This window comes from Dysgonomonas sp. ZJ709, from assembly GCF_011039195.1.
Taxonomy (GTDB): domain Bacteria; phylum Bacteroidota; class Bacteroidia; order Bacteroidales; family Dysgonomonadaceae; genus Dysgonomonas.
In genome coordinates this window covers 1-55,921 of sequence record NZ_JAAKEM010000024.1, presented here as the reverse complement: position 1 = coordinate 55,921, position 55,921 = coordinate 1, and the positions used below count along the sequence as shown (strand labels likewise).

The window sequence follows — 55,921 nt, the reverse complement described above, 5'->3', positions numbered from 1 at the left end:
ATTGGATAGACAGATTGATTACAGAAGTCAGTAAATGGTCAGAATAGATTTATGATTTAAAAATAGAGGTAAAATAACAACATACAACCATGACCTAAAAATTGGGTTAAGTTTGTATGTTGTTACCAAAATTTAATTGAAATACAAGGATTTTGATTGTTTAACAATATATAATGACGCACTTTATACACTTTTGATTATCATCTCTTTCTACCATTCAGAACCTCTCTTTCGTATTACAGATAATCACGAGAACACTTTATATATTGATTTAGGCAAATAATAGTGCCAAAAGTTTACTCCTTACAAGATAATTCAGTAATTTCGGTCTCTATTTCAAAACTAAAAACATGTCAACACTAGAAAAAGCGATTGAAACACTTTCTACTAGGGGTTTTCTAAATATGGAAATTCCGAAGGGAATCAATTTGATTGAAGAAATAAATAAGCTACGTAAGGAAAAGAATGCAATTATATTAGCTCATTATTATCAAACAGGAGATATTCAAGATATTGCAGATTTTCTAGGCGATAGCCTTCAATTGGCTCGTGAAGCAGAAAAAACAAATGCTGATATGATTGTTTTCTGTGGAGTACACTTTATGGCCGAGACAGCAAAAATATTAAACCCAACTAAGAAAGTTGTTCTACCAGATACATTGGCGGGATGTTCCCTTGCCGATTCATGTTCGGGCGAAGGGCTCAGAGAGATGAAAAAGAAACATCCGAAAGCCATTGTAGTTAGTTATATAAACTGTGATTCTACAGTTAAGGCAGAAAGTGATATAATAGTTACATCATCGAATGCAGAACATATTATTAACTCTTTACCATTGGATCAAGAAATAATCTTCGCTCCCGATCGTAATTTAGGCAGGTATATAAATCAGGTAACGGGTCGCAATATGATTTTGTGGGATGGAGCTTGTATTGTGCATGAAGCGTTTTCTTTAGAACGGATTGCCCAACAAATGCTCAATAATCCGAAGGCGAAATTAATAGCTCATCCCGAAGCACAAAAGCCTGTATTGCAAGTAGCTCATTATATAGGATCTACAGCCAATTTATTGAACTATGTGGCGAATGATGATTGTCAGGAGTTTATAGTGGCTACCGAAGAAGGTATCTTGCATGAAATGCATAAAAGAGCTCCTCACAAAAAGCTGATTCCTGCATTAACACAGGATGAAAGATGTAATTGCAGTGAATGCCATTTTATGAAGCTGAATACGTTGGAGAAACTCTATTTATGTATGAAATACGAGTTGCCCGAAATACTACTTGATGAAGACATCAGATTGAAAGCATTACGCCCGATCAACAAAATGTTGGAATTATCCAAAACGATTAAGTAATAAACGATGATATATACAGACGTTTTAGTCATAGGTTCAGGAATTTCGGGATTATCGTACGCATTGAAAATTGCCCAGCAAAGACCTGAATCAAAAATAACTGTTATAACCAAATCGGACGACGAAGAATCCAATACAAAATACGCCCAAGGTGGTGTAGCCGTCGTAACTGATTTCCAAAAAGATAGTTTCGAAAAGCATATCGAAGATACATTGCGTGCCGGAGACAATTTATGTAAAACAGAAACTGTAGAAATAGTTGTAAAAGAAGGGCCCGAACGCATAAAAGAAATGGTAGAGTGGGGGGCTAACTTCGATAAGAATGATACAGAAACATACGATCTGGGACGAGAAGGAGGTCATACCGAAAATCGTGTTGTACATTACAAAGATATAACAGGAGCAGAAATAGAAAGAGCATTACTCGAAGCTGTACGAGCTTCTGAAAATATAGAATTACTTACCCACCATTACGTTGTCGATCTGATCACAGAACATCATATTCCGAATGAATCGTTCGACAAATACAATCTCAATTGTTACGGAGCCTACGTTTTAGACATTAAGACGCAAAAGATAAAAAGAATGTCTGCCAAAATAACTCTTATGGCAACAGGGGGATGTGGGCATGTATATAAAAATACAACCAATCCTAATATCGCAACAGGCGATGGCATTGGCTTAGCACATCGGGCAAAAGCCAAAATAAGCAATATGGAATTTATTCAATTTCATCCTACTGCGTTTTATAGTAATAGGGCCGGTCAGTTACCTCTCATATCGGAAGCTGTAAGAGGATTCGGGGCTAAATTATGTACGATATCGGGCGAGCGTTTTATGCATAAATACGATGTTCGTGAGGAACTTGCTTCACGAGATATTGTAGCAAGAGCAATCGATAGCGAAATGAAATTGAGAGGAGACGATTATGTCTGTCTCGATTGCCGCCACTTAGATCATGAGAAATTCATGAACCATTTTCCAAACATCTATCAACAATGCAAAGATGAAGGCTTAGATATGTTCAAAGACCTGATACCCGTCGTTCCCGCAAGCCACTATTTATGTGGAGGTATCGATGTCGATTTATTCGGACAAAGTACTATAAAAAACATGTTTGCCGTCGGCGAGTGTTCAAATACAGGCTTGCATGGCGCTAACAGACTTGCATCAAACTCGTTGCTCGAAGCTCTGGTTTTTGCTCACAGAGCCGCTTTGAAGACTATAAAAAGGCTTTTAGAAGACGATTTCAATTATATCAATCTGCATAAAGTACCAGAATGGGATCAGGAAGGTATGAATGTCAACGAAGAAATGGTTTTATTGAATTATCTTCGCAAAGAACTGCAAAATTTAATGAGCGATCTGGTTGGCATTGTCCGCAGCAATAAGCGATTGAAATTAGCCAAACAAAAAGAAGAAGAAATATATAGAGCAGTGAAAGAGATATATAACTTTTCAATTCTTTCACCTCAATTATCCGAATTGCGAAATCTGGTAAGCGTGGCTTATTTGATTATATCCCAAAGCATAGAGCAAAAAGAGAACCGAGGAGCTTTTTATAATAAAGATTTAGAAAAATGAATAGACCTTCCTATGTAACACACGAAAGACTGACTCACTTCATCCGTGAGGCTATCAGAGAAGATATTGGCGATGGAGATCACTCTACATTGGCTAGTGTACCAGCTTCGATGCAACGGCGAGCAAGACTATTGGTTAAACACGATTGTATATTAGCCGGTATCGATTTGGCACAGGAAATTTTCCACTATTATGATAAGGATTTAAAAATTGAAATCTTCAAGCAAGATGGCGAAGAGGTAAAAGAAGGAGATATTGCCTTTACCGTTTCGGGCTCTGCTCAATCTATATTGACGATGGAACGCCTTGTACTCAATTGTATGCAGCGTATGAGCGGTATAGCCACCTATACGCACCAAATGGTTGCATTAGTAGCCGATAGCAAAACAAAAATACTGGATACTCGCAAAACGTCTCCTATCTTTAGAATGTGTGAAAAGTGGGCGGTACATATCGGTGGGGCACAGAATCACAGATATGGCCTTTTCGATATGATTATGCTGAAAGATAATCACAATGATTATGCAGGGAGTATTACTAAAGCCGTGGAATCGACGGTAAAATACTTGAAAGAAAAAGGCAAGGATCTAAAGATAGAGGTCGAAACACGCAATCTGGATGAAGTAAAAGAAGCTTTAGCAACAAAAGCTGTCGACATTATTATGCTTGATAACATGTCGCTGGAAGAGATGAAAGAAGCTGTTCAGCTAATAGATGGAGCAGCTATGACAGAGGCTTCGGGCGGAATCACAAAAGAATCGGTACAGGCTATTGTAGAAACAGGCGTAGACTATATCTCATCGGGTGCTATAATCTATTCTGCACCTAATATCGATTTGAGTTTGAAAGCTTTTTAAATTAAAATCTTGTTTTCATTTTATAGGTATTACATACATAAAATAAATAGAGGGCTACAGATCGTAGTCCTCTATTACATTCTAGGTAAATATTTTTTTACTTCTTCATTTTAATAACAACAACTCCATTTTTACCTCTTTCTCCATATTCCTTGACAGCAAATTCTCTTTTTAAAACACTCATTGATTCAATTTTTCCGGGATCAAGAGCTCTCACTTCTGCTGCTGTAACTTCAATGTCATCTACAATAAATAAGTTATCATCGAATAGAGGTTTTTCACCTTTGGCTGACTCTTTTTTATCTTGAAATACATCAGTCTGATTATCAAAAGTATAAATACTTTCTTTTTGCCCTGTATTTCCGGGACTGTAATTATCTACAATATAGCGTGGTTGAGCAGAAGCCCAGAAAAACAATCCTAATGCTGGAATGATTGCTAGTGCAGCAAACCTTTTCCATGGCGAACTTTTAGTTTTCTTAATCATAACTAATCGATTTAAATTGTTTGAATAATTAAATGAATTGGAAAAAGAAAACACTGGGCCCTGAAATCGTTGGTTTATCAAAACTGCCTTATACAATGCGGGTGACGTCCCCGAATCGATCACAGCTTTATCCGCCAAGAATTCGTGATTCTCTTTCAATAGAAATATATAAAACCATATCAGCGGATTGAACCAATGAAGTAGCAGCATGCATTCGCTACACAATAAGTCTATCCAATGTTTCTGATTTATATGCGTTTGTTCGTGTTTTATTATCAGATCTTTCTCCGTATCCGACAATTTTTGTGTATTTATTACGATATAATTCCATACAGATAGTGGAGAATTAACTTTAACTGTATCAATCAATTTGTAAGTTTTATTTTTAGAAAGGGTCCCCGATCTGAGTAGCTGTATGAAATTGCCAAGAGTTCTTATGTTTCGTATGATTATAATCAACATACCTGTTATATAAAGGGCAAATACAATTGTCCAGATATCTATACTGTCATTCGCCGCCAATTGCCCTACCGAATTATCTGCTATCTCATTCGAAGCGGGTAAAGTCACATATACATTGTACGTATTGGGTATAAGCGGTATAGCTAGAGACGTAATCATCCCAAGCATCAAAAAACTTCTATTGAACTTAAAGAATGTACTGGAACGAAAGAATATCTGATAAATAATCAGGAAGATACTCAAGCAGATACTCGATTGTAAGAGATAAACTATAAATTCTTTCATGGCAATTTATTGTTGGTTATTATCACTATTATCTTCATTCAAGGCGTGGCGAGTTTCTTCTAATAATTCATCCATTTCTTCTATCGTAAAATTGCTTTCTTTTGCGAAAAAAGAAACCATGGATGAGAATGAACCATTAAAATAATCCTTAACAAAACCGAACAGTTGCTTTTTAGAATAATTATCTTTCGAAATAGTCGCTTTATAAATATTCACCCGCCCTTCGGTTCGATGCTCTACAAATTGTTTTGTTTCCAAGATATTGAGTACAGTAGCAATTGTTGTACGAGCTGGTTTACTGTCTGCAAACTTTTGCAATATATCTTGTACAGTACCTTCTTCGATACTCCAGAGTATCTGCATTATTTGTTCTTCGGCTTTTGTTAGTTGCATGATATTCATGTTTTATAATGTATGAAACAAATATATGTCTAAATTTTTAGACAACAAAATATCCAGTCTATTTTTTTAGACAAAAATATATAATTATTTACTGACTACTTGTAATCAGGTAGTTATGATAAACAAAAAAGAGTTATCCAAAACAGATAGCTCTTTAATAGTATATATAATTGTAATTATTTTATTTCTGCAAAGTCAACGTTTGTTGCAAATAACGCTCCTTTAGCACCTGAATCATATCTATAGTCATTTTTGCCAAATCATATTTAGGACTCCATCCCCATTCTTCACGGGCACAAGTGTCGTCAAGAGAATTTGGCCATGAATCGGCAATAGCTTGTTTCAATGGATCAACATCGTAATCCATCACGAATTGCGGATAGTGTTTCTTAATCTCTGCATATATCATTTCGGGATCGAAACTCATGGATGCAATGTTGAACGAGTTGCGATGAACCAATTTGCTCGGATCAGCTTCCATTATCTGAATAGCTGCATCTAAAGCATCTGGCATATACATCATATCCATATATGTTCCTGCCTTTACAGGACAAGTAAATTTTTCGCCTTGTACTGCATTGTAGAATATCTCTACAGCATAATCGGTAGTACCACCACCCGGATGTGTCAGATTAGAAATAATCCCCGGAAAACGTACCGAACGTGTATCAACTCCCCAACGGCTATAATAATAATCGCTAAGTAATTCGCCCACAACCTTAGTGATACCATATACCGTATTTGGTCGTTGAATCGTATCTTGAGGAGTTTTATCCTTTGGTGTATTATTCCCGAAAGCACCGATCGAACTTGGCGTAAATACAGCACAATTTAATTCCCGTGCAACATCCAGACAGTTCATAAGGCTATCCATACCTACGCTCCATCCTAGTTTCGGATTCTTTTCGGCAGTAGCAGATAGTATAGCCGCAAGGTTGTAAATAGTGTCGATTTTATACTTCTTGACAGCATCTGCTATCTGATCTATATTTGTCGCATCTATTTCTACTGTTGGACCTAAATCGAAAAAATTATCAGGATAAGGCGGCTTATAATATCCGCATATAACATTGTTATCACCGTAAATCGAGCGTAATCTAATACTTAATTCCGAACCTATTTGTCCAGTGCTTCCTACAATTAGAATGTTTTTCATATAATTCCGAGCTCTTTTCCTATTTTAGTGAAAGCTGCAATACATTTATCTAAATGTTCTTTCTTGTGTGCAGCCGAAATTTGTACGCGAATACGTGCTTGCTCCTTTGGAACAACAGGATAATAGAATCCTGTTACATAGATTCCTTCATCCAACAACTTCGAAGCCATATCCTGCGATAGTTTGGCATCATATAACATAACTGCACAGATAGCCGATTGGGTAGGCTTAATATCAAATCCAGCAGCTGTAAGTTTTTCAACAAAATAGGCAGTATTGCTATGTAACGTATCTTGTAATTCATTAGTTCTTTCTATTAATTCGAACATCTTAATACCGGCAGCAGCAATAGCTGGTGGTATAGAATTCGAAAACAAATATGGGCGAGAACGCTGACGAAGCATATCTATAATCTCTTTCTTTCCGGTAGTAAATCCACCGATAGCACCACCAAAGGCTTTACCCAAAGTACCTGTTATGATTTCGGCCTTACCTCTGAGATTGAATAATTCAGTAGTTCCACGACCTGTTTTACCAACCACACCTGCTGAGTGCGATTCGTCGATCATAATCATTGCATTATATTTTTGAGCTAACTCATATATCTTATCAAGTGGGGCAACATTACCATCCATCGAAAATACACCATCGGTAACGATCAGACGAAAACGTTGTGATTGTGCCAGTTGTAATTGTTTTTCAAGATCAGCCATATCAGCATTTGCATAACGGTAACGTACAGCTTTACACAAGCGTACCCCATCAATAATTGATGCGTGATTTAACGAATCTGATATTATTGCGTCTTGTTCATTCAATAAAGGTTCGAAAACACCACCATTGGCATCGAAACATGCTGCATATAGAATAGAATCTTCTGTTCCGAAGAATTTAGTGATAGCCGCTTCCAATTCTTTATGTATATCCTGAGTACCGCATATAAAACGAACCGAAGACATACCGTATCCATGTGTATCGAGTGCCTGTTTAGCTGCATCTATCAACTCCTGATTATCTGATAGTCCCAGATAGTTGTTTGCACAAAAGTTAAGTACATTTTGCCCTGTACTAACACGTATTTCAGCACTCTGAGGAGAAGTGATTATTCGCTCATTCTTATACAGCCCGGCAGATTGTATATTTGCAAGTTCTTCTTGCAGAAAATTTTGGAAATTCTTATATGTACTCATAGCTTTAAGATTTTGGAAACAAAGTTAGTGAAAATGTTACATTAGAAGCAGGTATCTCTTAAAAATAATCTCGTCAACTTTTGCTTTTTTAGCTAAGTTCCTGTTTAAATTTTATTGGTATCCTTTAACGAGAAAAAACTCTTTCATTTCCTTTGTCATAACTGAAATGTTTTTATCTTTATAATCAGCAATTTATCGTTCATCAAAAAACAGATATGCCATGAATCCCCAATTAGGTGCTACCACATTATCCTGGATACATCCCCTATGGAATGATGAAGCCGGATTGTACGCTATAAAGAAAGCTTCGGACATAGGTTTCGATCTCATAGAGTTATTATTGCCTCACTCGATGGTGATAGATACAAATAGTGTGAGAAAGCAACTTGACAGATACAATATAGATGCCGTGTGTGGCTTAAACTTATCTGCCGACACACATATACCAACTCATCCCAAAGAGGCTTTACAACTGATCAAAAAAGCATTAGACAAAGTCGCTGAACTCGAACTGAATCATCTTGGGGGTGTACTTCATTCGGGCATTGGCTCTTTTTCGGGGAATGTTTGTACAGAGAGCGAGAAACAAACAATCTGTGATGTTTGGGCAGAAGTCGCCGATTATGCTCAACAATATGGTGTAAATATTGGCGTAGAGCCAATCAATCGCTATGAGTCTTATATATGTAATACCGGTGAAAATGTATTAGAGCTATTAAAGAGACTAGATGTATCTAATATGTATTTGCATCTTGATACATTTCACATGAATATAGAAGAAGATAACTTTTATGATCCCATAATAAGTGCTGGCGATAGACTGAAACATGTCCATATGACTGAAAGTAACAGAGGAATGCTAGGAGAAGGCAATGTCCATTGGGCTGACTTATTCAAAGCGTTGAAAGAAATTGATTATACAGGAAATCTCGTTCTGGAAAACTTCTCCTCTTCAGTCGAAGGAATGTCAAGTGCGGTATCTTTATGGCAGCGATCGAAATACGATGCCGACGATCTGGCGAAAGGCAGTCTCGAATTTATTCGTAAAATGATAGCATTAACATAAAACCCTGATCTTACTTTTCGATAATATAAAGGGCATAAGTTCGACGAATTTACACCCTTTATTTATTATAATGCGCAGCTGTCTTTATAATCTGATTTATTCTAAATAAATGACACATATAGCCCTCTATTCTAAAGGTTTTGAGCTATTAAATTCCCTCTTTTTAAGAACATAAAATCATAGAGAATGTTATACCTTTGGCGCAATTTTAAAAAACCTAATTATGGATTGGTTATTAAATACCATTTTACAGCCTTCTACCATACAGTCTATTATAATAATTTCGGCAGTATCAGCAATTGGCCTCCAACTGGGGAAATTGAAATTATTCAATGTCTCTTTAGGCATTACATTTGTTTTCTTTATAGGCATTCTAGTTGGTCATCTTAATTTAGACATAAATGAGGATATGCTTCATTTTGCTCAAAATTTTGGACTAATCATATTCGTTTATGCCTTAGGATTACAAGTAGGACCCGGGTTTTTCTCGTCATTAAAGAAAGGAGGACTACGACTCAACTCTCTGGCTTTCGCTGTCGTTGTTATTGGTATTCTATTAACTCTTATATTTAGTCATTTCAGTAACGTTTCGTTACCTAATATGGTTGGGCTTCTTACAGGTGCTGTAACAAATACACCTGCTCTCGGTGCAGCACAACAAGCATTAAGACAAGTAGCGCCTAACGATACCAAATCTATATCAGACATGGCGCTGGCTTGCGCAGTAGCATATCCTCTAGGTGTAGTAGGGGTGATATTAGCTATTGCTCTTATGCGCACATGGTTTGGACCGAAAGACAATTCCGGCAAAATAAAGGAAAAGAAAGACTCGGATACTTATGTGGGCGAATTCCATGTAACCAATCCTGCACTTTTCGGAAAAACAATACGCGAAATTATGAAGCATACATCTAAACGCTTCGTAATATCCCGCATCTGGAGAGATGGAAAGGTAACTATTCCAACATCCGAATGTGTATTAAACCAAAATGATCATCTCCTTATTATATCCATAAAATCGGATGTAGAAAGTATCAAAGTTCTCTTTGGAGAGCAAGAAAATGTGGATTGGAATAAAGAAGATATAGATTGGAATCACATAGACAATAGCCAGCTTGTTTCACGTCGCATAATTGTTACACGAGGTAAGGTTAATGGTGTGAAGCTTGGGACACTAAAATTGCGCAATATTTATGGTATAAACATTACCCGTATCAATCGTGCCGGCATCGATCTATTGCCATCGCCACACCTGTCTCTGCAAATAGGGGATAGGATAACCGTAGTTGGTGAAGCGGCTTCTATTAATAATGTAGCGAAGATTCTGGGTGACGAAGTAAAACGATTGAAAGAGCCTAATCTAATTGCTATATTTATAGGTATTGCTTTCGGTTTACTATTAGGAGCACTACCGTTTCAATTTCCCGGAATGAATTTTCCTATTAAGCTGGGCATTGCCGGAGGGCCAATAATTGTTGGAATCTTAATGGGTGCTTTTGGTCCACGTTTTCATCTGACAACCTATACTACACAGAGTGCGAATTTGATGATGCGTCAACTAGGTCTTGTTGTGTATTTAGCTTGTTTGGGTATTGACGCAGGAGGGCATTTCTTCGAAACTGTTTTACAACCCGAAGGACTTCTATGGGTTGGATTAGGGTTTGGACTAACCGTTATTCCCGTTATTATAGTAGGTGTACTTGCTATGAAAGTACTGCATATCAATTATGCCAAAAGCGTAGGAATGCTATGTGGAAGTATGGCTAATCCGATAGCCTTAAGTTATGTTGACTCCACAGTAGAGGGTGATGAGCCTTCTGTTGCTTATGCAACAGTTTACCCGGTATCTATGTTTATCCGAATCATATCGACCCAACTATTGTTATTGTTCTTCTTGTAACATTAGCTTTTAATTCGTTACTTTATACTCATAAAACTGTTGAAAATATAGATATGAAGAATAATATTTGTGTACTTTTTGATATGGATGGGGTTATGATCGATACTGAACCTCAATACGATAAGTTCTGGAAGCATGCTGCTGACAGATATAGTATAGGAATCCCTAATTTCGAGAAAATAATAAAAGGAACAACTCTCCCAAACATATTAAAGAAGTATTTTTCTGAATACACTCAGGCAGAACGAGATGCTCTTGTGGAAGAGATAGATAAATTCGAAGCGAATATGACATATCCCGAAATACCGGGTTCTATCAAGTTTGTTAATGAATTGAAGAAGCAAGGTATCAAGGTTGGTCTTGTAACCAGTTCTACCGATACTAAATTAATTGGGGTATACAGAGATGTACATTTCGATACATTGTTCGACACGGTAGTATCGGCAGCTCGTGTCACTCACGGTAAACCAGCACCCGATTGTTTCTTATTAGCAGCAAAAGATCTAGGTGCAGATCCCAAAGATTGTATTGTATTTGAAGACTCTTATGCCGGAATTGAAGCTGGAACAGCCGCCGGTATGAAAGTTATCGGTTTGGCAACAACACATCCGGCAGATACGCTGATAGATAAATGTGTGAGAGTTATTCCTGATTTTACGAATTTCGATGTTTCAGAGTTATATAGTATCTGAATAAAGATTATTATAAAAGAACGAGGCTTACTATACTATAGTAAGCCTCGTTCTTTTTAATATATTCTCAATTTATTTTTTAGGAACCATTATCACTTCTATTACATTTTCTTGTGATAGCAATGCTTTTGTTACTGCCTTTACATCTTCAGTTGTCAATGAATTAAGTATTGTCATGTAATTCGAATAAACATCGTCATTGTAAAAATAATAAGCATTTAATACTGCATTCCAATAACCGTTTTGTTTAGTATTTTCCTGAAATTTCTTTGCCATATATTCTTTTACTTTTTGGAAATCCTTATCCTTAGGACCATCCTGAGCAATTTTATCTAGTTCTCTATGAATAATTTTATTCAATGTAGCTGCTTTTTCAGGATCAGTATCGTATGTCATTTGTACAATTGTTTGCCCTTCGGGAATACGATTGATTTCAACTCTCGAACGCACGCCATATGTACCACCTTCTTCTTCTCTGATTGTTTCTACATATACCATATCCAACACTTGATTCAGAGCATCTAGAGCTATACGTGTTTTCTGATCTCTCTTTAGAGTACCGCTATAAAGATCAAATACAGAGGCTTTAGGATTCTTCATCTCTTGTTCGAAAACATTAGTATATGTACCTTTTCTTATATCATAATTCACATCTTTATATCTGGCATTTTTGTTCCCTGATGGGAGTGACGCTAAGTATTGCTCTACTAACGGTTTCATTGCGACTTCATCTACATTACCTACAAACGTAAATACGAATGAGCCCGGATTAGCAAATACTTCTTTATAAATTTCTATTGTGCGGTCATAATTAAGTTTCTCGGCATCTTCCAGTTTCAATTCTTTTGTTCGAAGGTTATCTCCGTACATAGCGTATGTTGTTGAATCAGAAAAAATAGCAGAAGGTTCAGTTTTCATATTCTTCAACTGGTTTTTAATCATATCGAGTAATGATGTATACGCATCCAAATCTTTACGCGGAGCTGTAAAGTACAAATAAGTCAATTGAAGTAATGTTTCAACATCCTTAATGTTTGATGATCCACTAATATTCTGATCCCATCTACCTACATTCACACCAACCTTAGCTGATTTTCCGGCTAATACTTTTTTCAGATCCGTAGCACTAAAATTTCCAATACCACCAATATGAGGAACTGCACCTACTAATTCTGCATTATGCATATCATTGTCCGGAACAATAGAAGTTCCTCCATAAGCTATGGATGACATTAATATTTCATCATCTTTGAAATCAGTTTTTTTAAGAACAACCCTCATCCCATTCGACAATGTCCATGAGGTAGAACCTAACTTCTCGTCAGTTTTTGTATCAACAATGCTTCCTGCTTTAGGTAATTGACTTATAAGAGGTTCATTTGATACAGTTTCAGCATATGGAGTCATATTTTCAGCATCAACTATTTTAAATATATTCAGTAGTTCACTTTCAGAAGGGTAGATAATGCCATCCTTCTCGGGACCTGTTACCGATATAACAATATTTTTATCAGTAATAATTTGTCTGATAAATTGGTTAATCGCATCAGCATCTACCATAGGTGCAAATTGTTTTACAAAGTTATATTCAAATTCAATACCCGGTATTGCATCACCATCTGTAAAACTTTCTACATATTCTCTTATATAGGAATCATTCAATTCTTTGCTACGGTTATTATATGCAGTTTCATACCTTTGAAGCAGTGTAGCCTTGGCTCTTTCTAGTTCAGCATCCGTAAATCCAAATTTACTCACTCTCTCATTTTCTCGTATAAGAGTCGCTAATGTAGCATCGATCTGCCCTTCTTTACTAAGCGCTATCGTTGTCCATGCATCTTTAGTTTTAGAGACAAAATAAGGACCATCATAAGCAATAGAAACAGCAAAAGGTGCATCTGCTTTTTGTGAGATTTCACTTAAACGATCTGAAAACATTTTAGATACAAGTTCTTGCATGACAGACATGATTAATCCGATGTTTGTCTTTTTTAGTTCAGCAGGCAATACATCGTGCTTTATATACAGCGTAACTTGTGTTCTGACAGCCTCCGGATCGGTAGTAATAGCTACAATGGGTTCCTCATTGTCGGGTACCGGATAATATATTCTTTCGGCCGGATTAGCAGGGGCAGGAATATCTGCAAACATAGCTTTTATCTTTGCTTCCACCTTATCTGCATCAATATCTCCAACTACAATGATGGCCTGAAGATCTGGTCTATACCATTTATGGTAATAGTCTTTTAATGTTTGGTGTTCAAAGTTTTCAACAACCTCCATTGTCCCTATCGGAAGACGGTTAGCATACTTACTATCTTTAAATAGGATAGGTAGTTGCTTCTCCCAAATACGCATTTGTGCACTACCTCTTGTGCGCCATTCCTCTTTTATGATAGAACGCTCTTTGTCTATTTCTTCATTATCTAAAGTAATGAAGCCAGACCAATCATGCAATATCAGAAGGCAGGAATCGACAACACCCTCACGCACCACAGGTATATCCGATAGGTTATAAACTGTTTCGTCGAATGAGGTGTATGCATTTACATTTGCTCCGAATTTTGCTCCATTTTTCTCCAAGTAATCAAGCATAGCTTTTCGACCCGGAAAGTTCTTACTTCCATTGAAAGCCATATGTTCTAAAAAGTGAGCAAGTCCCATCTGAGAATCCTCTTCTTGCATCGAACCTACTTTCTGAGCTATATAGAAATCAGCCCTTTTCTCAGGATACGCATTTTGACGAATATAATACGTCAAGCCATTACTTAGCTTACCATATCTGACCTGAGGATCGATAGGTAATTTCTCTTGTGCGTTAACATTAAGAACGAAAGAGAAAGTAAGTAAAGCAATTAGAATAAACAGTTTTCTCATATTAACTTAATCTAAATTATTTATTTACTGACATATAAGATTGTATAATTTTGGAACAAATATAATTAAGCCACAGACTACAGACATAATTGTAGCAACCAGAACAGCAGCCGCAGCCATATCTTTTACTTTCTTTATTATATCATGCCTTTGCGGGCTTATATAGTCGCACAAATTCTCAATTGCAGAGTTTATTATTTCTAAACTAAATACCAATCCAATCAGGATACATATAGCCAGCCATTCTGCAACCGATATGTTAAACACAACTCCCATAAGAATAACACAAATCGATACGACCAAATGAATACGGGCATTGTGCTCCTCTCTAAACAAGATTCTCAATCCATCAAAAGCATATCTAAAAGATCTTAATCTCTTACGTACCGAAAACCTTTCCGACTTGAAATCTTCCATATTACTGAAAAAGTATTTAAATATAAACGCTAAAGTATAAAAATACACTAGGATAGTAATCATTTTAAACTTTTTTCTTTATGTATTTTTATCATTTATGTACTCTATGAAGTATAGTCGGGCTTGTTGTTCTGGCTAAGAATCGTTACTTTTGATAAAACTTTAAAATTAATTGATATGTATAAATATATTTACTCTATCCTACTTGGATTCATATTCTTTTCGTGTGGTGGTGCTTACGATCACACTTTAACTGAAATGGGTAAGTCTGTAAAGCAACACATCAGATATAATGACGAGAAAAACAATATCAAAACAAATATTGAAATATTAAAACCTATATCGTATGAGGAAGTACCCGTAGACCAAAGGGTTCAACCTGATGATGTGTATTTATGCAAGGTTTATTTAAGAGCTAATTGGGCATATGTGGGTAGCTCTCGTTTATATAATACTGACGATACACTCAACTGTTATTTCGATAAGAATAAAGTTTTTGTACGAATAGATACAAAAAAATAATATAATATAATGGAAGCTGAACAAGTTCAAACAGATTTTGATGATATAATAATCTCTATAAATTCATGGATGCAAGAGCTACTCACTAAATTGGGGGTTGCTGAGCAATGGATTATTTATACTAAGTTGGTAGTACTGTTAGTAATAGTAGCTACCGCAAGTTACCTTTTGCAGCTACTGGTAAGGAAACTCTTGATATTTGTATCTCAGCGTATTACTAAAGTAACATCCATATCCTTCTTCAAATACGGAATTAACAATCGGTTACCTCATTATCTGGCTCTTATTGTACCATACTCCTTTGTAAGGAGTGTTATACCTATTATTTTTTTCAATTTTAAAAGCCTGATAGTTCCTTGTTTGAAGATAGCTGATATATACATGGTATTCATGGTTATATGGACTGTTATGGCTGTAATAAAATCATTTGGAGATATACTTCAAGAAAAACCTGCTTTTCATAATAAACCGATGAAAAGCTATATGCAAGTTATCCAAATGGTGCTTTTTATATTTGGAGCAGTTGCAATCTTCTCTATAGTCACAGGGAAATCAGCAATGGCATTCTTTGCAGCAATGGGAGCTGCTTCTGCCGTTTTACTTCTGATGTTTAAAGATTCTATAATGGGGTTTGTAGGCAGTATCCAAATCTCGACTAACAACATGGTACAGATAGGAGACTGGATTACAATGAATAAATATGGTGCAGATGGCTCAGTTGAAGAGATTACACTTACCACTGTAAAAGTTAGGAACTTCGATAAAACAATAACTACAATACCAACATATGCTCTGATTTCAGATTCGTTTCAAAACTGGCGGGGTATGCAAGAGTCAGGTGGCAGACGTATTAAGAAAGCTATATATATAAAACAATCTGATATTCGCTTTTTGAGAGATGAGGAATTAGATAAGTTTAAACATATAGATGGACTAGGTGAATTTATAGCAGAGCATAAGAATAATAATAAAAAGATAGAAGGTTCCTCTCCTTTAGTTATCGGACCAAGAATTACGAATAATGACCTGTTTATGCAATATGGCATATATTACCTGCGCCATCATCCTAAAATTAATAAAACGATGACATTAATGGTTCGCCAGTTAGCCCCGACCCCAGAAGGATTGCCCGTAGAACTATATACATTTACAGACACAGTAGTATGGGCTGAGTACGAAGCCATCTCGACCGAAATATTTAATCATTTGATCAGTGTCGTTAAATATTTTGATTTACAAATATTTGAAAGTTCGTCGGGTAGTGATGATTACAATGTTTATATGCGTAAAACTGAGAATGGGTGATTATTCTACCTAGCAATATAACGGAAAAGTTCATAGCATGTCAAAACTATGAACTTATTTTTTTAATGTAATTTCTACTATTTCAGGAGGGGCAAAGAAACGAAAGGGAAAACCTCCCATACCAATACCTGATGTGACATACAGAGATATATTATTCTTTTTTAGCCAGCCATATCTATATTTGTTTCCTGTTTGCATATATTCGGGATGCCCAGTGCTAGGCATAATAGGAGCCCATAAACCAAAAAATGTGATTTGCCCCCCATGTGTATGACCCGATAACATAAGATCTACATGATCGCTATCTAGTACTTCCAAATAGTCGGGGTTGTGAGAAATAAGAATACAAAAATCATGAATCTTGACATCGTCTGTCGTATTCCCTATAATCTGCACATCTTCCCAGAAATCTCCGACACCACCAATCTTTATACTGTCATTACCCACTTTAATCCAATACGATTGATTGTCGCATGAATGAAAACCACATTCTGTCATTTGCTGACTGATAAGTACAGGATCTTCCCAATGATCGTGATTTCCTAATACGAAATAAGTGCCATACTTACTCTTTAAGTTCTTTATTTCAACAAAAAAGGGTAGGAGATACCTAGGGTTTTTAGAAACTATATCTCCCCCGATTATTATTATGTCAGGTTCTCTTTCATTTATTCTATTGACTAGCTTGGCAACATCTTCACTTGTAAAGTACCGGTCGCAATGTATATCTGATATGAATATTATTTTCTTACCTACAAATCCCTCCGGGATATCTTTGTGAGTAAATGTCAATTTTATCAGCCGGATATTCCTGGCTTCATAATAACTGTACACTAAAGGTATAATAGTGATGAAAATGGCCGATATAAGGAGAATCAATATATTCTTTTTCCTAAATGTCATTTTCCGACAAACTCGTTATAATCTTGAATAGATCGCTCAATTACTTCATAAGCCACATCTACACCATATACCCCTGTCAATAAGCAGCGAGGCTCTTTATCCCCCGGCAAATCTTTATAAGTGGTGAAATAGTGTTTCAGACGTTCTATAACACTGCGCGGAACGTCATTTATATCTTTATATTCGCCATAGATAGCATCATTATCCAAAACAGCAATAAGCTTGTCGTCCGCTTTATTATGATCTAATAATCTAAATCCACCTATAGGGCGTGCTTTCACTATAATGTCGCCATGTGTAATATCCTTTTCTGTCAGAACGCAGATATCAATAGGATCATCGTCTCCTTCTATATCAGTCCGATTCAGCTGAATATTCGTTAATTCTGCAACCCTCGAAGCACTTAATGTTTGAGGAATAAAACCATATAAGGCTGGTATTATATTGGAATATTTCTGAGGACGGTCGATACTCAAATAACCCGTTTCTTTATCCACCTCATATTTTACAGTATCAGTAGGTACTATTTCAATAAATGAAGTTACTACTTCAGGTGCATTTTTACCAATGCTGATACCATGCCAAGGGTGGGCTTTAAATTTTAATTCATTCATTTCTATATTACTTATCTAATTTATAATAAAAACAAATATACATAAAGATTGTTAAAACATCATCTTTTGCTTACAAATATGAAAACAGGATTCAAGTATAAAACTTAAACCCTGTTTTTTTCTATTTACCAAAAAATTCGAACGGTCACATTAGTGACAAAATATGTTAGCTCTATATGTAGCCAAGGACGGCGATAAATGTATATTTTCCCAGTCTATAACTCCGCAAATACGTATATTATCATTTGTTAATAATGCGCACTGCCCTATATTCAAACTTGTTAGATTTGTCATGTCAGACAAATTTATAGAACTCAGATTATTGAACTCGGTAACCTGCAATGCCTTTAAATTACTTAATCCAGAAACAAATGAAATATCGTTAACAGATGAAGAATTATATAATGTCAACGATAAATTTGCTAATCCTGATATTGGAGATAAATCGATTGTGTTTGCCAAATTATAAATACTTAATGATTTCAGTTTAGAAAGTCCTGACAACGAAGATATGTCGTTTAGTTGCGAAGCTCCGACAATCAGACTCTCAAGATTATTCAGTCCGGCCAGAGGGGTTAGATTGCTTACTTTTGAGCCTTTTATATCCAAATGTTTAAGGGTATGCAAACCAGATAAACCCGAGATATCATTTATTCTCGCTCCGCCAATTGCTAAAGACTCAAGATTGTCAAGGTCGACTAGGGGTGCTATAGTTATGGTTCTAGAAGTGTTATCAGTAAAATAATAGAAATCTTTAAGGCTTTTCAATTTAGATAAAAAAGAAAAATCACTAATATTTGTCATGGATAAATCAATTGTTCTAAGATTATTCATATTATCTAGGGATAGCTTTTCCAACTTATCACATTCGAGAAAACCAATATATTCTATTGTATTCATATTCTTCATAGTAACCTCAGTAAGTGTTCTAAGGAATGTACAGTCCAACGTCTCAAGTTTTGGCATATTATTGAGGTTCACTTTTTTAATAGTTTGGCAATATTCAAAATCGATCAATTCCAAACTAGGAAGGTCTTGCAATTCTATATTCTCCATCATATCGCAATTTTGCATAGATAGAATTTTCAGCCCCATGCTTCCGGAAATAGGGTTTATATCTGTTATATTTGTTTGGTAAAGATCAAGGATTGCTAGTTCAGTTAGTTTATTAAAGTCTGGTGAGAATTTTTTGATATTCGATTTGCTAAGGTTAATTTGCACCACTCTTGCTTTACCTGATATCGATTTCCATACTACGCCCTTCCATTTTGTCACATCATTTTCTTCAGCCCAGTTAGCTTCTTGAGCACTGCCGATCAAGATAGGATGCTCAACATAAACAGTTAACTTCTTTCCTTCTGCCTGCAATAGTTCGTTGTTAAGCTTTAGCAGGTTCAACAGGATTTCTTTATCGTTGATATCTTCATTACCCAATACTACATCTTCTCCGTTTTCTTCGCCCCATTCTTCAATATTTCCATTGGCAAGCATACCGTTTTTTATGGTTATATTGAGCTTGTGTTTTTTTCCTTTTTCCAGCGTTGCAAAGGTTTTCGACAATTCGTGCTTATATTCTTTGTCTCCTTGTTTAATTATCAACACCGCATTATCCGATTCTATTGAAGACAATACACTCTCATACTTATTGTTCTTTTTATTCAGAGGTATGCTGAACGTAGATTCTTTACTGCTTTCTTCGGTTTTCAAAAGACCGGTTTTCACGTCAAATAATACTTTGCCGGGAGTATTTTGGATTTTAATTTCTAAACTACTGTTATCCGACGATGCGATAGACATGCTTAGCATCGAAAGCTGATGTTTGAATACCAAAGAAACCGGAGTATTTTGATCGGCTGTCGCATATCCATTGTTTCCATTATTGGCAGTGGCATACAGTAAATCCAGCTTGCTCAAATCCGTCTGATCTGTCAGATCTATCGCTACTTCGTTTTCCTGCCATTGATTATTATCAATAAATGGATAATAGGCTTTAAATACCAATCTTTTTCCATCTTCAGGATAATAAATTTTTTCACCCACTGCTTCGAAAGCTGTAGCATTATTGCCTTCCAATGCCTTGAATTGTAAATTTTTATATTCGCTCAAGACTTCCGTAGACTCCTTATTTACAACTAAAACACCAATTTTATCATTGACCTCCCATTTGGATTTATCCGGATTCAATTCATCTTGTGTAATTTTAGTTGATTTTTCTTGATTATCTATGGTCATGGCAGACTCGAATCTCACTTCATTGTTATTCTGGAAATTATTTTCCTGAGTGTTATCGTCGCATCCACTTAGTAAAATCAGAGAGGTTATAAATATAACCGCTCTTAAACAGATTGTTTTCATAAAATTTAATGTTAAAATTGTTAATAATGGAAGGTGTTAATAAATATATTTTATATACATAATAGAAGACGTAGTTTAGTTAACAAATCGTAAAGCTTTATTGTTGCAAATATAAATACAAATATTGAGACTATGAAGCATTATGTGTATACATTTTTTAAATAATCTGATTACGAGTTGATTATTTCCTTTTTTATCAGGGAAAATTCTTTTCAACAAAACACTATCTTTTAAGATTTCTTTTGTAGATTCTATCGTTTGAAATACTTTTCTTTGTAGTAGATGAATGATAACATACTCGAAAAACTTACAGTTCTGGCAGAATCGGCAAAATACGATGTCTCCTGTTCTTCCAGTGGTACTATCCGAAAAAATAAAGGGGGTAGTATTGGAAATACCGTAGGTGGAATGGGTATATGTCATAGCTTCACCGAAGATGGAAGGTGTGTTTCTTTACTGAAAATAATGCTGACTAACAATTGTATCTATGATTGTGCATACTGTATCAACCGGAGAAGTAATGACATTCGGCGTGCGACCTTCACAGTACAGGAATTAGTCGAATTAACTATCGAATTTTATCGTCGTAATTATATAGAGGGTCTTTTCCTTAGCTCGGGAGTAATAAATAATCCCGATTATACAATGGAACGTATGGTGAGAGTAGTTAAAGAACTTCGTACCACTTATCGTTATAATGGGTATATCCATATGAAAAGCATACCAGGTGCTAGTCAGGAACTCGTTAACGAAGCCGGCCTATACGCTGATCGCATGAGTGTAAATATAGAAATACCCACCGAACAGAATCTCAAGTTGCTAGCTCCCGAGAAAGATCATATAAGCGTTTACAAACCTATGCAATATATTCAGCAAGGAATGTTGCAAAGTTTGGAAGATCGCCGCAAATTCCGTTCAGCTCCGCGATTTGTTCCTGCGGGACAGAGTACCCAAATGATTGTAGGTGCTACATCGGAGAGTGATAAAGATATCCTAAGTGTATCATCAGCACTATATAGGCGACCTAGTATGAAAAGGGTGTATTATTCAGGGTTTATTCCTGTCAATAGTTATGATAACCGCCTACCTGCGATCAAACAAGCGCCATTGGTAAGGGAAAACAGATTGTATCAGGCTGATTGGCTGATGCGTTTCTATCAGTTTAATGCCAATGAGATAGTTGATGATGCCTATCCTAATCTTGATTTAGAAATAGATCCCAAACTTTCGTGGGCATTACGACATCCCGAAATGTTTCCCGTTGATGTCAATAAGGCTGATTATGCTTTAATACTCCGCATTCCCGGTATTGGTGTTAAGTCAGCACAGTTAATCGTAACGTCGAGAAGATACGGCAAACTGAATGCGATGCAGCTTAAGAAAATGGGAATCGTAATGAAAAAAGCACAATATTTTATCACTTGTAACGAGTTACCAATGTACACTGTACATGAAGCAACTCCTGAATATGTACGAAAAATACTTACAGAACCCAAGAAGAGTAAAGGTGATCAGGATCAACGGCAATTAGCTATTATTTTTCCCGATTGATATGATAGTATTCTTCTACGATAAAACATTTGAAGGCCTATTAACTGCTGTTTTTGATGCTTATAATCGAAAAACATTCCCTGATAAATTGTTGGCGGAAGGTGATGTTGCACCAATGTTTATGGAAGAAAGTTATACTGTAATGACTCAGAGTGACAAAGCATCTCGAGTGTGGAAGGCTTTACACGAAAAGCTATCAAAATCTGCGTGCAATATGCTTTCGTACGTATGGCTATCAGAGTTAGTTGGTAGCGACGACCTTATATTCCGATATATTCGTAAGGCATTCGATAATAAGTCATCGGTATCTATAGAAATGAATTTTGGAGACAATGATATTTTGGAAGTTCATCAACTTGCAAAGAAAGTAGACAAGGAACAACACTCTTTAAAGCAATTCATACGTTTTCAGAAAGCAGCCGACGATATTTATTTTGCCCCCATCGTCCCTCTCTATAATGCGCTTCCGTTAGCGATAGATCATTTTACCGATCGGTTTTCGGATCAAAAGTGGGTAATTTATGATCTGAAACGTAAATACGGCTATTACTATGATTTAAAGACCACTGTGGAAATTACACTGACTGACGACGATCATATTTTAAGCGGAAAACTGGACGAATCGCTGATGGCAGAAGACGAGAAATTATTTCAGGATCTATGGAAAGGCTACTTTAAGGCGATGACTATCAAAGAACGTATCAACCTAAAACTTCAGCGCCAACATATGCCCAAAAGATTTTGGAAATATCTAACTGAAAAACAATAAGATATCCCCAATAGGTGAAATACACAACATTTTTTAACGCTTTTTGCCCTTCAATAATGATTTTATTTTCTCACATTTGCATTGTGAACGATCGTTCATTTATAGATATTATTTATGAAATATAGTAGAGAGTACATATTAAGAAATGCCTTCGACGTCTTTATGACAAAAGGATACGACAGCGCATCTATTTCAGTTTTACAAAAAGAACTGAACATGTCAAGAGGCGTGTTATACAGATATTTCGAAAGCAAGGAAGAACTTTTCTTAGCAGTAATAGATGAGTATTTTTTCAAAGTATATGATAGAATATCGCAAAATGTCGATGTGCAAAAAACCACGGAAACATTTATTGAAACTATGCATCGCCGACAAAAATTGATGGCTATTGTTTTTATAAAATCTGGTGTTACGCATATAGCATTTCTAAACTATACGGCATTAATTATACAAGCAGCTAAGCATTATCCTAATTTTGTTACCCGCTTTAAAGAAATTTATTCACGTATTGTAAACAACTGGGAGATAGTATTAAAAAACAGTATAGAAGCGAAAGAGATAAGAGCAGATATCGATATAAAAATAATGAGCACCCTGTTTGTAAATGCATGTCTAAAGGAAACCTCTGATCAGGATTTTGATGAATCAAAATTTGCCTTAGACATAATGAGGGATATAGATAGGCGAAAAGAAGTTATGGATTATTTATTCACTTTGATAAAAGTATAATTTTTTCATACAATAATGAACGATCGTTCACGTCTAAATATCAATAAAATAGAAATAAATCAAGTATACACTTTCATTAATTCACAATATAGTTATGATCAAACAACGAACACTGAAAAGCAGCTTTTCTCTCGAAGGAAAAGGACTACATACTGGCTTAGATATACGCATTACTTTCAATCCGGCCCCAGAGAATCATGGCTATAAAATCAGGCGTACTGATATCTTCGATCAACCAATAATAGATGCTTTAGCTGAAAATGTATCAGCGACTCAACGGGGAACAGTACTATGTGTCAATGGAATACAAGTTAGCACAACAGAGCATGCTCTTGCAGCGCTTTACGCCAGCGAAATAGATAACTGTCTCATTGATGTAGATGCACCCGAATTCCCTATTTTAGATGGCAGTTCGATTATGTATGTATCTAAAATAAAGGAAGTAGGAATTATAGAACAGGATGCTGAAAGGGAGTATCTTGATCTCAAGAAAAGAAAAATAAAAGTAATAGATAAAGAAACAGGATCGTCTTTGATACTCATCCCCGATAATTCGTTCAGTATCCAATCGCGCATATCTTTCGACTCATGCTTTCTTAAAAACCAGGATGCCAGCATGGAAAACCTGTCGGAGTTCACAAAAGAGTTTGCTCCTGCCAGAACTTTTGTCTTCGTAAAAGAAATAGAATATTTATTGCGGAACAATCTTATAAAAGGAGGTGATCTCGATAATGCGATTGTTATTTACGATAATCCAATCGATCAAAAAGATTATGATTCTCTAGCCGACCTATTGGGTGTGAAAAGAAAAAATGCTGCACACTTAGGATACATTATGAACAAACCCCTTATATATCCTAATGAGCCTGCTAGACACAAATTGTTGGACATAATAGGCGATATAGCTTTAGTTGGTAAATTTATAAAAGGAAAAGTTATAGCAGATTGCCCTGGACACAAGATTAATAATATGTTTGCGAGAGCCATACGCGAATGCATGGTCGAAGACAAAAAACAAGTAGGGGTGAAATATCTATACTGTTAAAAACATTTTTTTTCTTTCTATATAACTTATACACTACTTTCAACCAGACTTGCAATACATTGCAGGTCTGGTTATTTTTTGCATTTGGATGAGTAAACAGAACATTATATAAACTGAAACTAAAATATATTAGCGACTTCTGTAAACCAATTGCATCTATTATTTGTTCTATGTAATAGATTTAACCAATAAGTACTAAATATGGAATTTGATATCGCTATTATTGGAGGTGGTCCTGCTGGTTATAATGCTGCTGAAAAGGCTGCTGTTAACGGTTTGAAGACTATCCTTTTTGAAAAAAATGCAATAGGGGGTGTTTGTCTAAACGAAGGGTGTATTCCCACCAAAACACTATTGTACTCAGCTAAAACATTAGATAATATAAAAAGTGCAGCCAAATACGGAATTTCTGTAGAAGGCAATCCAACATTTGATTTAAGCAAAATTATCAACCGCAAAGATAAGGTTGTTAAGAAATTAACCTCAGGTGTCAAAATGAAATTGACAGGAGGCGGAGTTACTATTGTAGAGGGTGAAGCCTCTATTACAGGAGAGAAAGATGGAAATATATCCATCGCATGTGGTAAAGATACATATCAAGTAACTTATGTATTAGTATGTACCGGTTCCGAAACAGTTATACCACCAATCAAGGGGTTATCTGAGACTCAGTACTGGACATCTAAAGAAGCTCTTGAGTCAAAGGAGCTACCTAAATCTCTTGCCATTATCGGTGGTGGGGTTATTGGTATTGAGTTCGCTTCTTTTTTCAATAGCATGGGAGTAAAGGTTAGTGTAATTGAAATGATGCCTGAGATACTGGGTGCCATGGATAAAGAAACTTCTGCAATGCTAAGGGCTGATTATACAAAAAAAGGTGTTGATTTTCATCTGAAAACAAAAGTTGTAGAAGTTACTCCTAAGGGTGTTATTGTAGAAAAAGATAATAAAACAATTACCATCGAAGCTGAAAAAACACTTGTAAGTGTAGGACGCAAGCCTATTATCAGTAGCGTAGGCTTGGATAAACTGAATATCGAACTACTACGAAACGGAGTGAAAGTAAACGAGTTTATGCAAACAAGTCATCCGCAAGTATATGCTGCCGGAGATATAACAGGTTTCTCTCTACTTGCCCATACTGCTATTCGCGAAGGAGAAGTAGCGATTAATCACATTTTAGGCGTAGACGATAGTATGAGCTATAAAGCTATTCCGGGTGTTGTATATACCAATCCTGAAATTGCAGGAGTGGGTAAAACAGAAGAAGAACTGACAGAAAATGGTATAGCTTACGATGTGTTAAAGCTACCTATGGCCTATTCGGGGCGATTTGTTGCTGAAAATGAAATTGGAAACGGACTCTGCAAACTGATTATCGACAAAGACGAACGTATTATCGGATGCCATATGCTTGGTAATCCCGCTTCCGAGCTTATTGTTATTGCAGGTATCGCTATCGAAAAAGGATATACAGTTGACGATTTTAGTAAACAAGTGTTCCCGCATCCAACAGTTAGCGAAATTTTTCACGAATCTTTATTTGCCTGATATACCTTAATAATGCTCTGTATAAACAATACAAACGTTGATCCGTATTTCAATATCGCTGCTGAAGAATATCTGCTAAAGAATTTTTCGGAAGATATTTTTATGCTCTGGCAAAACGAACCATCCGTTATTTTAGGTAAACACCAAAATGTACCGGCTGAGATTAATCTTGACTTTGTACAGGAAAATAACATTAAAGTGGTACGCCGTTTTTCCGGTGGTGGAACTGTATTTCATGACATGGGAAATCTCAATCTTACATTTATTGAAACCAATAGCAATATTAATTTCGATAAATTCACACAAGAGATTGTAGACCTTTTGTCTGAACTCGGTATCGAGGCTAAATCGGATGCACGCAGAGCAATAAATATAGATGGTTTGAAAGTATCGGGAAGCGCTCAATGTGTGCATAAAGGCAGAGCTATGTTTCATGCGACTTTACTATTCTCTTCCGATCTGAGTAGCCTTGTAGCTACCTTAGAAGGTGATCCGGAAGAAGCTGAGAATAAAGATAAGGCCAGCAAAAAGGTATATGTAAAGTCAGTGAAAAGTCCTGTAACCAATATCAGCAAGTATGTACCGAATTCTTTTGATATAAATGATTTTAAGAAATTCATATTAGATTATTTCAGAAAAAAGAATGAAGAAAATAAGATATATGCATTTGATAAAAAAGATATTATAAATATTCAAAACCTAAAAGAGGCTAAATATCTGACACCCGAATGGAATTTCAATTCTTATTCTCTAAAATAGTCTAAGTGTGAAAACTTTATCCGAATTGTCATTGTTTAATTGTTAATAAAAGGTCATAGACCTTGTTTACTGCTTTAGCATAATAAGCACTAAATTCATTATAGCACTATAAACGGGTTTAAAACCCTAAAATATAATTTCTATGCCAACATTTGATATAAAAATGCCCAAATTGGGCGAAAGTATTACAGAAGGAACCATAATGTCGTGGTCTGTTAAAGTAGGGGATATCATCAATGAAGATGATGTCTTATTCGAGGTAAATACAGCAAAAGTAAGTGCAGAGATACCATCGCCGGTAGCCGGAAAGGTAGCTAAAATTCTTTTCGAAGAAGGAGATACTGTAGCCGTAGGTATAGTTGTCGCAGTGATAGAACTCGAAGGAGAAGACTCAGGAGATAGCACTACCGAAAGCCCGAAAGAAGAAGTGAAAGAGGCTCTTCCGGCACAAGCAGAAGAAAAACAAACTCCTGCTGCTGAAGCACCTGCCACGCCAGCTAAAAATGTGAAAGGAGACGATGAGAAATGGTATTCACCTGTAGTTTTACAAAAAGCTAAAGAAGCTAAGCTTTCTAATGAGGAGTTAGATAAAATTACCGGAACCGGTTATCTGGGTCGTTTAAGCAAAAAGGATATAGAACATTATATCGACCAAAAGAAACAAGGCGTAACACCTACTCCTGTGCAAAAAACGGCAACTGCAGAAAAACCTGCAGCGACATCTGCACCACAACAAAGCAGCCAGCCTAAACCTGCTAGTCCAGTTGCAACAGCAGTTGGCGATGAAGTAATTGCAATGGATCCTATACGCCGTATAATAGCCGACCGTATGGTTGCATCTAAGAAAATATCTCCGCATGTTACCAATGTAGTGGAAGTAGATGTAACTAAATTGGTACGCTGGCGCGAACAAAATAAAAATGAATTTAAGCGTCGCGAAGGAATAAGTCTTACTTATATGCCGGCTATAGCAGAAGCCACAGCCAAAGCATTGAGGGATTTCCCGAATGTGAATGCGTCGGTTGACGGATATAATATTATCCTTAAAAAACGTATCAATGTAGGTATTGCCGTATCGTTAAACGACGGTAATCTTATTGTACCGGTTATCAAAGATGCAGATAAGCTAAGTATTAGCGGTCTTGCTTCGGCTATTTCTGCTGTTGCAAGTAAGGCACGTGCTAACAAATTAATGCCGGACGACATACAAGGCGGTACATTTACTATTACCAATTTCGGTTCGTTCAAGAGTTTATTCGGCACTCCGATTATAAATCAACCCGAAGTAGCTATTTTAGGTGTAGGTACAATAGAAAAGAAAGCTGCTGTGGTTGAAACTCCGGAAGGTGATGTTATAGCTATCAGACAAAAGATGTATCTGTCTCTATCGTACGACCATCGTGTAATAGATGGTTCGTTAGGCGGAAACTTTTTGCGTCGTATAGCCGATTATTTAGAAAATTGGAATGCTTAATAATTAAGCATGCTTAAATAAAATAATTATGAAGAAGAAATTCGATATAAAAACAACAGATAAAGAAACCCTGAAAAAATGGTTCTATCTGATGAAACTAGGACGAGCTATTGACGAAAAAGCACCTGCATACCTATTGCAATCGCTAGGCTGGTCATACCACGCTCCTTATGCGGGACACGATGGTATACAATTGGCTATGGGACAAGTTTTTGAAAAAGGAAAAGATTTCCTGTTCCCATACTACAGGGATATGCTTACAGTATTATCGGCAGGAATGACAGCCGAAGAAATAATACTGAACGGAATATCTAAAGCTACCGACCCTGCCAGCGGCGGACGCCATATGTCTAATCACTTTGCAAAACCTGAATGGGGTATACAAAATGTATCCTCGGCTACGGGTAATCACGATCTGCATGCGGTAGGAGTGGCACGTGCAATCTCTTATTATAAAAGTGGAGGTGTTGCCATCACATCACATGGTGAAGCTGCAACATCCGAAGGTTATGTATACGAAGCTATAAATGGCGCATCGAACGAACGCCTACCTGTAATATTTGTCATACAAGACAATGGTTATGGCATCTCTGTCCCTAAAAAAGATCAGACTGCAAACCGCAAGGTAGCGGATAATTTTGCAAGCTTTAAGAATCTTAAAATTGTACATTGCAATGGTAAAGATGTATTCGACTCGATGAATGCTATGACTTTTGCCCGCGAATATGCAATCGAAAACAGAACCCCTGTTATCGTACAGGCAAATTGCGTACGTATAGGTTCTCACTCCAACTCCGACAAACAAACATTGTATAGAGATGAACATGAATTGGCTTATGTAAAAGCTGCCGATCCATTACTCAAATTTCAACGCATGCTGTTGCGCTACAAACGCTTCACTGACGCTGAACTAAAAGAAATAGAAGAAGAAGTTAAAAAAGACTTGAAAGACGCTAATCGTAAAGCATTAGCTGCACCTGATCCCGATCCGAAAAGTATCTACGATTTTGTTATTCCCGATCCATATTTACCTAAGAAATATGTGGATGGAACACATAACGAAGAAGGTGAGAAGAAAAACCTTGTTACGGCTCTTAACGAAACATTGAAAGCTGAATTCCGACACAACCCCGATACTTTTATCTGGGGACAAGATATGGCTAACAAAGAAAAAGGAGGCGTATTCAATGTATCGAAAGGTATGCAACAAGAATTTGGCGAAGAACGTGTATTTAATGCACCTATTGCCGAAGACTATATTGTAGGTACAGCAAATGGAATGAGCCGATTCGACTCTAAAATACGGATTGTGATAGAAGGAGCTGAATTTGCTGACTACTTTTGGCCGGCAATGGAACAATTTGTAGAGTGTACACACGACTATTGGCGAAGCAATGGTAAATACTCGCCGAATATTACGTTAAGGTTAGCTTCAGGCGGATATATCGGTGGAGGTATATACCATTCTCAAAATATAGAAGGTGCATTATCTACATTCCCCGGCGTACGTATAGTTTACCCATCTTTTGCTGATGATGCAGCAGGGCTGTTACGCACAAGTATGCGATCGGAAGGATTTACTCTATTTCTAGAGCCAAAATCACTATACAATGCAGTAGAATCATCTACAGTAATACCCGATGACTTTGAAGTTCCGTTCGGGAAGGCACGCATTCGCCGTGAGGGTAATGACCTGACAATTGTTACTTATGGTAATACTACTCATTTTTGCTTAAATGTGGCCGATCAGATTGCCAAAGAAGACGGTTTAAATATAGAAGTAATAGATATTCGCTCGTTAATACCTTTAGATAAAGAAACTATCTTCGAATCGGTAAAGAAAACCAGTAAAGTACTTGTAGTTCATGAAGACAAAGTATTTTCGGGATTCGGTGCTGAATTGGCGGCTATGATAGGAACCGAAATGTTTCGCTATCTGGATGCACCTATTCAACGTATAGGTGCTACCTTTACACCTGTAGGTTTTAATACGATTCTGGAAAAGGCTATATTGCCACGAGAAGAACGTATTTATGAGGCCGCAAAGAAATTACTGGAATATTAAATTATAAAATATAGTCAACTATGAAAAAGATTGGACTGTTTTATGGAACAAGTACAACCAAAACAAAAGCTATAGCTGAAAGGGTTCAAAAAGCATTCGAACCTGTAAAGATTGATATAATACCAGTGGAGGATGCATGGGAGAAAGATTTCGAAAAATATGACCATTTGATAGTTGGGACTTCGACTTGGTTCGATGGCGAATTACCAACTTATTGGGACGAAGTTATACCAGAATTAACGTCTCTAAAATTAAACGGTAAAAAAGTTGCTATTTTCGGATTAGGAGACCAGGTAAGATACCCCGATAATTTTGTAGATGGAGTCGGAATATTAGCTGAAACTTTCGAATCGATAGGAGCAAAGCTGGTTGGATTCACATCGCCGGAAGGCTATAACTTCGCTCACTCACGAGCATTGAAGGATGGAAAATTCCAAGGTTTGGTAATAGATATGGAAAATCAATCTGATAAAACAGATAAGCGAATAAATGATTGGGTGAAACAACTCAACAAAGAGTTCAAGTAATTCTGTATCATAAGAAGAAAGCCCTTTATTCGATTGAATAAAGGGCTTATCTTTTATATCATATTCTCAATAATTTCTTTTTGTTTCTCGAAAAAAGAAAGGCTTTCTTTTTCACCACTGGCACTTATAAGAGTGGAATATTTGCGCAAAGATTCTATCCATATTTTATGCCCCCAATTCCTCTTTTAAAACTGCAAGTTCTTCCTCCAAAATTAATTTCAGATTATAGAAATACTTTATCTGACTAATGAATGACATAAATATGTTACGTCCATAAGTGCTGATATATTTTAACTTATCACACGGAGGTAATTATTTTAAATTTTAACTATATGAAATAAATAGGTTATTAAGTAGAATTGAATCTATTTTAAGGGTTATTGTACGTCATCGAAATATAAATCTATACCGAATACAATGCTTTGTATACTATATAACAGCGAAAGTATATTATCACACATTAACTATCAAAAACAATCTACTTTCGTCGAAACATTCAATTAAAAAACACAATGAAACTAGCATTTATTTCTATTTTACTACTAATAATTAGCATTGAAGCTAATGCACAGGCATTTGTAAGAACAGAATATATAGGTTCTTCTAATTACAAAGACGAAAATAACGAAAAGACAGGAGGGAGTGGAGATGCCAAAATTATCCAGGCAGGTTTTAAAATACCTCTTTCAACGAAATTAAACGAAAACAATCGCCCAACGGCATGGGCTATCGGTCTAGGTGGCTCTTATGCTTCTTTAGGAGGTAAAGGACTATCTAAAGAATATTACACGCCCGAAATTTTGAATGCTCAGATAGGTTTGATGCATATGAGACCTATCAGCGAAAAATGGTCTATGTTAGCCAGCATTGGAGTAGGTGTATTTACAGACGACACCCAAATATCAAATATACGTTTCAAACATGTTATGGGACACGGGGGTGTTATTTTTATTAGACATTTAAAGCCTGCTTTAGATATTGGTGGCGGTCTTGCTTTGAACAATGCATTCGGCTACCCAATGGTATTTCCTGCATTTTATCTCAACTGGAGAACCGAAGGTCGTTATCAAGTAAGAATCTCGTTAATAGATGCAATAGAAATATCGGCCGGAATGGAACTTAATAAGTATCTGAATCTGAAAGTAGTAGGGGAAATGAGTGGAATGATGGCTTTGGTTGAGAAAGATGGTAAAGATATGGTGTTTACCCACCAATATGTAGTGGCAGGTATTCAGCCCGAGTTTAAGATTAGTAAATCATTATCTGTACCAATCACAGCCGGTGTGTCAGCATATCGTGCGGCCTATTTTCAAGAGCGAAGCTTAAAAGCATTTTTCAAGGAAAGAGAACATGACCCTCACTTTTCTGTTGCTCCTTATGTGGCCGTAGCAATAAAATATGGATTTTAAGATAGGAAATTCTACCGTTACAGGATATATTACTACTTTAGCACGAATCATAGAATAAGACAGAATTAATGCCAAAGAACAAAGAACAGCTATACAGTGGGGAGTATTGGAGTAGATTTTTGATTAGTCCCAGATATAGAATAGTCAGACATCTAATACTTCTCATCATCCTATCTTCAATACTATTGCATGGATTTCTCGTTGATCTTAACCAGATAATGGATTATAATTTGGTTACATACTTATTTATACTCCTCACGCTAACTTTTTGGGGTTTAATATGCTTAAATATTTATGTATTAATACCGAAATTATTATTCGAGAATAAGTTTAAGGCATATATTCTTTCTTTCTCGGGAATTATATTTCTCACGCTGTCTATTACTCTTACTTTAACCTATAAGACGGAGCAGAACCTCCAAGTAGTAGATCGAATTATCAAATCAGATTCCCAGTTAATTGCTTTTCTTATTGCAAACACACTTGCAATTGCTTTCTATTTTTTTGCTTTTTCATTTACCGTATTTCTCCAACGATGGATGTTACACGATCAGCAAATTAAACAGTTGGAAAAAGATAAATTAGAAACAGAACTCAAAGAACTCAAAAGCCTTATTCAGCCTGATTTTCTTTCGCGAATGCTTAATAAAGCAAATGTTTTAGCAAAAAAAGATCAGGAGAATGCATCATTGCTGCTACATAAATTAAGTCATTTATTACGCTATCAATTATATGACAGTACAAGAGATAAGGTACTATTAAGTGCTGATATTTCTTTCATTAAAGATTATCTTAATTTGGAGAGAGTCCATAGCAATAACTTTGATTTTACAGTAATTGCTAATGGGAATACGAATCAGGCCTTGGTTTCACCTCTTCTTTTTATTCCCATAGTCGAAAAAGCAATTAAATATATAACCGTCAATAAATTAGATAGAGATCCTATTATTGAAATCATTTTTGAATTAAAAAAAGATAAGCTTTATTTCAGCTGCATATATCCTTTGGCTAGCACTAAACAGAAAGATATAGAGCTAGATGACCTATCTCGAAGATTAGAATTATTGTACGGAAAAAATTATAAATTAATTATAGAACAAAATGATATTAATAATATAAACAGTTTACAATTATGTCTATAAAGAATAATGGGCAGACTGCTGTACTCACTAATTTGCTGGTAAATCCTAAATTCAAATATTTTAGATACCTATGTCTGATTGTTGTATTAGTACTTTTTGCTTATCTAAATGTATTTTCAGGCTTCAAGGGAAGAGGACTTTTCTATGCATTTATTCTTAGTTTGCCCGCATTTGCATTTCCCATATATATTAACATATATCTATTGATTCCAAGATATCTAGTGAAGAACCTGTTTTCTAGATATGCCATTTTATTCGCAATTGCTATCTCCATTGCTCTTTTGAGTCTAGCAATATCATTAAACTCTATACCAGAATATTATAGAATTATTGAAGATGATGCATGGCTCGAGGATTCACTTTCTATAATTAATATTGCTTTTGCATTTGTAACTCTTTCACTTATCGTTGTGGGTACTACCAGTGTAGAATTATTTCGCAGATGGACACTCTATGACAAACAAATCACCGAACTGGAAGAGACCACCATGCAATCGGAACTCCAACAATTAAAGAATCAGATCAACCCACACTTTCTATTCAATATGCTTAACAATGCGAATATACTGATGAAAGTAGATCCTGACGAAGCATCGCAGATGTTGGTAAAGTTAAATGATATGCTACAATATCAACTAAATGATAGTACACGCAATGAAGTATTTCTCAGTGCAGATATTCTATTTTTAAGTAGCTTTCTAGATTTAGAAAAAATTCGCCGTGATAATTTTGAATATATTGTATCAAAAGAAGGTGATATCCATAATATACAAATACCGCCCTTACTCTTTATTCCATTTGTAGAGAATGCGGTGAAACACAATCCCGATAGTAATAATCTGTCTTATGTTCACTTGTACTTCGAAGTCCAAAATAACGAACTTTCGTTTATTTGTGAAAATTCCAAACCTGCAATTCCGATAAAAAAAGAACAGGGTGGGCTAGGGTTGTCCAATATAAAGAGAAGATTAGAATTATTATACAATGAAAACTACTCTTTATCGTTTAATGAAACAGAAATAACCTATACTGTAAATCTGCATTTAAAATTATGAACTGTATAATAGTAGACGATGAGCCATTAGCTCGCAAAGGAATAAAACTATTAGTCGATCAGATGCCCCAACTACTATTAGTTGGCAGCTTCAACAGCGCAACTTCTGCATCAGAATTTATGGAAGCTAATCCTGTGGATCTGATATTCCTGGATATACAAATGCCAAATATAACCGGTCTGGAATTTGCCCGCAATATACCTAAGAGTACTTTGGTTATTTTTACTACCGCTTATGCCGAATATGCGCTGAATAGCTACGAAGTCGAAGCGATAGATTACCTGATAAAACCTGTAGAGTTTTATAGATTCGAGAAAGCTGTAAATAAGGCAATAACTTATCAGGCTTTATTACTAAATAAGAAAGATGATATAGAAAATATAGAGAATGAATATATTTTCATCAAATCAGAACGCCGGTTTTTTAAAGTCAATTTTAAAGATATCCTCTTTATTGAAGGATTGAAAGACTATGTTATCGTCCAGCTCGAAGATCAACGGATAATCACTAAGATGAATCTGAAAACAATCCATGAGGAATTGCCTAAGAGTACATTTCTGAGGGTAAACAAATCGTACATAATTAATAGCCAACACATAGACTCGTTCGACAATAATGATATTTTTCTAAAATCATACGAGATATCTATTGGAAACAGTTATAGAGAATCTTTCTTGGCTGATTTTGTAATGAAGAAACGTTGACTTAATTAGTCTATAACGAATTCAAATTAGGATAATTAAACAATATAAATCGTTTAATTATCCTAATTTTTAATTTAGTCAAAAAAGTTCAGCTCACTTTTATGTTTATCATAAAATTTCTTAGCTCCCACTTCAGGATCTCGATCAATAGCAACATCATTCATTAATTCATTTACTAACCTTTCGTCCAATGAAAACTTACTAAAGAAACTTGCTAATTCGGGTTTATCTTTAGCAAAACCCTTTCGAGATATAGTTTCTATTCTATCAGTTGGATATACCCCTTTAGGATCAGCTAAGGGCTTCAGGGCAAAATCCGACCATATAAAATGGGGCTTCCATCCTGTTATTACAATCCACTCGCTATGGTTCACAGCTTTCTTTAATGCCGTTATCATAGATGTTTCTGATGATGCCATTTGTTTGAAATCTAGCTGATATTCTTCAATTGCGATCTCTGTATTCTTATAAATACCTGCGCCGGAAGCTATACCATATATTTTTTCTCCGAATTTATCTTTATTCTCATTCAATTCTTCAATTGAGTTTATATCTACATAGGTGGGAACAACCAGACCTGTAATACCATCATTAAAAATAGTACCTAATACATCGAGTTTCTTTTCGTAGCGATCCCAATAATTTTTATGTGTATAAGGCAACCATGCACACATATAAATATCTGCATCTCCACGTGACAGTGAAGCGAATATAGGTCCCGGTTCCAATCTTTTGAGCCTTACAGTATATCCTTTATCTTCCAGCATCACCTTAGCCAGGTAAGTGAACGAAATACCATCTGCCCAGTTAGGATATAATATTAACACATCTTGTTTGGTTCGACGTTCACACGAAGAAACTAGAATGAAAAGAGGCAATAACAATAATAATAGATATTTTTTCATCACTTTGCTACCTCCTTCTTTTGACCCACCGATTGCGTCATCCGATCTAATATAATAGCTAAGATAACAATACATAAACCAGCTTCGAAGCCAAGGGCAACATCTGCTTGTTGAATCCCTGCATACACACTTTCACCCAGCCCTCCTGCACCGACCATTGATGCGATAACAACCATAGATAAGGCAAGCATAATTACCTGATTAACGCCTGCCAAGATTGTTGTCATAGCCAGTGGGATTTGTACTTTCCACAATGTTTGTCCTTTAGTACAACCAAAAGCAACCGAAGCTTCTACAATCTCTTTAGGTACTTCTTTTATACCTAGTGCTGTCATCCTAACAGCAGGAGGGAGAGAAAATATTACTGTTGCTATTACTCCGGGCACATTCCCAACAGAAAAAAATAAAATAGCCGGAATAAGGTATACAAAAGCAGGCATTGTCTGCATAAAATCGAGAATAGGCCTTACAACTGCGTATGCTTTCTTATTGCGGGCACACCATATACCCAGTGGAATACCTATCAACAAAATAATCAGTGTTGCAACAACTACCAATATGAATGTTACAATAGTTTCTTCCCAAAATCCCATTAAATAAATAAGCGTAAGCCCTAATATACAAAAGAGAGGCAATCCCAAAAGATTATTTGCATTCTCTTTCGTAATCTTACATTTTTTAATCGTTTTACTTTTAATAAAAAAAGCAGCTAATGCAAATAATAATATTATCACATAAAAAGGTATCGCTAACATCACCTCTTGTAATATATCTACACAATTTTCTATTATAATCGTAATTTGCCGAAAAATGGGAGTTCCCACATCTGATAGCCAATCGACAAACTGCTCTACATATTTTCCTATATTTAATCTTTCCATATTTTAATTATTTAGTCTTTAGAGACTGTTTGAATATTGCAAATCTTAATTTGCATTTTCTATTATTGTTTGTACTTCGTCATTATCATATCCTGTAACCATAGACACTACATCAGAATGACGAATGTAACCCACCGGTCGGTCGCGCTGATCAACTACAGCCAAAGGATATTTCTGATTGATAAATAAGGGTAATAAATCCGAAACGGAATTATCTTCTTGTACTTTTGGTATTTCAATCAGAATAGATTCCATATCCTGGTCTCTGAGTTCTATTTTCTTAAGCACATCTTTCTCCCGTATATATCCTCTAAAGCAATTATTTTTGTCGACAACAGGAAGAAAGATTACACGGAAGCGTTCCATCAATCGCAGAGCCGAGGCGGGCCCATCTTTACCAAGTTGTATACGGGCTTTGAATGGTTCCTGAATAGATGATGCCGTTATAATCTTTGCCATATCGACATTGCCGATAAAAGCTTTCACATAATCATCCGCAGGATTCATTAAGATATCTTCCGATGTACCTTGCTGCACAATTACACCATCTTTCATTATGGCGATTGTGTTACCCAGTTTTAGCGCTTCATCTAAATCATGAGTAATAAATATAATCGTCTTTTTAAGTTTTTGTTGTATCTCTATCAATTCATCCTGCATCTGATTTCTTATTAATGGGTCTAAAGCACTAAAGGCTTCGTCCATAAGTAAGATCTGCGAATCGGTAGCCACTGCTCGGGCGATACCTACACGCTGCTGCATTCCGCCACTCAATTGGTGAGGGTAGGAGTTCTCATATCCCGAAAGACCAACCAATTTTATAACATCTTCTGCTTTTTTATTCCTTTCTTGTAACGACAAACCCTGTGTTTCCAAACCAAAAGCCACATTATCTAAAATAGTACGGTGAGGCAACAAACCGAAATGTTGGAAAACCATTCCTATCTTACGACGGCGAAGATCTAATAAAGAACTTTTATCCATTTTAGTAACATCCTCCCCATCTATACATATCGAACCAGAAGTGGGTACATTAAGCATATTAAAGCATCTCAACAAGGATGATTTACCACTACCAGATAGTCCCATAATAACGAATATTTCACCTTCATTAATGGTCAGATTTACGTCGTTTACTGCTGTCGTACATTTGGTTTTAGCATGGATCTCTTTTTTAGACCTTCCGCTTTTCAACATTTTCATAGCTAGCTTCTTAGCCGGCCCAAAAATTAGGTACAAATTTTTTATCTCAATTTTATTCATATTTTAAATTATATATGTTCAGATATATTTTATATTTATAGTTGTGTTATTGTAAATAGCTTGATCGTGTTAGAAGTAATAACCCATGTTTATATTGAAGCGGCTATTCCATCGCGCATCACTCTGCCCTTCGCCCAATCCTTCTCCAAAATTGGACGTCAGCCACGGTTGATTTTTCCCTAAAGCATAGTCTATATGTGTATAAACAGGTCCTGATACAATCAATACTCCCGGTATAAAATGCTGGGTGGAATAATATTGTTTCTTGCTTTTATCTACGATGGAATAATCCATATATGGCTGAATACTTTTAACAAATCGCTTGTTTATCGGTATTATATAAGATAATCCTGCCAGATATATTTTGCCTTGAGTAGCCACATCGTAGGCTGCTCCGTAAGCAGCCATTTGCAGAATATCTAGTTTCTCTCCATTATCGGCTTTTGCATTATAGTCATATCCGATAATCTGTCCTTTGAAATTCCATCTGCCATAATTTACTACAGTATGTGCAGCCCATGTGAAACCCCAATTTCTCTCGTTTAGTTCTTTGTTATAGATACTTCCCAATTGTCCTGATAAACCCAATTCTAAGTAATTTGTTATTTGATAACGAATACGAGTATTAAATTGATCCAATTCCCGGATATTAGCCTCCAACAATTCACCGTTTGCATAGCCAGTAGTAGGGACGACAGCATAAGAAAATCGGCTGTTACCAACAGCGTTATCTTCCACATTAGATGGCATAAACCCTTTTGGTGCTGCCTGACGAAAATAAGCGGCTTCGAAAGTCAATTTGTTGTATCTATAGCTAAATCCCAACCCAGTATTGTAAGTATCTTCGAGTCCCATATAATATGGAATCTGAAACCACCACGAATGCGACGCAAAATCACCTATACCAAATGGTTTTTGAAATACTCCCAATTTAGCATACCATTTTTCGTCAATTTGGTAACCAATATAAGCATGATGGAGAAAGTGAACCTTAGATTCGGGGTAGAAACGATATTGAAAACTAAGATCAAATCCTTTTTTATGAGCAGCAAATGCCAGATACCAAGTATCCATTTTTATATATGTGTTAAGCGCATCATTACTCGACTCATAATTCTCAATCACAGTGTTGAAACGAACAGCACCGCCAATCCGAAGAAAATCTTTTTTTTCCGGTTCATCAGCGTACGTAAAAGAGGATACCGAAAGAATAAAGAAATAAGTACAAAATAATTTTCTCAACATATTGATATATGTTTGCTAAATCCACTTATACCTTACATGTAAGATATAATAGGAACTACAAAAGTGTTAAATCGAAATTGAAACACTAAGGTGCATAACTGATATAACGGGACAAATCATCTCAAATGATTATCAGAGTCCTCGGACGTTATGCTTTATTAATAAATAGAATTCAGACTTTCCGATAGGTCATTGCCAAACGATTTTTGACAAGAATAAAGTGATATGACCAAGTCTGAATAATTATAAGATTCTCTTACAATCGAGGCGAAGGTAAGAAAAAAAAGTGGTTTGTCGAAATTTATTTAAATGCAATCTATCTCATTATCAAATTAATAATAGATTTTAGATAGTAATATATCATTGTAACCAAGAGATTTAGGTCACATAATGATGAAAATAAATAATGCTATATTTATTTCTAATTATTTCTTCAAGAATTTACTGAAGCATTAATATTTTCCTCAAATAAAGCCAATTTATCTGTCTCTCCGGCGAGCCAAAGTACGTCACCTACTTCGAAAGTTAAGGTTGGTTTAAAATCAGTAATAGATTGATTATCTCTGTCCAATCCAATTACCATGCATTCGGTATTTTCTCTTATGCCTAATTCAATAATAGATTTACCGATAAGAGGAGATTTCTTTTTTATAGTATACTGAGATAAATCAATATGGTGTTGCGTATTTTCTAACTCTTTCAATATAGCATCTTGCTTACGCTCTTCCAGTGATTGAATAAGCTTTTGAATTTCATCGTCCGAACCTGCAACAACTATTACGTCAAATGGATAAAGACGTTCTTCTGCATCGGGTATATTAATCTTCTGAGTACCTCTTATTATAGAGATAATATTAACTCCAGTCTTTTGCCTGAAATTCAATTCACGTAAAGTTTTTCCAATGCTATGAGATGATTGAGGAATTTCAATTTCTTCTATATGTATTTCTTTCGATCGGAGATCATTCGCAACTGTAGGAAGCAGGACAGCCTTTTTCTCATCTAATATTTGTTTTCTATGAAGATTTGCAAGAAAACGAGCTTCAAGTAATCGAGACTGTGTTTTGAAACCTTTAGAGAAGATTATAGCAATTACTAACACCGTAGCAATGAGAACTAACCATATAGGAGACACTTGTTGGAATAAAGGTATAATCGTCGTAGAAATCAATACTATACATATAATAATACGCAGAGCAATAATAAATATGAGTATTCCCTTATTGAGATCATTTGCTCTCCACAAGGTTTTAAATTCGGTAGATCTGTTCTTCTTCATTATGAGAGCTCTCATAAAAGGAGCCATCAATATAAGAGTAATCAATGCGTCTAAAACAGTTCCCCAGATGCTTGATGTATATTTAATTATGAAAGGTGTGACTATTTCGTAGCTGATAAGCATTATAGCTACACTTATCGTAAAGTATATAATTACATTAAAAATGATGCTCTTTAATAATTTCTTCCAGTTGTTTTCTTTACTGATGGTTTTATAGCTGGATGCTCCATAGCCTTGTATAAGTTTATCCCATTTAGCAGGTATTCGCTTTTCAAGCCAATTATAAGCAGGATCTGCGGCCTTAATCAGATAAGGTGTAGTAAATGTAGTAATAACCGATACTGCCACAATCATAGGATATAATCTTTCGCTTATTACCCCCAGACTCATACCTAGGGTAGCGATAATAAATGAGAATTCACCAATCTGCGCTAAGCTGAATCCTGATTGTATTGCTACTTTCAAACCTTGCCCTGACGCAAGAACTCCAATCGTTGCAAATATTACGCGTCCTATAAGAACGACTATCGTAAGTAGGAGTATTGTAGGAGCATACGCAATAATTATTTGAGGATCTATCATCATACCTACTGATACAAAAAACACTGCTCCAAAAAGATTTTTCAATGGTTCAACCAAATGTTCTATATGCTTAGATTCTATAGTTTCAGCCAAAATAGATCCCATAATGAAAGCTCCTAATGCAGCAGAGAATCCAACACTGGATGCAAAATAAACCATCCCCAAGCATAAGCCAATCGCTACAATCAATAAGGTTTCATCATTAAGGTATTTCTTTAGTCTCTTCAGCATGGTTGGTATGATATAAATACCGACCAAAAACCATATCAGCATAAAGAATACCAACTTAAGCATGCTATTAACTAGCTCTGTGCCTTCAAAATTCTTGCTGACAGCCAAAGTCGATAGCAATACCATCATGAGTATAGCGGCAAGATCTTCGACGATAAGCATGCCAAACACAATCCCGGCAAACCGCTTCTTCTGGAGCGACATGTCGTTAAATGCTTTTATAATAATGGTAGTAGAAGACATCGACAACATTCCACCGAGAAATATACTATCCATTTTAGACCATCCCATAAACTGACCGACAACATAGCCTATAATAATCATTGAACCCAGATTAATAAGCGTTGCGACAGAAGCTGTACCTCCGACATCCATTAACTTTTTGAAACTAAATTCTAATCCCAAAGCAAATAGAAGGAAGATAACCCCAATTTCGGCCCAGATAGTGACATTGGCCATATCTGAAACTTCGGGTAGCTGATTAAAAAATTCAGCTATAACATTCTCTGATATACCTGTTGTTTTCTTTACTATACTTTCGATTAAACTTTTGAAATGAAGGCTTGCGAAAAATCCGGCAACTATATATCCTAATACAACCGGTTGTTTCAGTCTTTTAAATATGATAGTTACTATCCCTGCTGTAATGAGGATGATGGCTAGGTCACTTATAAAATCAGGTAAATGAGTCATCTGCTATGTTATGCTTGTTTTTTAAGTATGGATACGAAAGCTAGTTATATACAATTTCTATTAGTTTATCAACTAAATAGATTATTTCGTTTCTAAAAGTATCAAAAAAAAATGATTTATGAAAATAAAACTAGACATCGAGTATTACAAAAAAGAAATATGACACATCCTTTTCATCACTACAAATGTCATAATTCAAAATATATTGATCAATTAGTATAACTTTAATAATAAAAGGTAGCTTATCTTTATCAACGATTGAAATCAAGTTCCATCTAGAAAATAATTTGAAATGAAAAACACAAGTCTTAGCCTATTGATGATTGTGATATCCTTATTTATCGGACAAAGAATCATTGCGGATGACAATCAATCTAAAAGTAATTATCTGACAAAAGAATCTTTCAAAAATCCGTCCATGCAATATCGGCCAAAACCACTCTGGTTTTGGAATGATACAACAGTAACACATACAGGTATCGAAGAGCAAATGACTGCATTTGTGAATCAGTGTGGTTACGGAGGGTTTTCAATTCTTCCTTTTGGGAAGAAATTCAAACCAGAATATTTGTCCGAAGAATACTTTGAGGTATATAAGACTGCTATTAATAAAGCGAAAGACTTAGGAGTATATCTGGATATTTATGACGAATACGGATTCCCCAGTGGGAGTGGCGGAGCCATCAATGGTGACGATACTCCACGATTTATGAATAAATACCCTGATCATACAATCAAGAGACTCGACAAGTTAGAGAAAGAAGTTACAGGACCTTCCCAATTTCATTTAGCTCTACCCGATACAGGAATAATAGAAGGTGTAGTTGCAATGAATATAGAAACACAGGAACGTATCAATATTTCTTCTCTCATTAAAGGCAGTTCGTTAGACTGGAACGCTCCTAAAGGAAACTGGAAAGTTATGTGTTTTTACATAGTAAAAGATGGTGACCCGAATGTTGATTATTTAGATGCTGAGTCAGTAAAAAAATACATAAGTATGACTCAGGAGCAATATTATAAGAGATTTGGAGAGCACTTCGGCAAAACAGTTATCGGAACATTCTTCGATGAAATAACAATGTACAGGGCGCAAGGTAGAATATGGACTGCAAAATATCGTGCGCAATTTCAAAATCGCTACGGATTTGATCCGATCATATACTACCCTGCATTGTGGTACGATATAGGTAAAGAAACTGTTGCTGCTCGTAATTATCTTTTTGGCTTTCGTACTCAGCTTTTTGCAGAAAGCTATCCCAAAGAATCCAGCGAATGGGCGAAAGCACATAATGTGAAAGCAACAGGACATCAAGATAATGAGGAGGTGGTAAATCCGGTAAATACATCGGGAGATCTAATGAAGTGCTTTAAATATCAGGAAATTCCCGGTATTGATAAGATAGGAGGAAATAGGCCGGCAGAAAAATTCCTTAAAATAGTAAGTTCTGCGGCGTATAATTGGGATAATCACTTAATTATGTCTGAAACATACGGAGATATGGGTAATATATCGTGGAACGAGATATTTAGTATTGCTATGGATCAGTATTCAAAAGGAATCAATGTACTTATTCCTCATGCAGTATGGTATAACGACAAAACCAGAGGTGTATTTTTTCTTCCTGAACTTTCGCACCGCAATCCGATCTACCAAGATTCTTTACCTGTATTCAATCAATACCTCTCGCGCCTGAACTTAGTATTGCAAAATGAAGATAGAGTAATTGCCGATGTCGGCGTACTTTACCCAATTGCTGCCATGCAAGCAGGTAATTATTTAGATGGTCCATTGGGACATTATAAAGGAGGAGTTGAAATTCCTGATATGGATTATTTGGAAGTGAGCCGTTTATTATCGAATGAAATTGGTTTAGATCATATTTATTTACATCCCGAAGTTCTTTCCGAAAGGTGTATTATAAAAGATAAGCAATTAATAATGCCTTACAAAAAGGAGAGTATATCTATGAAAGTCTTAATTATACCTTCAGCTTTAGTGATCAATATAGACAACTTAGAAAAAATCAAGGCTTTTTATGATCTTGGTGGAACGATTATCTTTACAACTCAACTTCCTGAAAGGGCTGCGCAATTCAATAAAGATTCGAGGGTGAGAGAAATAATGGCTGAAATATTGCCTAATGGTATTTCTTCGGCAAATAATAAAGGAGGAAAAATATTTTTTGTTCAACAACCTAATAAAAGCACATTGCTTAGTGCTCTGAAATATTCCGGACAGACCTACGATGTAAATTTCCCATCGGAACAGGTACTTCATTATATACATAAAAAAGGGAAGAACGATGTGTACTTTTTCGCAAATCCAATTTCAACAGCTTTTGATGGACAAGTTATAATAAAAGGAACAAAAAAACTTGAATTATGGAATCCTCATACAGGAGAAATAAGTAAAGCAAAATATAAATTGCAGGATATTAATGGAGAACAGTGTACTGTTGTTGACTTACATGTCGACCCAATAAAATCCATTTTTTTAAAAGTAATATGATCTATTACAGTCTAATCTCCCTTCTTTAATAGAAGAAGGGAGATATCCTTTAATCATTACGATATTTCCGTGGTGAAACACCCGTATGATGCTTAAAATATCTGCCGAAATGTGATGGCGTCGCAAAATTCAATTCATAACTTAACTGTTGAATGTTTACATAAGTTGATTTTAGCATGGCTTTAGCTTCGAGGATAGTATATTCGTCAATCCATTCCTTAGCGTGTTTACCAGTCAATTTAAATATAACTGTTGAAAAATATTTAGGTGTTAAATGACTTTTCTGAGCATAAAAACCAACATTTCTTTCTTTTTGGAAGTTAGTTTCAATGTCTCTCATAAACTTACGGAAAATCTCTTCACTCGGATTTGGAACATTTTTCTTGTTATTTTCATTCTCGATTATTAACAAATTAGAAATTTCACAGAAAAGTATATTCAAATAGTTATATACCATCTGCTTACGATATATATTATTCTTATCTCCTATTACATCCTCCATATAACAGAACAGAACAGAGAATAATTCCATCTTGGAAGGAGGTAAAGAATAGCAGAGATATTCCCTTAACATATTCTTCACATTGAAATTATACTGGTCGCTGCTAAAATCAAAAAATCCGGGTTTCAGACATATAACTTTAGATTTAAAATCGTCACTTACTTCCATTACCTGAAATACTTTCTGAGGATGTATAATTATAAAATCGTTTTTACGGATTACATAATTACTATAACCGACATTAGTACTTAAAGAACCTTCCTGACAAACAACAGCAATCATAATATCTAACCTGACAGGATAATCGGTGGCAATTGCCCGAGTGGGTCCTTCGGTATCCTTGCCATAACTTTCAAAAATGAAAAACTTATCCGACAATGAATCTGCTGAAGAATGATCTAAAACAGTTTTGGCTTTTACATCCCTAATCTTATCTATCATAAAAACGACTTTTAGTTCAACAAATATATCTACTTATTTCTTTTATTATATACTATTCCATCCTTTTGGATATAATAACAGTCATTTGTGACAGATTAGAAAGTGAATAAATATGAACTTTGCCACACAAAAAATGAGTGAACACCTATTGTATACTAACTACTAAAAATTCAATGAGACAATCAGCAATCTGTTTAATAATACTGTTAATACTAACAACTACCACCACCGGCCAAACTCCAACCGATAGTGTGAAGCAAGGAGTCAGAAGATATATTGCACGTAATTTCTCGGAAGCCCGTACATTCAACTTATATTGGGAGAAAACACCCTTCCACGATTATACATTGATGCAGAATGGCAAGGAAATAGAGAATGGAGAGTTTCGCCACATAAATACAGTGAAATTTTCAGTAACAGTTCCTGTCTTATTGCTCAAGAACTTCTCTCTCTATGCTAACGGACAATTCAATTCTTATCAGTTCGAAGCAAACAATAATGTAAACGGAGGTAAATCAGCTATATTTTCGCAAAACGATGATGGCTATAACTACTACGAAGGGACACTGGCAGGAACCTATCGTACAAGAATTGCAGGTAAACCTCTAATCTTGATCGCAACCGCCTTTGGTGACGGATGGAATAAAGGATTCGGAAAAGCACAAGGCATATTTTCAGCCATAATGATATTTAAACAATCACCCACAACCAGCTTTAGTGCCGGATTGTTTGGCATGACACTTTACGAAAAGATACCGGTAATACCCATTATCGCATATACACATCAATTCACTCCCGATTGGAGTATCGATCTCACATTACCTAGCAGATCTTATATTCGCTATCAGCCTAATAATCATCGTTTCTCTATGGGTGCATCACTGGGAAGTGAACACTTTTATATGAAGCCGGGGATGAAAGGTATACCGGAAGTCTCTTTCTTTAATAGAACAGTCATTAAGCCCGAAATTGTTTATGAATACATTATAAACAAACGCTTCTATCTGATCGCACGGAGTGGAGGATCTGCATTAATCAGTGGAGGTCTTTACGGCACTAACCGAAAAGGTATAGATGGTGATCCTTACATAAAGTTTAAACAACCGATGACACCCTTCTTGAATGTCGGATTCTCGTATAATATATTTTGAAGAATCACTATGTACATAGAGAAAAAGCACCTCTTTCTAAATTTGTCTTTCGCTATATACAGATAAGTTTTCCTGTGTTAAAATAAATAATAAAAACATACTGGTATGTCTTTATTATTTTTATCTTTAACTAGTTAAATCTATATATTGTGAGCCAGACATATTCCTTTTTCACTTGTCTTTTTCTCAAAATTCATATTTGCAAATTATTGTTGGCGGTCGAATTAATTTTATATCGTTATGAACAAACGAATTGAGTATTATGATTTCCTTCGTGGGGTCGCGATTATCGGTGTAATAGGTATCCATGCCTTTTGGTCTTACCAAGATTACCTAAAAGAAACAGGTATAACAATGTTCGACATCAATATTTTTATCCGCCAACTTATCGGCTGTTGCGTACCTATGTTTCTTGCTTTGTCGGGTTTCTTTCTGGCCAACAAGGATGTTTCGTCATTTGCAAAATATAGGCAATTTTTACGTAAGCAAGTGGCGCGCGTTTATATTCCCTGCCTTATATTCTCACTTCCATTTCTATATTGGGGAATTTGCAAGAGTTTGGGAATGAACAACTCTTTTATTGAAGTCTGTACCAAACGTTGGTTGATCTGTAGGGATGGAAACATCATAGACAACATCCTGTATTATTTGGTCTGTGCCAAAGGTGTGTTCTACTTTGCTGCTGTGATTATTCAATTTTATTTTCTTTTACCAATAATGCAATGGCTAGCTAACAAAAAAGTAGTCGGGCTTTCGATAGCTTTTGCTATTTCCTTTGTTAGTACTGTTGTTCTTTATTATATTGTTTACATTGCCCAGATCAATCTTTCTCTCATTGTTTATGGTGGGCTTTTTCCTTTCTGGACTCTCTACTTCGTAATTGGAGTATTTTATGGTAAAGGATATCGTTTTGGCTTTTCGTGGAAAATGTTAGCTGTAATTGCTCTTTTACTCGTACCTGTACTTTATACTGAAACCTACTATATGGTAATCGATCTGGGATATAACCTTCCGGCAGCTATGGGTAATCGAAAGTTTTCGTGGATCATTTATTGTGTGGTTTGCCTTCTATTGATGTTTGAGGCAGTAGATACTTACAAATCAAACGCCTTTACCCGATTCATTAATACTGCCGGAGAGTACTCATACGGGATTTATCTTATTCATTTATATTTCTTACTGTTTGTTATTAAGGCTGTCAATCCACATATACATTGGCTGGTTGAAACCGTTTTATCACTGTTACTTTCGATGGCATTTATATGGGTTTGCCGCAAGGTATCTTTGCCTTTTTCGAAGAAGTACCTTGGATTTTAACCGCCATTGGTTGAACATTGTAAAGAAGTTATCTTAGCTTTTAGAAAACAATGTAAAAAAAGAAACGTTGGTCATTTATATTTTGCGATACAAATAACCAACGTTTCTCATGTATATAATTCTTACTTTTCTTCCTTCTCTATCAATTTAGAATCGTGCAGCTTAACAGGTTTTGATTTTTTTCTTAGCTTCATATTTAACACTTCTACCAATAATGAGAATGCAATAGCAAAATAGATATACCCTTTAGGAATTTCACCTACGGTACTTCCAAATATTGACAGGTCAGACAAATGTGCAGCCTCAACTAATAGCATCACCCCGATTAGTATAAGGAAAGATAATCCTAGCATTTGTATAGTCGGATGCTCATTTACGAACTTGCTAACAGGACCGGAGAATAAAAGCATAATCAGAACGGCTATAACAACAGCTGTGACCATGATAGTCATAGCACCTACATAACCAAACTCATTGAAACTAACGAGCCCTACAGCGGTAAGAACACTATCGAACGAGAATACGATATCTAATGCCACAATCTGAGCAATAACTCCCGCAAAACTATGCTTACGAACATTGCCATGTGCACCCTCTTCTTCACCTTCCAGTTTGTGATGAATTTCAGTTACACTCTTATATAAAAGAAATAATCCACCTATTAATATTATAATACCTTGACCTGATATATAACCACTTAACCATTCGAGATCGAATGTAAAAATAGGCTTAGTCAATTTCATTAGCCAAGATATACAGAACAATAATGCAATACGGAAAAGCATGGCTAAAGTAAGACCTACGGCACGTGCTTTAGGTTGCTCATTTGCCGGGAGCTTAGACGAAACAATAGATAGGAATACGATATTATCGATACCTAGAACTATTTCGAGAAAACTTAAAGTCAACAATGCTATCCAAGCACTGGGTAGGAGAAAGGTTTCAAAGATTTCCATATTATCTATTAATTTTTCCACAAATTTAATAAAGAAGATTATCAGTACTCATATAAATCATTTACTATTTTTACATAATTCGTAATTTAATCTGAATAAAAACGAATAGGCACAAATCAGAAAAAATATCTTTATCTTTGGTCATCCTAAAAAATAACGTTCCTGAATAATGAGCAATAAGAAAAAAATAATAAATGATCCCGTATTTGGCTTTATAACAATACCTAATAATTTTTTATACAGTCTCATTCAGCACCCCTTTCTGCAACGACTGAATCGTATAAAACAACTAGGTTTAGCATCATTTGTATATCCGGGAGCACAGCACACACGTTTGCATCATTCTATTGGAGCTATGTACTTGATGGACGAAGCTATTCATAATCTAAGAGCTAAAGGACACGAAATAACATTAGAGGAAGCCAATGGAGCGATGGCATGTATCCTTCTACACGATGTGGGGCATGGTCCATTTTCTCATGTATTAGAATTTACACTAACCAATGGCATACATCACGAAGAATTCTCATTAGAGTTGATGAAATGGCTAAATGAAGAATTAGATGGCCAATTAGATATTTGTATCTCCATTTTCAAGAATGAATACCCTAAAAAGTTCTTGCATCAGCTAGTGAGTGGACAGTTGGATGTGGATAGGCTCGATTATTTGCGTCGCGATAGTTTTTTTACCGGTGTAACTGAAGGAAATATTGGTTCGGCCCGTATTATTAAAATGCTTGATTTGCGTAATGATAAATTGGTCGTTGAATCGAAAGGTATTTATTCGATAGAAAACTTTCTGATGTCGCGTCGATTGATGTATTGGCAGGTATATCTGCATAAAACGGCCGTAGCTGCTGAAAAGATGCTTATAAAAACCTTTACCAGAGCCAAGGAACTATCAAGTAATGGAACAACATTGTTTGCATCGCCATATCTTCAATATTTCTTAGAGAACGAGGTTAATAAATCATTTTTTGCTCAACATCATAAAGATGTATTAAATCATTTCGTAAATCTTGATGATAACGATATATGGTGCGCTCTCAAAGTCTGGTCTAATAACGAAGATAAAGTTTTATCTAAACTTAGTTCTTGTCTGATCAACAGAAAACTATTCAAAATAGAAATAACAAACGAACCACAATCTCAGGAGCGTACACAGCAGTATATAAACCAATATATGGAGTCATTGAATATTGATGCACATGAAGCTTCTTACCTATTGTCGTGTGATGTTATCTCGTCTAATATGTATAATGAAGTAAACGATAGTATCGATATATTATATAATGATGGCTCTATAAAAGATATATCGGAGGCTTCGGATATGCTCAATATTCAGCTATTAGCAAAAAAAGTTGAAAAATATTATTTTACGTATTTGAAATTATAGATTTAGCATAAAGGTCATTCTATAATAAATACAAAAAATTTGCAGATATTGTATTTATAAATACGTTATTACGAAGTTTAATATCACAACAACCATCCTAAATTGATGATTGAAACTAGCTGTTATCTTTACAGCAAAATATGAATGTATTATCCTTAAGAATCTTTGTCAGTAACTTTAGTTTTTAATATAATATCTCCCAATCTACGTCCATTATTTACAAAACATAATATAATTTCAATAGGGTATATAAAAACAAATATATTTCTTAATATTAGTATTTTAGTTGGAGGAACTTTTCCTTTGTCATTCTTAACTTGTAATTTATATATTCGCTTTCCTAGACTTTGGCCACCAATAATATCCTTCAAGAAACATGTGGAGTAGACGATACACATTAATAATGCATAACAATAAATGAAATCATACTTATCTTTATTTACTATTAGAATGATTACTAGTAATACAATCGTAAGAATAAATAGAATAAAGAAATCAATGATAATGGCTTTAATTCGTCTTGATAATAGTGAGTTATCCATTCTAAAAACATCTAAATTTATGACAATGTAATATAAGTAAAGAAGGTCGCTTCCATTGGGAGCGACCTTCCTATATATAGTATTTACATTATTTTACTCAGCTAGTAAAATCTGCATCATTTGAACAGCAGCTTTTGCAACAGATGTTCCAGGGCCAAAGATAGCGGCAACACCAGCTTTGTAAAGGTAATCATAATCCTGTGCAGGAATTACTCCTCCGGCAATTACAATAATATCTTCGCGACCAAGTTTCTTAAGCTCTTCCATTACTTGAGGCACAAGTGTTTTGTGACCGGCAGCAAGAGAAGAAACACCAAGAACATTCACATCATTTTCAACAGCTTGGCGGGCAGCTTCTTCGGGAGTTTGGAACAATGGTCCCATATCTACATCGAATCCGCAGTCAGCATAACCTGTTGCAACAACTTTAGCTCCACGGTCGTGACCATCTTGCCCCATTTTGGCAATCATGATACGTGGTTGACGACCTTCTTTCTTCGCGAATTGTTCCACTAGTTCACAAGCTTCTTGGAACGTAGGGTCTTTTTTAGTTTCTGATGAATACACGCCTGAAATAGTTCTAATTATTGCTTTGTAACGACCTACTACTTCTTCGCAAGCATCAGATATTTCTCCCAATGTTGCACGAACACGAGCTGCTTCAACAGCAAGTTCTAGCAAGTTACCTTCTTTTGTCTTAACACATTCTGTAATGGCAGCAAGTGCTTTCTTCACAGCCTCGTTATCACGTTTAGATCTTAGTTCTTCGAGACGTTCTATTTGTTGACGACGTACTTCAGTATTATCAACATCAAGAATATCGATCGGATCTTCTTTCTCAAGGCGATATTTGTTAACACCTATAATAGTTTGTTGTCCCGAATCAATCTTAGCTTGCGTACGAGCAGCAGCTTCTTCGATACGCATCTTAGGCAGACCTGTTTCGATTGCTTTTGCCATACCACCAAGTTTTTGAACTTCTTGGATCAGATCCCATGCTTTATGAACAAGTTCATTAGTCATAGTTTCTACATAAAAAGAACCTGCCCAAGGGTCAATCTCTTTACATATTTGAGTTTCCTCTTGGATATATATCTGGGTATTACGAGCAATACGCGCCGAGAAGTCTGTAGGCAATGCAATAGCTTCATCTAATGCATTAGTATGAAGTGATTGCGTATGTCCAAGAGCGGCAGCCATAGCTTCAATACATGTACGCCCAACATTATTAAATGGATCTTGCTCAGTCAACGACCATCCTGATGTTTGAGAGTGAGTACGCAGTGCAAGCGACTTAGGATTCTTAGCTCCAAAGCTTTGAACGATCTTAGCCCATAACAAACGTCCTGCACGCATTTTAGCAATCTCCATGAAATGGTTCATTCCGATTGCCCAGAAGAACGATAGGCGAGGAGCGAAGGCATCTACTCCGATACCTGCATCGATACCTGCTTTAAGATATTCCATACCATCGGCAAGTGTATAAGCTAACTCGATGTCTGCTGTTGCACCTGCTTCTTGCATGTGATAGCCCGAAATAGAGATAGAGTTGAACTTAGGCATCTTTTGAGATGTATATTCAAATATATCAGCAATGATTTGCATTGAGAATTCTGGTGGGTAGATATATGTGTTACGCACCATGAATTCCTTTAGAATATCGTTTTGAATTGTACCAGCCATTTCTTCCAGCTTAGCACCTTGTTCTAATCCTGCATTGATATAAAAAGCAAGAATAGGAAGTACTGCACCATTCATTGTCATAGATACTGACATTTGGTTCAATGGAATACCATCGAATAGTACTTTCATATCTTCTACCGAGCAAATAGATACACCGGCTTTACCAACGTCACCAACTACACGAGGATGATCTGCATCATATCCACGGTGTGTAGCAAGGTCGAATGCTACAGAAAGGCCTTTTTGTCCTGATGCAAGGTTACGACGGTAGAATGCATTTGATTCGCTTGCTGTAGAAAATCCTGCATACTGACGGATTGTCCAAGGACGCATAGCGTACATACCAGAGTATGGTCCGCGTAAGAATGGAGGAATACCCGATGCATAGTTCAAATGCTCCATGCCTTCAAGGTCTTCTTTCGTATAAACAGGCTTAACCGGGATAAGTTCAGGTGTTTTCCAAGTAGCCTCGATACCGTTATCAGCAACCCATTTTGCCGCGTCTATGGCTGCAAATCCGGATTGTTTGATGTCTATATTTTTAAAATTTGGTTTCATACTATTTTTTTTATGCTGTTCGCTATTAATTTATTAGATTCCCAATTTAGAGCTAAAGCTTTTTAATGTTTCAAGTACATTACTTTTTACATTCACAAAGTTTTCGATACCTTGAGCTTTAAGTTCTTCTGTACAAGCAGGAGCACCTGCTACTACGAAGATTTCTTTTCCTTTCACTAAATTGTATGCCTCCGGAGCAAATGTTGCATATTCATCATCACTTGAACAAAGTACAATAATATCTGCTTTCTTTTCGCGAGCAGCTTTTACACCAGCTTCTACTGTATCAAATCCTAAATTGTCAACAATTTTATATCCTGCGCAACCGAAGAAGTTAGCTGAGAACTGAGAACGTGCAAGGCGCATACCCAGATTTCCGATAGTTAACATAAATACAGTTGGGGTTTTACCCGATTTTTCTGTTGCAAGACGAAGTTCTTCGTATGAAGTAGCGAGACGATCGGCAGGTAATGCTTCGTATGGAGCACCTTCCGAAGAACATCCACAACCACAACCTGAAGTTTCTTTCATTATTTTGCTTGCAGCAACTTCAGTAAAATTAGGATATTGATTAGTTCCCAATAGCACTTCACGTCGAGTAGCCAATGCTTTAACTCGATTGTTAGCCGAAGCTTTTACCGCAGTTTGAACAGTGTTAGCTTTCAATGCGTCGTAGAATCCTAGTTCGTCTACTTCAAGGAATAACTTCCAAGCTTGTTCAGCTATTGAAACAGTTAAATTTTCAATATAGTAAGAACCTGCAGACGGATCAGTCACTTTATCAAAATGACACTCTTCTTTCAGAAGTAATTGCTGATTACGAGCAATTCTTTCAGAGAAGTCGTCTGATTCTTTATAAGTTTCGTCAAACGGACGTACAGTCAGAGAGTTAACGCCTGCGAGAGTTGCAGACATTGCTTCTGTCTGAGTACGAAGTAAGTTTACATGCGCATCATAAATAGTCTTATTAAACATAGATGTTTGAGCATGTGTATAAATTTTAGCAGCACAACGACAAATACCTCCTTCTGATTTGTTAGGACAGTCGTGGTTGCAAAGTGGTTGGTAAGCATCAACAATTTCGGCCCATAACCATCGTGCGGCTCTAAACTTAGCTATTTCCATGAAATAGTTGCCGCTAATACCAAAATTGAATTTGATCTTTTTAGCAACAAGTGCGGCATCTAATCCAGCTTCGATAAGTTTACTTAATAGTTGATTTCCGTTGGCCAGCGCATATCCTAATTCCTGATAAATGTATGCACCACCATCACTTGTAAGATGAGCATTTACGCTTAGTACACGGAAACGTGGGAGTGAAGCCGAAGCTTTTACTATAGTTGCAGCTTGTTCTACCCAATCACCACAATCCCGACCTTTTTTTAATAGAGGTTTGAATGCATCATAGTTGATAGAGCCAAAGCATTTCATTACATCCACATCCAGTTCTTTGTAGTAATCGGCTACGATCTTAGTCAATTCCACAGATTTCTTATGACATGTAGAGAAATTCAGTTCTACTGCTTCAGGACAAATGTCTTTCAATAATGTCTTGATGTTGTCTGCTGTTACTTCTTCGCTCTTTATTGCAAAAGAAAGAGAAGTGATACCTTTGTTCAGAACATCTAAGGCTTTAGCATTTGCTGCTTTAAAGTCTATAACATTAATGTCTTGTCGTGTATACCAGTCGTTGTCTTTTTTAGTTCCACGAACGTAAGGGAATACACCGGGAAGAGATTCAAGCGTATTTAAACCCTCAATGTCTTCATTTCTGTAAAACGGGTTCACGTTAAAACCTTCATTTGTTCTCCAAACGAGTTTTTTCTCAAAGTCAGCACCTTTCAGATCGGCAGTGATTTTCGCCATCCACTCTTCGGTAGAGACTGGAGGGAAATTTGAAAAAAGCTTTTCTTTTTGATTAGCCATGATTTTTAAATTTGTTTTAATGTATAGGTATATCTTGTATTTTATTGATTCTTAATCTATTGCAACACCATTATCTATGTGTGTATAAATTATATTTATAAGTGCTTAAATTCAAACAGTTACCTTTTTTGAAAGGCAACACAAAAGTAAAATATTTTGTTTGGTTAATAAAGCTTTTTAAGGTATAATTTGTTTAAAAAGGCATATTTTGAGGAATCGAAAGACATATAACAGTCTTCAATAACATTTTTGAGTTGTAGTCACTTCGTGATATCTTAGAAATATGGTCTCGATCTTTTAGAAAAAAGCAGATTACCTGCTGATTTTAAGCCTCCTAAATTTACATATTCTTATTTTAGTCCCTTTCGTAGAAACAAAATGTGAAACTTTTCGCTTAAATTATTTTTATTTATTCAAAAAATACTATCTTTGCACTCGCTATTAAGCAAAAGATGGTCCGGTAGCTCAGCTGGATAGAGCATCAGCCTTCTAAGCTGAGGGTCCTAGGTTCGAATCCTAGCCGGATCACATAAAGATCAGAAAATCAACGACTTATTTCTGACAAAACAAGACAAAACTCTCTAAGATAGATTCTTAGGGAGTTTTTTTTATTCTCTCCCCAAGACATAATCAGCCATTTAAATGCCGA

43 protein-coding genes, 1 tRNA gene and 1 pseudogene are annotated in these 55,921 nt (G+C 35.8%); 26 read left to right on the top strand and 19 right to left on the bottom strand.

The window, feature by feature from the left end; all coding sequences use genetic code 11:
• Positions 1-350 precede the first annotated feature (350 nt).
• The 3 genes from nadA to nadC are packed head-to-tail and all read left to right on the top strand — an operon-like array spanning position 351 to position 3,796.
• Positions 351-1,355 carry a quinolinate synthase NadA gene (nadA, locus tag G7Y56_RS14380; RefSeq protein ID WP_165044501.1) on the top strand — a complete coding sequence of 335 codons (1,005 nt, stop codon included), beginning with the start codon at positions 351-353 and terminating at the stop codon, positions 1,353-1,355.
• Between the two features lie 6 nt (positions 1,356-1,361).
• Positions 1,362-2,939: an L-aspartate oxidase gene (gene nadB / locus G7Y56_RS14375; protein ID WP_165044499.1), complete on the top strand. Its 1,578-nt coding sequence runs from the start codon at positions 1,362-1,364 to the stop codon at positions 2,937-2,939.
• Complete coding sequence (nadC, locus tag G7Y56_RS14370) at positions 2,936-3,796, top strand: carboxylating nicotinate-nucleotide diphosphorylase (RefSeq protein ID WP_165044497.1); 861 nt, start codon at positions 2,936-2,938, stop codon at positions 3,794-3,796. Before nadB ends, nadC begins: the two co-directional genes overlap by 4 nt.
• Positions 3,797-3,893: 97 nt before the next feature.
• On the opposite strand, the gene G7Y56_RS14365 is transcribed toward nadC, so the two are convergent.
• From G7Y56_RS14365 to kbl, 4 genes are all read right to left on the bottom strand, one after another.
• Positions 3,894-5,030 carry a M56 family metallopeptidase gene (locus G7Y56_RS14365; RefSeq protein WP_165044495.1) on the bottom strand — a complete coding sequence of 379 codons (1,137 nt, stop codon included), beginning with the start codon at positions 5,028-5,030 and terminating at the stop codon, positions 3,894-3,896.
• Positions 5,031-5,036: 6 nt separating this feature from the next.
• On the bottom strand, positions 5,037-5,423 hold the full coding sequence (locus tag G7Y56_RS14360) for a BlaI/MecI/CopY family transcriptional regulator (RefSeq protein ID WP_165021833.1): 387 nt from the start codon (positions 5,421-5,423) through the stop codon (positions 5,037-5,039).
• Positions 5,424-5,613: 190 nt separating this feature from the next.
• A complete protein-coding gene (locus G7Y56_RS14355) occupies positions 5,614-6,588 on the bottom strand; it encodes an NAD-dependent epimerase/dehydratase family protein (protein WP_165044493.1) in 975 nt (324 codons plus the stop codon).
• Positions 6,585-7,778, bottom strand: coding sequence for a glycine C-acetyltransferase (gene kbl / locus G7Y56_RS14350; protein ID WP_165044491.1), 1,194 nt, complete (start codon positions 7,776-7,778; stop codon positions 6,585-6,587). The genes G7Y56_RS14355 and kbl overlap by 4 nt, the downstream gene beginning before the upstream one ends.
• A gap of 220 nt (positions 7,779-7,998) precedes the next feature.
• Here kbl and G7Y56_RS14345 point away from each other — a divergent pair, with 220 nt between their 5' ends.
• From G7Y56_RS14345 to G7Y56_RS14335, 3 genes are all read left to right on the top strand, one after another.
• Positions 7,999-8,844: a sugar phosphate isomerase/epimerase gene (locus G7Y56_RS14345; RefSeq protein ID WP_165021844.1), complete on the top strand. Its 846-nt coding sequence runs from the start codon at positions 7,999-8,001 to the stop codon at positions 8,842-8,844.
• Positions 8,845-9,067: 223 nt separating this feature from the next.
• On the top strand, positions 9,068-10,744 hold the full coding sequence (locus G7Y56_RS14340) for a putative transporter (RefSeq protein WP_165044489.1): 1,677 nt from the start codon (positions 9,068-9,070) through the stop codon (positions 10,742-10,744).
• Positions 10,745-10,797: 53 nt separating this feature from the next.
• On the top strand, positions 10,798-11,436 hold the full coding sequence (locus tag G7Y56_RS14335) for an HAD family phosphatase (protein ID WP_255491369.1): 639 nt from the start codon (positions 10,798-10,800) through the stop codon (positions 11,434-11,436).
• A 72-nt stretch (positions 11,437-11,508) separates the two neighbouring features.
• Here G7Y56_RS14335 and G7Y56_RS14330 read toward each other — a convergent pair whose 3' ends face one another.
• A complete protein-coding gene (locus G7Y56_RS14330; RefSeq protein WP_165044487.1) occupies positions 11,509-14,313 on the bottom strand; it encodes a pitrilysin family protein in 2,805 nt (934 codons plus the stop codon).
• Positions 14,314-14,337: 24 nt separating this feature from the next.
• Positions 14,338-14,730, bottom strand: coding sequence for a diacylglycerol kinase family protein (locus G7Y56_RS14325; protein ID WP_165044485.1), 393 nt, complete (start codon positions 14,728-14,730; stop codon positions 14,338-14,340).
• 177 nt (positions 14,731-14,907) lie between these two features.
• On the opposite strand from G7Y56_RS14325, the gene G7Y56_RS14320 reads away from it, so the two are divergent.
• Together G7Y56_RS14320 and G7Y56_RS14315 are read left to right on the top strand one after the other, a co-directional pair.
• On the top strand, positions 14,908-15,252 hold the full coding sequence (locus G7Y56_RS14320; protein ID WP_165044483.1) for a hypothetical protein: 345 nt from the start codon (positions 14,908-14,910) through the stop codon (positions 15,250-15,252).
• Between the two features lie 9 nt (positions 15,253-15,261).
• Positions 15,262-16,557, top strand: a complete 1,296-nt coding sequence (locus G7Y56_RS14315) for a mechanosensitive ion channel family protein (RefSeq protein WP_165044481.1) — start codon at positions 15,262-15,264, stop codon at positions 16,555-16,557.
• Between the two features lie 54 nt (positions 16,558-16,611).
• Here the strand turns inward: G7Y56_RS14315 and G7Y56_RS14310 are convergent, their stop codons facing one another.
• The 3 genes from G7Y56_RS14310 to G7Y56_RS14300 form a co-directional block, all read right to left on the bottom strand.
• Positions 16,612-17,460, bottom strand: coding sequence for a metallophosphoesterase (locus tag G7Y56_RS14310; protein ID WP_165044478.1), 849 nt, complete (start codon positions 17,458-17,460; stop codon positions 16,612-16,614).
• Positions 17,457-18,074, bottom strand: coding sequence for an inorganic pyrophosphatase (locus G7Y56_RS14305; RefSeq protein ID WP_165021866.1), 618 nt, complete (start codon positions 18,072-18,074; stop codon positions 17,457-17,459). Before G7Y56_RS14305 ends, G7Y56_RS14310 begins: the two co-directional genes overlap by 4 nt.
• 150 nt (positions 18,075-18,224) lie before the next feature.
• Positions 18,225-20,429 carry a fimbrillin family protein gene (locus tag G7Y56_RS14300; protein WP_165044476.1) on the bottom strand — a complete coding sequence of 735 codons (2,205 nt, stop codon included), beginning with the start codon at positions 20,427-20,429 and terminating at the stop codon, positions 18,225-18,227.
• Positions 20,430-20,711: 282 nt separating this feature from the next.
• On the opposite strand from G7Y56_RS14300, the gene G7Y56_RS14295 reads away from it, so the two are divergent.
• The 13 genes and pseudogenes from G7Y56_RS14295 (at position 20,712) to G7Y56_RS14235 (ending at position 35,209) form a co-directional block, all read left to right on the top strand.
• A complete protein-coding gene (locus tag G7Y56_RS14295) occupies positions 20,712-21,980 on the top strand; it encodes a putative DNA modification/repair radical SAM protein (protein ID WP_165044474.1) in 1,269 nt (422 codons plus the stop codon).
• A 1-nt stretch (position 21,981) separates the two neighbouring features.
• Complete coding sequence (locus tag G7Y56_RS14290; protein WP_165044471.1) at positions 21,982-22,749, top strand: TIGR03915 family putative DNA repair protein; 768 nt, start codon at positions 21,982-21,984, stop codon at positions 22,747-22,749.
• Positions 22,750-22,863: 114 nt separating this feature from the next.
• Positions 22,864-23,478: a TetR/AcrR family transcriptional regulator gene (locus tag G7Y56_RS14285; protein WP_165044469.1), complete on the top strand. Its 615-nt coding sequence runs from the start codon at positions 22,864-22,866 to the stop codon at positions 23,476-23,478.
• A 94-nt stretch (positions 23,479-23,572) separates the two neighbouring features.
• Positions 23,573-24,472: pseudogene (locus G7Y56_RS14280) on the top strand (UDP-3-O-acyl-N-acetylglucosamine deacetylase); the annotation flags it as partial.
• Positions 24,473-24,724: 252 nt separating this feature from the next.
• Positions 24,725-26,074 carry a dihydrolipoyl dehydrogenase gene (gene lpdA / locus G7Y56_RS14275; RefSeq protein ID WP_165044467.1) on the top strand — a complete coding sequence of 450 codons (1,350 nt, stop codon included), beginning with the start codon at positions 24,725-24,727 and terminating at the stop codon, positions 26,072-26,074.
• Between the two features lie 12 nt (positions 26,075-26,086).
• The gene (locus G7Y56_RS14270) at positions 26,087-26,833 is read left to right on the top strand and encodes a biotin/lipoate A/B protein ligase family protein (RefSeq protein ID WP_165044465.1); all 747 of its coding nucleotides are present in this window, start codon (positions 26,087-26,089) and stop codon (positions 26,831-26,833) included.
• Positions 26,834-26,975: 142 nt separating this feature from the next.
• Positions 26,976-28,307 (top strand): dihydrolipoamide acetyltransferase family protein, encoded by a 1,332-nt coding sequence (locus G7Y56_RS14265; protein ID WP_165044463.1) that lies wholly within the window; start codon positions 26,976-26,978, stop codon positions 28,305-28,307.
• Positions 28,308-28,335: 28 nt separating this feature from the next.
• A complete protein-coding gene (locus tag G7Y56_RS14260; protein ID WP_165044461.1) occupies positions 28,336-30,372 on the top strand; it encodes a thiamine pyrophosphate-dependent enzyme in 2,037 nt (678 codons plus the stop codon).
• Between the two features lie 20 nt (positions 30,373-30,392).
• Positions 30,393-30,899, top strand: a complete 507-nt coding sequence (locus tag G7Y56_RS14255) for a flavodoxin (protein ID WP_165044459.1) — start codon at positions 30,393-30,395, stop codon at positions 30,897-30,899.
• 512 nt (positions 30,900-31,411) lie between these two features.
• The gene (locus tag G7Y56_RS14250; RefSeq protein ID WP_165044457.1) at positions 31,412-32,308 is read left to right on the top strand and encodes a DUF6268 family outer membrane beta-barrel protein; all 897 of its coding nucleotides are present in this window, start codon (positions 31,412-31,414) and stop codon (positions 32,306-32,308) included.
• A gap of 566 nt (positions 32,309-32,874) precedes the next feature.
• Positions 32,875-33,450, top strand: coding sequence for a histidine kinase (locus tag G7Y56_RS14245; protein WP_165044455.1), 576 nt, complete (start codon positions 32,875-32,877; stop codon positions 33,448-33,450).
• Positions 33,441-34,505: a sensor histidine kinase gene (locus tag G7Y56_RS14240; RefSeq protein WP_165044453.1), complete on the top strand. Its 1,065-nt coding sequence runs from the start codon at positions 33,441-33,443 to the stop codon at positions 34,503-34,505. The genes G7Y56_RS14245 and G7Y56_RS14240 overlap by 10 nt, the downstream gene beginning before the upstream one ends.
• Entirely contained in the window at positions 34,502-35,209 is a 708-nt protein-coding gene (locus G7Y56_RS14235; RefSeq protein WP_165044451.1) for a LytTR family DNA-binding domain-containing protein, read from the top strand. The genes G7Y56_RS14240 and G7Y56_RS14235 overlap by 4 nt, the downstream gene beginning before the upstream one ends.
• A 74-nt stretch (positions 35,210-35,283) precedes the next feature.
• On the opposite strand, the gene G7Y56_RS14230 is transcribed toward G7Y56_RS14235, so the two are convergent.
• The 5 genes from G7Y56_RS14230 to G7Y56_RS14210 all read right to left on the bottom strand — a co-directional run bounded on the left by G7Y56_RS14230 (position 35,284) and on the right by G7Y56_RS14210 (position 42,288).
• Positions 35,284-36,114, bottom strand: a complete 831-nt coding sequence (locus G7Y56_RS14230; RefSeq protein WP_165044448.1) for a glycine betaine ABC transporter substrate-binding protein — start codon at positions 36,112-36,114, stop codon at positions 35,284-35,286.
• Positions 36,114-36,995 (bottom strand): proline/glycine betaine ABC transporter permease, encoded by an 882-nt coding sequence (locus G7Y56_RS14225; protein WP_165021904.1) that lies wholly within the window; start codon positions 36,993-36,995, stop codon positions 36,114-36,116. The genes G7Y56_RS14230 and G7Y56_RS14225 overlap by 1 nt, the downstream gene beginning before the upstream one ends.
• 45 nt (positions 36,996-37,040) lie before the next feature.
• Positions 37,041-38,258: a glycine betaine/L-proline ABC transporter ATP-binding protein gene (locus tag G7Y56_RS14220; protein WP_165021906.1), complete on the bottom strand. Its 1,218-nt coding sequence runs from the start codon at positions 38,256-38,258 to the stop codon at positions 37,041-37,043.
• A gap of 69 nt (positions 38,259-38,327) precedes the next feature.
• Entirely contained in the window at positions 38,328-39,503 is a 1,176-nt protein-coding gene (locus tag G7Y56_RS14215) for a hypothetical protein (protein WP_255491372.1), read from the bottom strand.
• A gap of 433 nt (positions 39,504-39,936) precedes the next feature.
• On the bottom strand, positions 39,937-42,288 hold the full coding sequence (locus tag G7Y56_RS14210; protein WP_165044446.1) for a cation:proton antiporter: 2,352 nt from the start codon (positions 42,286-42,288) through the stop codon (positions 39,937-39,939).
• A 292-nt stretch (positions 42,289-42,580) separates the two neighbouring features.
• On the opposite strand from G7Y56_RS14210, the gene G7Y56_RS14205 reads away from it, so the two are divergent.
• Positions 42,581-44,800 (top strand): glycosyl hydrolase, encoded by a 2,220-nt coding sequence (locus G7Y56_RS14205; protein WP_255498767.1) that lies wholly within the window; start codon positions 42,581-42,583, stop codon positions 44,798-44,800.
• Between the two features lie 49 nt (positions 44,801-44,849).
• On the opposite strand, the gene G7Y56_RS14200 is transcribed toward G7Y56_RS14205, so the two are convergent.
• Complete coding sequence (locus tag G7Y56_RS14200) at positions 44,850-45,743, bottom strand: AraC family transcriptional regulator (protein ID WP_165044444.1); 894 nt, start codon at positions 45,741-45,743, stop codon at positions 44,850-44,852.
• A 173-nt stretch (positions 45,744-45,916) separates the two neighbouring features.
• On the opposite strand from G7Y56_RS14200, the gene G7Y56_RS14195 reads away from it, so the two are divergent.
• Both G7Y56_RS14195 and G7Y56_RS14190 read left to right on the top strand, forming a co-directional pair.
• Entirely contained in the window at positions 45,917-46,894 is a 978-nt protein-coding gene (locus G7Y56_RS14195) for a hypothetical protein (RefSeq protein WP_165044442.1), read from the top strand.
• 240 nt (positions 46,895-47,134) lie between these two features.
• On the top strand, positions 47,135-48,211 hold the full coding sequence (locus G7Y56_RS14190; protein ID WP_165044440.1) for an acyltransferase: 1,077 nt from the start codon (positions 47,135-47,137) through the stop codon (positions 48,209-48,211).
• A 122-nt stretch (positions 48,212-48,333) separates the two neighbouring features.
• On the opposite strand, the gene G7Y56_RS14185 is transcribed toward G7Y56_RS14190, so the two are convergent.
• Entirely contained in the window at positions 48,334-49,188 is an 855-nt protein-coding gene (locus G7Y56_RS14185; RefSeq protein ID WP_255498766.1) for a TerC family protein, read from the bottom strand.
• 148 nt (positions 49,189-49,336) lie between these two features.
• Between G7Y56_RS14185 and G7Y56_RS14180 the strand changes: the two genes are divergently transcribed.
• Complete coding sequence (locus G7Y56_RS14180) at positions 49,337-50,563, top strand: HD domain-containing protein (RefSeq protein WP_165044438.1); 1,227 nt, start codon at positions 49,337-49,339, stop codon at positions 50,561-50,563.
• 155 nt (positions 50,564-50,718) lie between these two features.
• Here the strand turns inward: G7Y56_RS14180 and G7Y56_RS18880 are convergent, their stop codons facing one another.
• The 3 genes from G7Y56_RS18880 to mutA all read right to left on the bottom strand — a co-directional run bounded on the left by G7Y56_RS18880 (position 50,719) and on the right by mutA (position 55,272).
• Positions 50,719-51,105, bottom strand: a complete 387-nt coding sequence (locus tag G7Y56_RS18880) for an RDD family protein (protein ID WP_165044436.1) — start codon at positions 51,103-51,105, stop codon at positions 50,719-50,721.
• Between the two features lie 93 nt (positions 51,106-51,198).
• Positions 51,199-53,346, bottom strand: a complete 2,148-nt coding sequence (scpA, locus tag G7Y56_RS14170) for a methylmalonyl-CoA mutase (RefSeq protein ID WP_165021937.1) — start codon at positions 53,344-53,346, stop codon at positions 51,199-51,201.
• 33 nt (positions 53,347-53,379) lie between these two features.
• A complete protein-coding gene (mutA, locus tag G7Y56_RS14165) occupies positions 53,380-55,272 on the bottom strand; it encodes a methylmalonyl-CoA mutase small subunit (protein ID WP_165044434.1) in 1,893 nt (630 codons plus the stop codon).
• A 454-nt stretch (positions 55,273-55,726) separates the two neighbouring features.
• Between mutA and G7Y56_RS14160 the strand changes: the two genes are divergently transcribed.
• Positions 55,727-55,800, top strand: a tRNA-Arg gene (locus tag G7Y56_RS14160).
• The last annotated feature ends 121 nt before the right edge of the window (positions 55,801-55,921 follow it).

Excerpts from the sequence above, each read along its gene's own strand:
- G7Y56_RS14360 (WP_165021833.1), bottom strand. The coding sequence starts at position 5,423 with ATGCAACTAACAAAAGCCGAAGAACAAATAATGCAGATACTCTGGAGT.
- scpA (WP_165021937.1), bottom strand. The coding sequence starts at position 53,346 with ATGAAACCAAATTTTAAAAATATAGACATCAAACAATCCGGATTTGCA.
- G7Y56_RS14230 (WP_165044448.1), bottom strand. The coding sequence starts at position 36,114 with ATGAAAAAATATCTATTATTATTGTTATTGCCTCTTTTCATTCTAGTT.
- G7Y56_RS14285 (WP_165044469.1), top strand. The coding sequence starts at position 22,864 with ATGAAATATAGTAGAGAGTACATATTAAGAAATGCCTTCGACGTCTTT.
- G7Y56_RS14355 (WP_165044493.1), bottom strand. The coding sequence starts at position 6,588 with ATGAAAAACATTCTAATTGTAGGAAGCACTGGACAAATAGGTTCGGAA.
- G7Y56_RS14220 (WP_165021906.1), bottom strand. The coding sequence starts at position 38,258 with ATGAATAAAATTGAGATAAAAAATTTGTACCTAATTTTTGGGCCGGCT.
- G7Y56_RS14335 (WP_255491369.1), top strand. The coding sequence starts at position 10,798 with ATGAAGAATAATATTTGTGTACTTTTTGATATGGATGGGGTTATGATC.
- G7Y56_RS14215 (WP_255491372.1), bottom strand. The coding sequence starts at position 39,503 with ATGTTGAGAAAATTATTTTGTACTTATTTCTTTATTCTTTCGGTATCC.
- G7Y56_RS14260 (WP_165044461.1), top strand. The coding sequence starts at position 28,336 with ATGAAGAAGAAATTCGATATAAAAACAACAGATAAAGAAACCCTGAAA.
- G7Y56_RS14205 (WP_255498767.1), top strand. The coding sequence starts at position 42,581 with ATGAAAAACACAAGTCTTAGCCTATTGATGATTGTGATATCCTTATTT.
- G7Y56_RS14270 (WP_165044465.1), top strand. The coding sequence starts at position 26,087 with ATGCTCTGTATAAACAATACAAACGTTGATCCGTATTTCAATATCGCT.
- G7Y56_RS14200 (WP_165044444.1), bottom strand. The coding sequence starts at position 45,743 with ATGATAGATAAGATTAGGGATGTAAAAGCCAAAACTGTTTTAGATCAT.
- G7Y56_RS14180 (WP_165044438.1), top strand. The coding sequence starts at position 49,337 with ATGAGCAATAAGAAAAAAATAATAAATGATCCCGTATTTGGCTTTATA.
- G7Y56_RS14315 (WP_165044481.1), top strand. The coding sequence starts at position 15,262 with ATGGAAGCTGAACAAGTTCAAACAGATTTTGATGATATAATAATCTCT.
- G7Y56_RS14235 (WP_165044451.1), top strand. The coding sequence starts at position 34,502 with ATGAACTGTATAATAGTAGACGATGAGCCATTAGCTCGCAAAGGAATA.
- G7Y56_RS14295 (WP_165044474.1), top strand. The coding sequence starts at position 20,712 with ATGAATGATAACATACTCGAAAAACTTACAGTTCTGGCAGAATCGGCA.
- G7Y56_RS14330 (WP_165044487.1), bottom strand. The coding sequence starts at position 14,313 with ATGAGAAAACTGTTTATTCTAATTGCTTTACTTACTTTCTCTTTCGTT.
- lpdA (WP_165044467.1), top strand. The coding sequence starts at position 24,725 with ATGGAATTTGATATCGCTATTATTGGAGGTGGTCCTGCTGGTTATAAT.
- G7Y56_RS14225 (WP_165021904.1), bottom strand. The coding sequence starts at position 36,995 with ATGGAAAGATTAAATATAGGAAAATATGTAGAGCAGTTTGTCGATTGG.
- kbl (WP_165044491.1), bottom strand. The coding sequence starts at position 7,778 with ATGAGTACATATAAGAATTTCCAAAATTTTCTGCAAGAAGAACTTGCA.
- G7Y56_RS14265 (WP_165044463.1), top strand. The coding sequence starts at position 26,976 with ATGCCAACATTTGATATAAAAATGCCCAAATTGGGCGAAAGTATTACA.
- G7Y56_RS14290 (WP_165044471.1), top strand. The coding sequence starts at position 21,982 with ATGATAGTATTCTTCTACGATAAAACATTTGAAGGCCTATTAACTGCT.
- G7Y56_RS14305 (WP_165021866.1), bottom strand. The coding sequence starts at position 18,074 with ATGAATGAATTAAAATTTAAAGCCCACCCTTGGCATGGTATCAGCATT.
- G7Y56_RS14345 (WP_165021844.1), top strand. The coding sequence starts at position 7,999 with ATGAATCCCCAATTAGGTGCTACCACATTATCCTGGATACATCCCCTA.
- G7Y56_RS14310 (WP_165044478.1), bottom strand. The coding sequence starts at position 17,460 with ATGACATTTAGGAAAAAGAATATATTGATTCTCCTTATATCGGCCATT.
- G7Y56_RS14195 (WP_165044442.1), top strand. The coding sequence starts at position 45,917 with ATGAGACAATCAGCAATCTGTTTAATAATACTGTTAATACTAACAACT.
- G7Y56_RS14250 (WP_165044457.1), top strand. The coding sequence starts at position 31,412 with ATGAAACTAGCATTTATTTCTATTTTACTACTAATAATTAGCATTGAA.
- G7Y56_RS18880 (WP_165044436.1), bottom strand. The coding sequence starts at position 51,105 with ATGGATAACTCACTATTATCAAGACGAATTAAAGCCATTATCATTGAT.
- G7Y56_RS14320 (WP_165044483.1), top strand. The coding sequence starts at position 14,908 with ATGTATAAATATATTTACTCTATCCTACTTGGATTCATATTCTTTTCG.
- G7Y56_RS14325 (WP_165044485.1), bottom strand. The coding sequence starts at position 14,730 with ATGGAAGATTTCAAGTCGGAAAGGTTTTCGGTACGTAAGAGATTAAGA.
- G7Y56_RS14210 (WP_165044446.1), bottom strand. The coding sequence starts at position 42,288 with ATGACTCATTTACCTGATTTTATAAGTGACCTAGCCATCATCCTCATT.
- mutA (WP_165044434.1), bottom strand. The coding sequence starts at position 55,272 with ATGGCTAATCAAAAAGAAAAGCTTTTTTCAAATTTCCCTCCAGTCTCT.
- G7Y56_RS14240 (WP_165044453.1), top strand. The coding sequence starts at position 33,441 with ATGTCTATAAAGAATAATGGGCAGACTGCTGTACTCACTAATTTGCTG.
- G7Y56_RS14365 (WP_165044495.1), bottom strand. The coding sequence starts at position 5,030 with ATGAAAGAATTTATAGTTTATCTCTTACAATCGAGTATCTGCTTGAGT.
- G7Y56_RS14255 (WP_165044459.1), top strand. The coding sequence starts at position 30,393 with ATGAAAAAGATTGGACTGTTTTATGGAACAAGTACAACCAAAACAAAA.
- nadA (WP_165044501.1), top strand. The coding sequence starts at position 351 with ATGTCAACACTAGAAAAAGCGATTGAAACACTTTCTACTAGGGGTTTT.
- nadB (WP_165044499.1), top strand. The coding sequence starts at position 1,362 with ATGATATATACAGACGTTTTAGTCATAGGTTCAGGAATTTCGGGATTA.
- G7Y56_RS14340 (WP_165044489.1), top strand. The coding sequence starts at position 9,068 with ATGGATTGGTTATTAAATACCATTTTACAGCCTTCTACCATACAGTCT.
- nadC (WP_165044497.1), top strand. The coding sequence starts at position 2,936 with ATGAATAGACCTTCCTATGTAACACACGAAAGACTGACTCACTTCATC.
- G7Y56_RS14190 (WP_165044440.1), top strand. The coding sequence starts at position 47,135 with ATGAACAAACGAATTGAGTATTATGATTTCCTTCGTGGGGTCGCGATT.
- G7Y56_RS14300 (WP_165044476.1), bottom strand. The coding sequence starts at position 20,429 with ATGAAAACAATCTGTTTAAGAGCGGTTATATTTATAACCTCTCTGATT.